This is a genomic window from Winogradskyella sp. ABM4_392, from assembly GCF_056160445.1.
In genome coordinates this window covers 1-57671 of sequence record NZ_JBSWXE010000001.1, presented here as the reverse complement: position 1 = coordinate 57671, position 57671 = coordinate 1, and the positions used below count along the sequence as shown (strand labels likewise).

Sequence of the window (57671 nt, the reverse complement as noted above, 5' to 3'; positions counted from 1 at the left end):
GCTTCGTAATGTTGAGGCAAGATTAGCTGAAGAAGAAGGTTTAGATAGAGAATGGCTTAATGCTTGGATTCGTAACAGTTCTGCATTAATCAAGTCTGGTGATACGTATGCAAATAAAGTGTATGCAGAGTGGAATAATGTAGCTATGACGGCTTTTCCTCAATTAAGTGATCAAGATATTTCAGATATTTTAGCATATACAGCTGTTGATCCTTGTGAGTTAAATCCTCAATCATCACCAGATTGTCCTGGGTATGTTGCTCCTCCAACAGAAGAAGGTGGATCTGGTTCAGGTGGTATATCAAACAATCTTATTCTAGGGGCTTTAGCAGTATTATTTGCATTATTGGCTATGGCTCTAATTTTAGTAAAACGTACTTTAAATCGTTTTGCTGAAGCTAAAGGAATTGAAATCCCTATAGAAGATCAAAGAAAGCCTTTATGGAAAGCCTTTATTGAAAACCAGTTCTTGGTGTTAGTGACGGCTATTTTCTTCTTACTGGCAAGTGGTTATTTTGTGTATGGATATTTTATGCAGGTTGGTATAGATCAAGGTTATGAGCCAGTACAGCCAATTCATTATTCGCATAGAATACATGCTGGTGATAATGGTATAGATTGTAAATACTGTCACTCTTCAGCTAGAGTGAGTAAACATTCAGGTATACCTTCATTAAACATTTGTATGAACTGCCATAAGTCAATTGCGGAAGTAGCTCCTGCAACATTAGCAGAAGGGCAAGAATATGGAGTAGATTACAATGCTGAGATTCAAAAATTATATGATGCTGTTGGTTGGGATGGTACTGGTTATACTGGTGAATCTAAGCCTGTAAAGTGGATTCGTATACATAACTTACCAGATTTTGCATATTTCAATCACTCACAGCACGTTTCTGTAGCTGGAGTAGAGTGTCAGACTTGTCATGGTCCGGTAGAAGAAATGGAGATAATGTACCAACATGCACCATTAACAATGGGTTGGTGTATTAATTGTCATAGAGAGACAAATGTAAAAGTTAAAGACAACGGATACTATACTAAAATTCATGAAGAATTATCGAAAAAGTATGGTGTTGATCAGTTAACTGCGGCACAAATGGGTGGATTAGAATGTGGTAAGTGCCATTATTAATTTTAATAAGAAGTAATTCAGAATTATATGTCATCAAACAAGAAATACTGGAAAAGTGTTGAAGAGCTAAACGAAAACAGCTCTATTGTTGAGACGCTACAACAAAATGAATTTGTAGAAGAAATTCCAACAGATGAGTTTTTAGGTGATAAAGAAGCTTTAGAGTCTTCTTCAACATCGCGTCGTGATTTCTTAAAGTATGTTGGGTTCAGTACAGCTGCAGCTTCACTAGCAGCATGTGAAGGGCCTGTAATTAAATCTATTCCTTATGTAGTACAACCAACGGAAATTATTCCTGGTGTTGCTAACTACTACGCAACAACGATAGCAGATGGATTTGATTTTACAAGTGTTTTAGTAAAAACAAGAGAAGGCCGACCAATTAAGATTGAAAATAACACGGATGCTGCAACAAATGGAATGGCTAATGCCAGAGTGCATGCGTCAGTTTTAGGGTTGTATGACAATCTAAGAGTTAAGTCTCCAATGAAAGGTGATGCTAAGATTTCTTGGGACACCTTCATGTCTGAAACGACTTCAAAATTAAATGGATTAGGTGACGATAAGCAAATTATATTCTTAACGTCTACAATGCCGAGTCCATCGACTAAGAAACTAGTTTCTGAATTTGCTGAAAAGTATGGTAATGTTAAGCATGTAGTATATGATGCTGTCTCAGAATCAGCAACGCTAGATGCATACCAAGCAAAATATGGTAAAAGAGGAATGGCTAATTACGATTTCTCTAAAGCAAAAACTATAGTTTCTGTTGGTGCTGATTTTATTGGTGACTGGCAAGGTGGTGGTTTTGAGTCTGGCTATGCTAAGAAGCGTATTCCAGATCACGGAAAAATGTCAAGACACATACAGTTTGAGTCTAATATGACACTTTCTGGAGCTAATGCAGATAAACGTGTGCCTTTAACGCCAAGTCAACAAAAATTGGCTTTAGCTAAACTATATAGCTTAGTTGTTGGTGGCGCTGTGTCAGTAGATCTGCCTGAAAATATAGCTAAAGCAGTTCAGTCTGCAGCAAATGAAATTTCAAAAGCAGGAAGTAACGCGGTTGTTGTTACAGGTATTCAAGATGTAAATGCACAAACTGTTGCATTAGAAATCAATGAGTACTTAAACAGTAAAGCGTTTGATCCTAAAACAACAATAAATACAAGACAAGGAAGTGATAAGGCGGTAATGCAATTGGTGGCAGATATGAAAGCTGGTAATGTTGGTGCTGTTATAATGAATGGTGTTAACCCAATGTATACACTTCCTAATGCAGTTGAGTTTGCTAAAGGTTTAGAAAAAACAGAGTTGTCTATTGCATTTTCGATGAAGCAAGATGAGACAGCTTCTAATTGTGATTACATAGCAGCTTTACCTCATAACCTGGAGTCTTGGGGTGATTTCGAATTGAAGTCTGGTCATTATTCAATGATGCAGCCTACAATTCGTCCTTTATTTGATACAAAACAATTTCAAGAAGTGCTTTTAGCATGGAATGGTAATAGCTCATCATATAGAGATTACTTAAAATCAGTTTGGACTACTGATATATTAAATGGAGCTTCGTTTAATAAAGCTGTTCAAGATGGGTTCTTTGTATCAACGTCTTCAGCTACTGAAGCTGATGTTGTAGCATCAACTGAAGATACTGCAGAAGCAACTGAAACACCTAGCGGTAATGCTGCAAGAGCATTGGCACGTTCTGCTAAATCTGGTGGTATGGAGTTAACGCTCTATACAAAAACGGGAATGGGAGATGGTCAGCAGGCTAACAACCCATGGTTACAAGAGTTTCCAGATCCAATTTCTAGAACCACTTGGGATAACTACTTAACGGTTTCTAGAGCTGATGCAGAGCAACTTGGTTTAGTAAACGAAAATGTTGCTAATGGTGGTTTAAATGGTAGCTATGCAAAGGTTACTGTTAACGGAGTAACCATTGAAAATGTGCCAGTGTTAATTCAACCTGGTCAAGCTAAAGGTTCTGCTGGATTAGCATTTGGATATGGTAGAACGTCTTCAGCACTTAAAGAAGAAATGAAGACTGGTGTAAATGCGTATCCTTTATATCAAAACTTTAATACTGTACAAGAGGTAACGGTTGAGAAATCATCTGGTATGCACGAGTTTGCATGTGTACAGTTGCACAATACATTGATGGGTCGTGGAGACATCATCAAGGAAACATCATTAGAGATTTTCAACACTAAAGATAAGCACTACTGGAATGCAGTTCCTGAAGTGTCTTTAAACCATGTTGAAACTCCAGTAACGTCTCCAGATGTAGACTTATGGGATGAGTTCGATCGTTCTGTAGGTCATCATTTTAATTTATCAATAGACTTAAATGCTTGTACAGGTTGTGGTGCATGTGTTATTGCATGTCATGCAGAAAATAACGTACCAGTAGTTGGTAAGTCTGAAATGAGACGTAGTAGAGATATGCACTGGTTGCGTATTGATAGATATTATTCTTCTCAAGATACTTTTGAAGGTGATAACGATAAAAAAGACAATATTTCTGGTTTAGGTAGTTCATTAAGTGAATTTGGTGAAATGGAGAGTCCAGCGGATAATCCACAGGTAGCATTCCAGCCAGTGATGTGTCAGCATTGTAATCATGCTCCTTGTGAAACAGTTTGTCCTGTTGCAGCAACAGCTCACGGTCGCCAAGGTCAAAACCATATGGCTTATAACCGTTGTGTAGGTACTAGGTACTGTGCAAACAACTGTCCTTACAAAGTACGTCGTTTCAACTGGTTCTTATACAACCAAAATGATGAGTTTGATTACTACATGAATGATGACTTAGGTCGTATGGTATTAAACCCAGACGTTACTGTTCGTTCTCGTGGTGTTATGGAAAAATGTTCTATGTGTATCCAAAAGACACAAAAAACTATTCTTGATGCTAAGAGAGAAGGTCGTCCTGTTAAAGATGGAGAATTTCAAACGGCTTGTTCTGCAGCTTGTGGTAATGGTGCAATGGTATTTGGTGATGTTAATGACAAAGAGAGCAAGATTGCTGAACTAAGAGAAGATAATAGAGCGTACCACTTGTTAGAGCACGTAGGTGTTAAGCCAAATGTGGTTTATCAGACAAAAGTACGTAACACAACAGAAGCATAAATTTAAATTAAAGAATCAATTATATAATTATGGCGTCTCATTACGAAGCACCTATTAGAAGACCTTTAGTTACCGGCGAAAAATCGTATCACGATGTTACAGTAGATGTAGCAAGACCGGTTGAAGGCAAAGCAAACAAAGCTTGGTGGATTGTTTTCGGCATTTCTTTGGTTGCATTCCTTTGGGGAATAGGTTGTATTATTTATACCGTAGCAACTGGTATTGGAGTTTGGGGTCTTAACAAGACTGTAAACTGGGCTTGGGATATTACTAACTTTGTTTGGTGGGTAGGTATTGGTCACGCAGGAACACTTATTTCTGCAGTACTTTTATTATTCCGTCAAAAATGGAGAATGGCAATTAACCGTTCTGCAGAAGCGATGACAATTTTCTCGGTTGTTCAAGCAGGTTTATTCCCAATTATTCACATGGGTCGTCCATGGTTAGCTTATTGGGTATTGCCTATACCTAATCAATTCGGTTCTTTATGGGTAAACTTTAACTCTCCATTACTTTGGGACGTATTTGCAATTTCTACATATTTATCTGTATCACTAGTCTTCTGGTGGACAGGTTTATTACCAGATTTTGCAATGTTAAGAGATAGAGCAGTAAGACCTTTCCAAAAGAAAATATATTCTTTAATAAGTTTCGGTTGGTCAGGTAGAGCAAAAGATTGGCAACGTTTTGAAGAAGTCTCTTTGGTACTTGCAGGTTTAGCAACACCACTTGTACTTTCTGTACATACTATTGTATCGTTTGACTTCGCAACCTCTGTTATACCTGGTTGGCATACAACGATTTTTCCACCTTACTTCGTTGCAGGTGCGATTTTCTCAGGATTTGCGATGGTAAACACGCTTCTTATTATTATGAGAAAAGTGTGTAATCTTGAAGACTATATTACGGTACAGCACATCGAGTTAATGAACATTGTCATTATGATTACAGGTTCTATTGTTGGTGTGGCCTATATTACAGAGTTATTCATAGCGTGGTACTCTGGTGTAGAGTACGAGCAATATGCGTTCTTAAACAGAGCAACTGGTCCTTACTGGTGGGCTTATTGGGCTATGATGACGTGTAACGTTTTCTCTCCACAATTTATGTGGTTTAAGAGACTAAGAACAAGTATTATGTTCTCATTCTTTATCTCTATTGTAGTAAACATTGGTATGTGGTTTGAGCGTTTTGTAATTATTGTAACATCATTACATAGAGACTACTTACCATCATCTTGGACAATGTTCTCTCCAACATTTGTTGATATAGGAATCTTTATCGGAACAATTGGTTTCTTCTTTGTGTTATTCTTACTGTACTCGCGTACTTTCCCAGTGATTGCACAGGCAGAGGTAAAGACGATTTTAAAATCTTCAGGTGAGCGTTATAAGAATATTAGAGAGAGAGGTGATAGTTTAGTTGGTACTGGTGCTGATGCCAGAACATCTAAGCCAGTTGAATTTGTAGCTCCATCTTCAAAAGAAACTGCACCAGTAGCTGATAATTCAGAAAAGGTAAACAACCTTCTTGGAACAATTGGTTCTTTTGACGCTGTAACACAAACAGCTGACGATCTTAAGAAGATTAGTGGTGTTGGTCCTAAAATGGAAGAGGTACTTAACAGTATTGGTATCTACACCTTCTTACAAGTAAGTAAGATGACAAAAACAGAATACGACTTGTTAGATTCAATCACAGGTTCTTTCCCTGGAAGAGCAGAGCGTGATGATTGGGCAGGACAAGCGAAAAATTTATTAAATAACTAATATAGTATATGGAAGCTTCAAAAGTAATTCATGCTATTTATACAGATGATGATGTATTAATGTCTGCCGTAAAAAAGGTAAAGGCTCAAAAACATCATATCGAAGAAATATATACACCTTTTCCTGTTCACGGACTAGATAAGGCAATGGGCTTGGCACCAACACGTATTGCAATAACTGCATTTTTATATGGTTGTGTTGGTTTAACAGTGGCTGTTTTAATGATGAATTTTATAATGATTAAAGACTGGCCACAAGACATTGGTGGTAAGCCAAGTTTTAGTTATTTAGAAAATATGCCAGCATTTGTACCGATTATGTTTGAGTTAACGGTATTTTTTGCAGCACACCTTATGGTTATTACGTTCTATTTAAGAAGTAGAATGTGGCCATTTAAAAAAGCTGAAAATCCAGATCCTAGAACAACAGACGATCATTTCTTAATGGAAATTGCTGTTCATAATAACGAAGGCGAATTAACTTCATTATTACAAGAAACGGGAGCTGTTGAAATTAATATTGTAGATAAAGACGAAGATGCACATTAATATGAAGACATCATTGAAATATATCGTAGTACTAGTTGTATTGGTAGGATTTGTGTCTTGCCAAAAGAATTCTAGACCAAACTATCAATACATGCCTAACATGTACGAATCTGTTGGGTACGAAGCATACCAAGAATCTGATGCTTTCGCAAATGGAGTAGAAGCGCAGTTACCAGCGGAAGGAACAATTCCAAGAGGTGATTTTATGCCATACGAAATTGATAATACTAATGAAGGATATGATTTAGCAAAAGCTAATTTAAAAAGTCCCTTAGATTCAACCCAAGTGGATTATGATAAAGGAAAAGTGCTTTATGATGTTTATTGTGGAATTTGCCACGGTACAAAGGGTAACGGTAAAGGTAAGTTAGTTGAACGTGAAAAGATTCTAGGTGTTCCAAGTTATGACGATGCTGGTAGAGCTATTACCACAGGAAGTATTTACCATGTCATTTATTATGGTAAAAACACAATGGGTTCTTACGCTAACCAACTTAACGAAAATGAGCGTTGGCAAGTAGTTGCTTATGTTGAAAAGCTTAAAGCAGATTTAGAAAAATAAGATTTAGATAAAGATTATATAAATGGAATATAAAATTTCAAATCGATTAAGAATGGGTGCTTTCATTATGATGGTACTTGGTTTGATAGGAGTTGCTTATGGCTTCATGGACGCACATCATGTCACTGAAGACAATATTTCAGAGATTTTAGCAGAGGAGCACCATGGACACGGTGATGCTCATGCAACTGAATCTCATGGAAGCGAGCATGCAGATTCTGGACATGGAGAGGTTGCAGCTCATGCTGAGGAGCATCATGGAGATGAAGCTCATGGTGGATTAACACTTCATGAAGAGCATGCACTACATCAAATTCACAACAGACCTTATGCAGCACTTTATGTAGGAGCATTCTTTTTCTTTATGATTGCTTTAGGTGTGCTTGCCTTTTATGCCATCCAATATGCTGCACAAGCAGGATGGTCTCCGGTTTTATTTAGAGTTATGGAAGGTATTACTTCTTATGTTTTACCTGGTGGCTTAATTGTGTTAGCTATTGCCTTTGCTGCAGATAGTCATTTATTTGTTTGGTTAAAAGAAGGAGTTACAGAAGTAGGTCATGAAAACTATGATAAATTAGTAGCAGGTAAATCTGGTTGGTTAAATAAAACAGGTTTCTTTATCAGAGGTCTTATTTTCTTAGGAGGTTGGTCTCTTTACAGATATTTTTCTAGAAAATTCTCTATTGCTCAAGACAGTGCCGATGATAACAGAAATTTTAAAAAGAATTTCAGAATTTCAGCAGCTTTCTTAGTATTCTATATCTATACAGAGTCTATGATGGCTTGGGATTGGGTAATGAGTGTAGATCCTCACTGGTTTAGTACTTTATTTGGATGGTATGTTTTTGCTAGTATGTTTGTAAGTGGTATTACTGTTATAGCAATGATAACTATCTACTTAAAATCTAAAGGATTATTAGAATTTGTAAATGATAGTCATATACATGATTTGGCTAAATTTATGTTTGGTATCAGTATTTTCTGGACCTATTTATGGTTCTCTCAGTTTATGCTAATTTGGTATTCAAATATTCCAGAAGAGGTAACCTATTTCGTAACAAGAATCGAACATTACAAACTACCATTCTTCGGAATGTTAGCTATGAACTTCATTTTCCCATTACTATTGTTAATGAACAGTGATTATAAGCGTATTAATTGGTTTGTAATTATGACAGGTATTGTAATTTTATGCGGACACTATTTAGATGTTTTCAACTGGATTATGCCTGCAACAGTAGTAGATAGATGGTTTATTGGTATGCCAGAAATCGGTGCTATCTTATTATTCGGTGGATTATTCTTATTTATTGTATTTACAGCTTTAGGTAAGGCTCCATTGTTAGCTAAAGGAAACCCATTTATGAAGGAAAGTGAACATTTCCATTATTAATATTAAAAAAGAACAGAAATAATAATGACTGGTTTATTAACGATAATAGTTGTACTCTTTGTAGCTGTTGCCATATGGCAATTGATAAAGATTTTTGACTTAGCTCAAGTAGGCGCAAGCAATACTCAGATTGCTGATGATAAAGACAATAAATTGAATGGTTATTTAATGATGGGCTTTTTAGCTTTCATATATATCATTACAATACTTTGTTTTTGGTATTTAGGTGACTTACCATTGATGTCTAACTCAGCTTCAGAACATGGTCCAGGTATAGATAGTCTTATGGCCATATCTATGGTGGTTATCTTTATTGTACAAACCGTAACACAATTCTTATTACATTATTTTGCTTTTAAATATAAAGGTGAAAAAGGAAGAAAAGCATTGTTTTATGCTGATAACAATACGCTAGAAGCTATATGGACTGGTATTCCTGTAATAGTTTTAGCAGGATTAATTATTTATGGATTATTCACATGGAATGATATCATGAATGTTGACGATCAAGAAGATCCTTTAGTTGTTGAACTTTATGCGCAACAATTCAACTGGAAAGCAAGATATGGAGGTGAGGATAACGTACTAGGAAAAGCAAATGTTAGGTTGATTGACTTAGATAAAGCTAACATATTGGGTGTTGATGAAGATGATCCAAACGCTCAGGACGATATCATTGTAACAGAATTACATTTACCGGTAAACAGACCGGTTTTATTTAAAATGCGTTCTCAAGACGTATTGCACTCGGCTTACATGCCTCACTTTAGAGCCCAAATGAACTGCGTACCAGGTATGGTAACCCAATTTGGTTTCACTCCAACGGTTACAACAGCAGATATGCGTGAAACAGAGGATATGAAAGATAAGGTTCTTAATATTAATAAAATAAGAACCGAAAAAAGTAAGGAGTTAACTGCAAATGGTGAAGAAGCTTTAGATCCATATGAATTTGATTACCTTTTAATTTGTAATAAAATATGTGGTAAGTCTCACTACAACATGCAGATGAAGATAGTAGTAGAAACAGAGGAAGAGTATAATGCTTGGATGGCTGAGCAGACCACTTTTGCAAAATCATTGAATTAAAAAAATTAGAAAAAGAGAATAGATTATGTCAGCTACAGTAGATACACACAATCACGACGATCACGACGTACATCATCATAAAGAAACTTTCGTGACTAAATATATTTTTAGTCAGGATCACAAAATGATTGCTAAGCAGTATTTAATTACTGGAGTAATTGTTATGGGTATCATAGGTATTTTAATGTCTTTAATGATACGTATGCAAATTGCTTGGCCAGAACAGCCTAATGCAGTTTTCGAAGCTTTACTTGGTAAGTGGGCTCCAGAAGGTGTTATGGATGCAGATATCTATTTAGCCTTAGTAACTATACACGGAACTTTAATGGTATTCTTTGTATTAACAGCTGGTTTAAGTGGTACATTTAGTAACCTCTTAATCCCACTACAGATTGGAGCAAGAGATATGGCCTCAGGTTTCCTTAACATGGTGTCTTATTGGTTATTCTTTGTGTCATGCGTTATCATGATTTTATCTTTCTTTGTTGAGATGGGACCTGCAGCGGCTGGTTGGACAATATATCCACCATTAAGTGCATTGCCTATGGCGCAACCAGGTTCTGGAACAGGTATGACAATGTGGTTAGTATCAATGGCTATATTTATTGCCTCGTCTTTATTAGGATCATTAAATTACATTGTAACTGTACTTAACCTTAGAACAAAAGGTATGTCAATGACAAGAATGCCATTAACAATTTGGGCATTTTTCATTACAGCTGTCATTGGTGTAATTTCATTCCCAGTATTATTATCTGCAGCATTACTTTTAATCATGGATAGAAGTTTTGGTACTTCATTCTTCTTATCAGATATATTCATCCAAGGAGAAGTATTACATTACCAAGGTGGTTCTCCGGTACTTTACGAACATTTATTTTGGTTCTTAGGACATCCAGAAGTATATATTGTATTACTTCCTGCTTTAGGTATTACCTCAGAAATTATTGCAACAAATTCTAGAAAGCCAATCTTCGGATATAGAGCAATGATTTTATCAATCCTAGCAATTGCATTCTTATCAACGATAGTTTGGGGTCACCATATGTTCGTTTCTGGTATGAATCCTTTCTTAGGTTCTGTATTTACATTTACAACATTATTAATTGCTATACCTTCTGCGGTAAAAGCATTTAACTACATTACAACCTTGTGGAAAGGTAACCTCCAAATGAATCCAGCAATGCTGTTTTCTATTGGATTAGTGTCTACATTTATTACTGGTGGTTTAACAGGTATTATTTTAGGTGATAGTGCACTAGATATCAATGTACATGATACATATTTCGTAGTAGCTCACTTCCACTTAGTAATGGGTATTTCTGCACTGTATGGTGTATTTGCTGGTGTTTATCACTGGTTCCCTAAAATGTTTGGTCGTATGATGAATAAGAATCTTGGTTATATCCACTTCTGGATTACTGCGATTTGCGCGTACGGTGTATTCTTCCCAATGCACTTTATTGGAATGGCAGGTTTACCAAGACGTTACTACACAAACTCCAACTTCCCATTGTTTGATGATACGGCAGATACACAAGTAGTAATTACTGTTTTTGCTTTAATTGCAGGTGTTGCCCAAATAGTATTCTTATATAATTTTATAAGCAGTATTTTCTATGGTAAAAAAGCAGAGCAAAACCCATGGAGATCAACAACATTAGAATGGACAACTCCTGTAGAACATATGCACGGTAACTGGCCAGGTGAAATTCCTCATGTACACCGTTGGCCTTACGATTATAGTAAGCCAGGGCATGATGAAGACTTTGTGCCACAAACAGTACCAATGAAAGAAGGTGAAGAAGAATTACATCACTAAATTTTCTATAAAATGAGAATTTCATAAATGAGATATATAATATCAAAGCCTTTCTAAATCAGAAAGGCTTTTTCTTTATATTTGTTTTGTATGAATGAAAACTTAAATCCATCTAACGATAATTATAGTCCAGAAGAACTTGACTTAGAAAAAAAGTTAAGACCCTTAACTTTTAATGACTTTACAGGACAAGATCAGGTATTAGAGAATTTATTGATTTTTGTTCAGGCTGCTAATCTAAGAGGAGAAGCACTAGATCATACACTTTTTCATGGTCCTCCAGGATTAGGAAAAACAACGTTGGCACACATACTAGCAAATGAACTAGATGTAAATATAAAAGTGACTTCAGGTCCTGTTTTAGATAAGCCAGGTGACCTCGCAGGACTACTTACAAACTTAGAAGAAAGAGATGTCTTATTTATTGATGAAATACATCGCTTAAGTCCAATTGTAGAAGAGTATTTATACTCAGCAATGGAAGATTATAAAATAGACATCATGATTGAATCTGGACCAAATGCAAGGACAGTTCAGATTAATTTAAACCCATTCACTTTAGTAGGTGCCACAACACGCTCAGGACTATTAACAGCACCTATGAGGGCGCGTTTTGGTATAAGTAGTCGTTTGCAGTATTACAAAACAGATTTACTAACTACAATTGTACAACGTAGTTCTTCGATATTAAATGTGCCTATTTCTATGGAAGCAGCAATAGAAATAGCAGGTCGTAGTCGTGGTACTCCGCGTATTGCCAACGCCTTATTGAGGCGTGTTAGAGACTTTGCACAAATAAAAGGTAATGGCAAAATAGATATAGAGATTGCTAAGTTTGCACTAGAAGCCTTAAATGTCGATGCTCACGGTTTGGATGAAATGGATAATAAAATCCTTACAACAATAATCGATAAGTTTAAAGGTGGACCTGTTGGAATAACAACCTTAGCTACAGCTGTAAGTGAAAGTGCTGAAACCATAGAAGAAGTCTATGAACCTTTTTTAATTCAGCAAGGCTTTATAATGCGTACACCTCGTGGAAGAGAAGTTACAGAGCAAGCTTATAAACATTTAGGTAAGATTAAAGGGCCAATTCAAGGAGGTTTATTTTGATATATGCAAAATAAAAAAGATATACCCAACGTGCCTTTGTCTGAGTTTTTAAGACATACACTCAATATTTTAAAAAACCCACTGCCTTTTCATCATAAAAAATTTTCTGAAAAAGGAAACACGTTTAGTCTTACAATTGGGTTGAATAAAAAAATTTACTTTTCGCGCGATGCTGCATTTGCTGAATACGTGCTTCAAAAAAATCAAAGGAATTATACAAAAAGTAAAATTCAAATAGAAGACCTTTCAAAATATGTTGGCAAAGGCTTGTTAACGTCCGAAGGTGAGTATTGGCGCAAACAGCGAAAGCTAATTCAACCTGCATTTCATAAAAAGCAACTTAATCTGTTACTGGATAATATATACGATATTATAAAAACTGAATATCAAAAAGTTCAGCCAAATAAAAAAGTAGACATTTTCCCAATCTTAAATGATTTAGCATTTCAAACTGTTGTAAAATCATTGTTTAGTAGTGCCGTAAATCAAAAAGATATACATAGACTACAATTTATTACGGAGGCCACGCAAAAAATGCTTGTTAAGGAGTTAAGACAACCGTATTTAGCTTGGTGGTTTTCAGCGAGCGGAATTTTAAAAAAGAATTTAGATCTCACCAAAGAAGCAAGGCAAATTTTAAAACGTATTGTTAACGAACGAAGAAATTCAGGTTTGAAACAAAACGATTTATTAGACATGCTACTCGACGCCAAATATGAAGATGGTTCTCCGATGAGTGAAGAACAATTAATTGATGAAATATTAATATTATTTGTTGCTGGGCACGAAACTACATCAAATGCATTAACATTTACATTTCAATTATTGGCGCAAAATCCTAAATGGCAAGATAAAATTGTTGAAGAGATTTCAAATATCAAAAAAGAAACTGAAGATATAATGGCTTTAGTAACTTCCGCAAAAGTGTGTCAGCAAGTTGTTGAAGAATCTATGCGATTATATCCGCCAGCTTACTTTATAGATCGTGTTAATATATCAGACGATACTTTTGGTGGTATGGAATTTAAATCTGGTTCAAATTTGTTATTTTCTATTTTCGAGATTCATCGTCATCCACAATTATGGGAACAGTCAGAAACATTTATGCCAGAGCGTTTTTCAGAAGGTGGACGAAAGTATTCCTCGCAATACTTTCCATTTGGTGCAGGTCCAAGAAAATGCATTGGTAATAATTTTGCTATGTTTGAAATGATAATAGCAGTAAGTCAATTGGTTTCAAAATATAAAATTACACCAGAGTTTGAATCCATAGAAATAACACCTCTTATTACCTTAAAACCTAAGAATGCATATTTAAGATTTGAACCACGATCTTAATGAAAAACAGCTCTAAATACACACAACTTATCAAAGCAGAAGCTAAGCGGCTTGGTTTTTTATCGTGTGGTATAAGCAAAGCTGAGTTTTTAGAAGAGGAAGCGCCAAGGTTAGAATCTTGGTTAAATAAAAATATGCATGGCGAAATGCGTTATATGGAAAACCATTTCGATAAACGCTTAGATCCGACACTACTTGTAGAAGGATCAAAAAGTGTGGTGTCTTTGTTATTTAATTATTACCCAAGCCAAGAGCAAACAGCTAATAGCTATAAGCTATCAAAATATGCTTATGGTACAGATTATCATTTTGTAATAAAGGATAAACTCAAAATGTTGTTGGCTTTTATTCAAGAAGAAATAGGTGAAGTTTATGGGCGAGCATTTGTGGATTCTGCACCAGTTTTAGATAAAGCTTGGGCGGCGAAATCTGGTTTAGGATGGATAGGAAAACATTCTAATCTATTAACTCAAAAAGTAGGCTCTTACTATTTTATTGCTGAGCTCATAATAGACTTAGAATTAGATTATGATACACCAGTTACTGATCATTGTGGTACATGTACTGCTTGTATAGATGCTTGCCCTACAGAAGCAATTACAGAACCCTATGTTGTAGATGGAAGTAAATGTATCTCTTATTTTACAATAGAATTAAAAGATAATTTACCCTCAGATATGAAAGGCAAGTTTGATGATTGGATGTTTGGTTGCGATGTATGCCAAGATGTTTGCCCATGGAATCGATTTAGTAAACCTCATAGCGAGCCTTTATTTAATCCGCATCCAGAACTATTGTCTATGACAAAAAAAGATTGGGAAGAGATTACAGAAGATACCTTTAAAAAAGTGTTTAAAAAATCAGCTGTAAAACGAACTAAATATTCTGGTCTTAAAAGGAATATTAATTTCCTACAATAATAGATTTAGTAGAAGATTCTCTTACTACAAGTTCGGTTGGTAACTCTACAGTTTTAAAAGTAATAGGTTCTTTCTTTTTACGTTGTTTTATTTCTTTGTATAGTAATTTAAAAGAGGTTTTGCCCATGTCGTATCCAGGTTGATCAATAGTGCTTAATGTTGGTGAAATTACAGAAGACATAAACCAATTACTAAATCCAACTACAGCAATATCATCTGGCACTTTAATACCTTGCTTATTAAATTCTGTAAGTGCACCTATTGCAACTAAATCTGTATTAATAAAAATACCATCTACATCGTTATGATCTTTCAATAATTTTCTTGCACTTTCTTTTCCTTCATCAAAACTTTTATCACTACAGTTGCATATATAAACTAATGATGGGTCATATGGCCTGTTGTGATCAGTCAATGCTTGTTTATAGCCCAGAAATCTATCAATTGAATTTTGAGGTAGCAACGGACCTCTAAAATGTGCTATTTTCTTACAACCGATATCAATAAGGTGTTTTGTTGCAGTGTATGCAGCTTTACGGTCATCTATAATTACCTTCGAACATTTTACAACCTTTGCTATTTTATCAAATAGCACTAATGGAGTATCTGCCTCAATAATTTCATTTAAATGATTAAAATTTACTGTGCCATTTGCTAATGACATTAAAATACCATCTACACGTTTGCTTAGTAAAAGATCAATTTGCTTTTTTTCTAACTCAAAAGATTCATTTGATTGTAGAATGATAACTAAATATCCCTTTTTCTCGGCCTGCGCAATTATTCCCTTAATTACGTTGGAAAAAAAGTGATGCACAACTTCAGGAATAATAATACCAATAGTTTTAGATTCACTGGTTCTTAAGTTTACTGCAAAGGCATTAGGCTTATAATTTAAAGTTGCTGCAGTTTCTTTAACCAAGCGCTTGGTTTTTTTACTTACATCTGGATAATCCTTTAATGCTTTAGATACTGTCGTAATAGAAATGTCTAATATTTCAGCTATTTCTTTCAGTGTTACTGGTTTCATATAACAATAGTAATTATTTATAATAGTCCTATGAGCAAATATATAAATCGAAAACGTTTTCGTAAAATCGAAAACGTTTTCGATATTGAATTATCAGTTTTTTATACTCAAGAATGTAAATTCGTTACATAATCATGTAAAAAAATAATAATTAAACAACTAAAAGATGAAATTATTTAAAAACAAATTGGGCGCTTTTATTGCTTTTGTTATGATAGGATCCTTCTTGTCAGCGCAGAGCAATATTTCTGGTACCGTTAAAGACAACGATGGTATGCCAATACCTGGTGCAAACATTATTCTAGAAGGTACCTCTAAGGGTGCAGTCACAGATATTGATGGTAAATATTCTGTTGCTAATGTAGAAAATGGTACTTATACTATGGTAGCTTCTTATTTAGGTTATTCAGAGTCCAGAAAGTCCATAACAGTCGATGGTACAGATTTAACTGTAGATTTTGTTTTGGCAGAAGACACTGAGTCTTTAGATCAGGTAATTGTTACTGGTGTTACAAATCCAAAGTCAAAGATTGAATCGAGTGTTTCTGTTACTACTATGAGACCAAGTGTTATTAAACAATCAGCACCTAGAACGACAGGTGAGATTTTTAGAACTATCCCTGGTATACGTTCAGAGTCTTCAGGTGGTGAGGGTAACTCTAATATTGCAGTAAGAGGTGTTCCTGTTTCTTCTGGTGGTTCAAAATATGTTCAACTTCAAGAAGACGGTTTACCAGTTTTATTATTCGGCGATATGTCTTTTGCAACAGCAGATATTTTTACAAGATTTGATAATAATATAGCAAGAATTGAAGCAATAAGAGGTGGCTCTGCATCTACATTATCTTCAAATTCTCCTGGAGCTATAATTAACTTGATCAGTAAAACAGGTAAAACACAAGGTGGCTCTATCGGGACTTCATTTGGTTTAGATTATGGGTCTTTCAGAACAGATTTTGATTACGGTGCGCCAATAGGTGAAGGATTATATTTTCATGCTGGTGGTTTTTACAGAGCTGGTGAAGGTATTAGAGAAACAGGATTTACTGCTAATAATGGTGGACAAATTAAACTAAACCTTACTAAAGAATTTGAAAAGGGTTATGTAAGATTAAGCGCTAAATATCTAAATGACAGAGCAGCAGCATACTTACCAATGCCAATAGAAGTTACAGGAACAAACGATGATCCAAGTTGGGGAAATGCGCCAAACTTTGATGCAACAAGAGGCTCTTTACATTCTTCGTATTTAACACAAAATGTTGGTTTAGGTGCAGATGGTCAGTTAAGAAGATCGAATGTTGCAGACGGTATGAACCCTATTTCCACGTCATTAGGACTCGATGCCTCTTTTGAGTTAACAGATGGTTGGAGAATTAGAAATAATGGAAGATTTTCATTCAATAAGGGGCGTTTTGTATCTCCATTTCCAGCAGAGGTAAGTACAGCCTCTGCAATAGCAGATTCATTTGGTACAGGTTCAACACTAAGCTATGCAAATGATGGAACAGCTGTTAATGGTGATGCATTGGTAGCTAGAATTCATATGTTTGACACTGAGTTAAATGACTTTAATAACTTTATGAACGATTTAAGGTTAACTAAGTCTTTTGATAACGTAGATGTTACTCTAGGTTACTTTAAGTCTATTCAAAATGTTTCTATGTCTTGGTTATGGAATTCTTATTTACAAGAGGTAAATGATGATAACGCTAGACTAATAGATGTTGCTGATGCAACAGGAAGCCCTCTAAGTACAAACGGATTATATGCCTATGGTGTACCGTTCTGGGGAAATTGCTGTACACGTAATTACGATACACAGTATAATATTTCTGCACCTTATGCAAATATTGCTATCGAGGCTTCTGAAGATTTAAATTTCGACGCAAGTATTCGTTTTGATAAAGGACAAGTAGATGGAACATTTGCTGGAACTGTACAAACTACATTTGATATTAATAATGATGGAGTAATTTCTGCACCAGAGCAATCAGTGTCTGCTGTAGATACTGCAAATCCAACTGCAGTAGATTACGACTATGATTATGTGTCTTACTCATTAGGTGTTAACTACAAATTACAAGATAGACAAGCAGTTTTTGCACGTTACAGTAGAGGTGCAGCAGCTAAAGCAGATCGTATTTTATTTGCAGGTTTAGATTATTTAGATGGAGATAGAATAAATGCTTTAGACTTTATAAATCAAGCAGAAGTTGGATATAAGAGAGGATTTGATAATGGTGCATTATACGCTACATTATTCTACGCTAAGACTACAGAAGAGGGTGGTTTTGAAGCAACTTCAAACTCTATTATAGAAAATGATTATAGCTCAGTTGGTGTTGAATTAGAAGGTTTCTATAGAATTAATGACCTTAGCTTACGTGGTGGTGTAACTTATACTAACGCAAAAATAGACTCTGGTGATAATGATGGTAATACACCAAGAAGACAACCAGATTTTATCTATAACTTTATCCCAACGTATAACTTTGGTACAGATAAACAAAACTCTTTTGGACTTAGCTTTATAGGTCAATCAAAGGCTTATGCCCAAGATAATAACGATTTAGTAATGCCAGGATTCGTTATCGTAAATGGTTTCTTTAACTATGGTATTACAAAAGACTTAAGTGCTAACTTAGGTTTTAATAACATATTTGATTCATTAGGTATTACTGAGTCTGAAGAAGGTTCTATCGTAGAAGGACAAACAAACTATGTTAGAGCAAGACCTGTTCCAGGAAGATCCATTTCTTTAGGACTTAACTATACTTTTAGATAAAATTTTATTTGAGTGAGTTTTTAAAATATTGACTTTTAAGTTGATTGATTGATTGGTAGAAGAGTCAATGTTAATTATTATCATTGACTCTTTTTAATCCTTAGTAATTCAAGTTGTATTTTTAATCAAAAGTAAACGTTATGCTCAGATCTAAACCCAAATTAAGTTTTTGGCAAATTCTAAACATGAATGTTGGGTTTTTCGGAATTCAATACAGCTTCGGGTTACAACAAAGTGCAGTAACACCTATTTACGATTTTTTAGGAGCAAGTCCAGATCAAATACCAATTTTACATTTAGCAGGCCCTGTAACAGGTTTGTTAGTGCAACCGGTTATAGGTGCATTAAGTGACAAAACTTGGCATCCTAAACTAGGACGAAGAAAACCATATTTTCTTATTGGCGCTGTTTTATGTAGTTTGGCATTAATCGCCTTTCCTTTTAGTAGTTCGTTATGGATGGCTGCAGGTTTGCTTTGGATATTAGATGCAGGGAACAACACTGCAATGGAGCCTTACAGAGCGCTCATAGCAGATAGCTTAAACGAAGATCAGAGACCTTTAGGTTTTCAGATGCAAAGTTTCTTTACAGGTTTAGGTCAGGTCTTGGCAAACGTATCGTTATTTGTGTTTCCTTTAATTATTGTAGGTACAACAGGTTCTTTACCTAATTGGGTGTACGCTTCATTTTTCTTAGGAGCATTTTGTTCTATCGCTTCAATATTATGGAGTAATAGCAAAACAAAAGAAATACCACCAACTAAAGAAGAATTAGAAGCTCTAAAAGCTGAAAAAAACGGTGTCTTTGAGCCTTTGGTAGAAATCGTTTCAGCAATAAAAGATATGCCAAAAGTAATGTGGCAATTGGCTTTAGTATACTTGTTTCAGTGGTATGCGCTTTTTTGCTATTGGCAAAACTCTTCAAAAAGTGTTGCGCTTTCTGTATGGAATGCAACACCAGATAACAAAGAATTATACAGTGAAGCTGTAGGTTGGACTGGCTTGGTTAATGGTTGGTACAATGTCGTAACTTTTTTGGCAGCGTTTGCTCTTGTTGGCTTTGCTAAGCGATTTAGTGCTAAACGAGTACATGCTTTTTGCCTCATCTTAGCAGCTATAGGATTTTTAGCTTTTCCACATATTGAAAATAAAAATCTGCTGTTTTTTGCAATAACCGGTTTTGGTATCGGTTGGGCGAGTATGATGGGTATTCCATATTTAATGGTTGTTTCCGATATTCCTAAGGAACGCTATGGAGTGTATATGGGAATAATAAATATGATGATTGTAATACCAATGATATTTCAAACAATATCATTTGGGTACATATTAAAACATTTTTTAAACAACGATCCTCGCCATGCAATAACTTTTGCAGGTGCATTGTTAATTGTTGCTTCTATGTTAACCCTATTAATGAAAACAAAAAATAAAGAGACAGAAGAGGTAACGTCTTAATAACTACAAACGTTGAAAAATAATAATCAAAATATAGATATACTGTGTGTCGGAGAGGCCTTAATAGATTTTATTGGTCACCAAACCGATTCAACAATTAATGATACAAGAGATTATCATAGGTACCTGGGTGGATCACCTACTAATGTAGCCATGAATATGGCGCGATTAGGTTTAAAATCTAAAATGATAGCTGCTGTAGGAGATGATGGATTTGGTGATTATATTTTCGAAAGACTCTCTGAAGTAGGAGTAGATGTCTCAAACATTAATCGTATTAAGAAAAAGCCAACAAGTGTCATTTTCGTATCGCGTACAAAAGGAACACCAGATTTTATACCTTTTAGAGAAGCCGATTCTTGTATTACTGAAGCGCAAATACCTGAAAGTTTATTGAAACAAGCTAAAATATATCATACAACTTGTTTCGCACTTAGTCGCAAACCTGCTCGGACAACAATTTTAAACAAAGCAAAAGAAGCGTACGAGTCTGGTTGCAAGCTTAGTATAGATGTTAATTATGCTGATGAAATCTGGGAAAGTAAAGATGAAGCTTTAGAAGTTGTTAAAGCCTTTTGCAAGTTTAATCCATTGATTAAAATAAGCGAAGATGATATGTTAAGGCTGTTTGGTAAAAAGCTACCACATCAAGAAATCTTCGATTTTTTTCACAATGAAGGGGTGGACATAATATGTCTTACATTAGGTAGTAACGGAGTTATTCTGTCTCAGAAGCATAAAGAACTTATTCAACTACCAGCAATAAAAATAGACATGGTAATGGACGCTACAGGAGCTGGTGATGCATTTTGGTCAGGCTTCTTGTTTGCCTACATTCAAGAAAAACCAATGAAGGAGTGTTTAGAAGTAGCGTTGCAACTTGCTGCTTTAAAACTTCAGAATGTGGGTAGATTACCAGATAATATAGATATACTTTCCAAACTACTATAAAAAAAGATGGTGCAAAAAAAAGAGGTTGTCAATGGAGTTATGCTTAACGCATATCCTGATAGCATAGGCGAAAAATTAAGCGATACCATTGCCATGTTACAAAAACCAGAGTTTAAAGATGCTTTTTCTTTATTCTATGTGTTGCCAACGTTTTTTAATAGCGATTTAGATAGAGGGTTCTCTATTATAGATTACAATATTAATGAGGATTTAGTGTCTAAAAAAGATTTAGAAAATCTAAAATCTTTAGGGATAGAGCTAAAGTTTGATATTGTATTAAACCACCTTTCGGTTGCTTCACCTCAGTTTAAAGACTTATTAAAACATGGTAAAAACTCTATTTACAAAGATTTTTTTATCAATTGGAATGAGTTTTGGCAAGGCTTTGGGAAATTAAATAACGACGGCATTATTATTCCAGATGATGTTTATCTCAATAAACTTTTTATGCGAAAATCTGGCTTACCAATTTTGCAAGTTCCTTTTCCTGATGGAAGTAAACAGCCTTACTGGAATACCTTTTACCAAAAAGTAGATTATGAAAAAGAGACCTATTTAGGTCAGATGGATGTAAATGCAAAATCTCCATTAGTCTGGGAGTTTTACAATGAAACACTCGCAAAATTAAAAGCCTTTGGTTGTTCAGTATTACGATTAGATGCTTTTGCCTACTTACATAAGGAAGTTGGTCAGTCTAATTTTTTTAATACGCCAGGCACATGGGATTATTTAAGCAAAATAAGAGAAATTGCAGATAAAAATGAACTCAAGTTGTTGCCCGAAATTCATGCAGAATACGGATCATTTCTTCATAAGGAAGTTGCGGAAGAAGATTATCATATTTACGATTTTTTCTTACCAGGACTTATAATTCATACTTTAGAAAAAGCAGATAATAGTGCACTGGTAAAATGGATTAACGAAATTGTTGCCAACAAATACAAAACGGTAAACATGCTTGGTTGCCATGATGGTATTCCTGTTTTAGATTTAAAGGGGAAAGAAGTCAATGGTACTTATAATTCAGGTTTGCTAACTGATGAGGAAATAGACGATATCATGAATATTGTTCTACAACGTGGTGGACGAGTAAAAAACCTCTATGATTCTGAAGGGAATAAAATTTCGTATTATCAAGTTAACGCTACCTACTTTAGTGCCTTGGGAGAGCAAGAAGATAAACTGTTGTTAGCTAGAGCAATGCAGTTGTTTGTGCCAGGCATTCCACAAGTATGGTATTTAGATATTTTTGCTGGCACTAACGATTATGAAGCAGTAGATCGAGCAGGAGAAGGGGGGCATAAAGAAATTAACAGAACAACACTTTCAAGCAAAGCAATTGAAGAAGGACTACAAAAAGACATCGTTATCAATCAATTAGAGTTGATTAAACTAAGAAATACCTCAAAAGCATTTAATGGGAGTATAACTATAAAGGGGTCATCAAGTAATCAATTAATAATGCATTGGCAAAATGAAGAAGATTTTGCAACGCTAGAAGCAGATTTAAAAACCTTCAAATTTAGTGTCGTCTATACTGAAGACCATAAAATGAAATCCAAAAGATACTAGGTGGATTAAAGATTTAGTTTTTTTAATAGAATACCCGAATTAATGCTTCTGATTTATTGTCTCATTAATTCAAAGCTTCTTTATGTATCTTTGCAGCTTAATTAAAATTGATTATGAGCAAACAAAGCAAGCGAATAGAAGCTTTATTATATCACGCAAAACCTACTCCAGGAAAGATAAAAGTTGTACCTACTAAGAAGTATGCATCTCAACGCGATTTATCCTTAGCATATTCTCCAGGTGTTGCAGAACCTTGCTTAGAAATTGAAAAAGACGTTAATAACGTTTATAAATACACTGCAAAAGGAAACTTAGTTGCTGTAATATCTAACGGAACAGCAGTTTTAGGCTTGGGTAATATTGGACCAGAAGCTTCAAAACCCGTTATGGAAGGAAAGGGTTTGTTGTTTAAAATCTTTGCAGATATCGATGTTTTTGATATTGAAGTTAACACCGAAAATGTCGATGAGTTTATTGAAACGGTTAAAAATATTGCGCCAACGTTTGGTGGTATTAACCTTGAGGACATAAAAGCACCAGAAGCCTTTGAAATTGAGCGTCGATTGAAGGAAGAATTAGACATTCCTGTAATGCACGACGATCAGCATGGTACTGCAATAATTTCTGCCGCAGCACTTTTAAATGCTTTAGAACTTGCTGAAAAAAATATTGAGGATGTAAAAATAGTTGTTAGCGGAGCAGGTGCTGCGGCTATTTCGTGTACGCGATTATACAAAGCTTGCGGAGCCAAGGGTGAAAATATTGTAATGCTAGATAGTAAAGGTGTTATTAGAAAAGATAGAGATAACCTTACGTCTCAAAAAGCTGAGTTTGCAACAGACAGAAAAATAAATACTCTAGATGAGGCCATTAATAAAGCAGATGTCTTCATTGGTTTATCTATGGCAGATATAGTAACGCCAGAGATGTTAAAATCCATGTCTGCAAACCCAATTGTTTTTGCAATGGCAAATCCAAATCCCGAAATCAATTATGATTTAGCTATAGACACCAGAGAAGATATCATTATGGCAACTGGTCGTAGTGATCATCCAAATCAGGTTAATAATGTACTTGGTTTTCCATTTATTTTTAGAGGAGCTTTAGATGTTAGAGCTACTAAGATTAATGAAGAAATGAAGATGGCTGCCGTTAAAGCACTATCCAGATTAGCAAAAGAACCTGTTCCAGAACAAGTCAATTTAGCTTATAATGAAACCAGATTAACATTTGGAAGAGATTATATCATTCCAAAACCATTTGATCCACGATTAATTGCTGAAGTTCCTCCTGCAGTTGCAAAAGCTGCAATGGAAAGTGGTGTCGCTCAAGAACCAATTGAAGATTGGGATCGTTATAAAAACGCTTTATTAGAGCGATTAGGTTCAGATAACAAGTTAGTGCGCCAATTATTAGGTAGGGCACGTACCAATCCTAAAAGAGTTGTTTTTGCAGAAGCTGATCAGTTAGATGTTTTAAAAGCAGCTCAGATAGTATATGAGGAAGGTGTGGCAGAGCCTATACTTTTAGGTAGAAAGGATGTTATAAAGGATTTGATGTCTGAAATTGAGTTTGATGCAGACGTTGAAATTATTGATCCAAAATCTGACGAAGAAACTGAACGTAAAAACCAATATGCTAAAGTCTATTGGGAAAAGCGACATCGACAAGGGGTAACCTTCTATTCTGCCAAAAAGAAAATGAGAGAACGTAATTTCTATGCTGCAATGATGGTAAACGTTGGTGATGCAGATGCGCTTATTACAGGTTATTCTCGAAGTTATCCTTCAGTTGTAAAACCAATGTTAGAGTTAATTGGTATGGCAGAAGGCGTTAATAGAATTGCTACAACTAACGTTATGATGACGCAACGTGGTCCAATGTTTTTAAGTGATACCGCTATAAACATAGATCCAGACGCCAAGTGTTTAGCCAGAATTGCAAGAATGACATCCAGAGTCGCTAGAATGTTTGGTATAGAGCCAGTAACGGCAATGATTTCATATTCTAATTTTGGTTCATCAGAAAATCCAAGAGCTAGAAAAGTACAAGAGGCAGTATCAATTCTTCATAAAGCTTATCCAGATATGGTTGTAGATGGAGAGTTACAAACTGACTTTGCTCTAAATGCTAAAATGCTTCAAGATATTTTTCCTTTTTCTAAACTGGCAGGACGTAAGGTAAATACACTTATTTTTCCAAGCCTTGATGCAGCAAATATTACATACAAACTACTCAAAGAGCTCAATAAATCAGAATCTATAGGTCCAATTATGATGGGCATGGCAAAGCCTGTGCACATTCTCCAATTAGATGCAAGTGTAGATGAAATTGTTAATATGGCAGCCATTGCTGTTATAGATGCACAAGAGCGCGAAAAACGTAAGCAAAAGAAGAAGTAGTCTTACATCAGTAGCAATCCGTTTATTGTAAATAATTTTATTACATTTGGGACTTTAACCTTTGGTAATAAATGATTACACACTTAGAGGGAAAACTAGTAGAAAAAAATCCTACAGACGTTGTGATAGATTGCAACGGAGTAGGATATTTTATTAATATATCTCTGCATACATTTTCTCAAATTCCAGATAGAGAAAATCTTAAGTTATATACGTATTTGCAAGTAAGGGAAGATTCTCATAGCTTATATGGTTTTTCTTCTAAAACCGAGCGTGAAATCTTTAAGCTTTTAATTTCGGTTAGTGGAATTGGTGCTAATACAGCGCGCACAATGTTATCTTCTTTAACACCAGAACAAGTTAAAGAAGGTATAGCAAGTGGTGATGTAGCTTTGATTCAAAGTGTAAAAGGTATTGGTGCTAAAACTGCTCAGCGTGTTATTATAGACCTAAAGGATAAAGTGTTAAAAGTGTACGGTATAGACGAACTTTCTCTTATACCAAACAATACTAACAAAGATGAAGCGTTATCTGCTTTAGATGTTTTAGGATTTAACAAAAAACAATCCGAAAAAGTAGTTGATAAAATATTGCAAGCCCAACCCGATGCCCTTGTAGAGCAAATTATAAAAGAAGCTCTTAAAAACTTATAATACAATTGAATAGAACTAACTACAATCAATTAAAATCAATCAGTTTTTATGTGTCATTAGTATTTATGATGCTAGTGAGCGTGTCTGTTTTTTCGCAAGAACCAGAAGAGCAAGATTCTACAAAAACAACCTTTGCATTAGGAAAGCTAAAATTGCCAAACCCTAATAGCATTGTTTCAAAATACACCTACGATCCTATTTTAGATAGATATGTATACACTGAGAAAATTGGTGATTTTAATATCAACTACCCTTTAATTCTTACTCCTGAAGAATTTCAACGCTTAGTTTTAGAAGAAAAGCTAAAAGAGTATTACAAGCGTATGGCAGATGCTGCTGCTGGGCAAAAGGAAGGAAGTGAAGAAGATCAGAAAAATTTATTGCCAGAGTTTTATGTCAATTCCGGACTTTTCGAAACTATTTTTGGTGGAAACACAATAAGCGTCATACCTAGTGGTTATGCAGAAGTAGATTTAGGAGTGCTTTTTTCGAGACAAGACAATCCGTCGTTTTCTCCAAGAAACCGCACCAACTTCACTTTTGATTTTGATCAAAGAATAGGATTAAGCTTACTTGGTAAAGTTGGTACTAGACTTCAAGTAACAGCAAATTATGATACTGAAGCAACGTTTGATTTTCAGCAAATTGTAAAGTTAGAATATACACCAACGGAAGACGATATCATAAGAAAGATAGAAGTTGGTAATGTAAACATGCCGCTTAATAGTTCTTTAATTAGAGGCGCACAAAGTCTATTTGGTGTTAAAACAGAATTGCAATTTGGTAAAACAAGAGTAACAGCGGTTTTTTCAGAGCAACAATCGCAGTCTAGATCTGTAGTAGCACAAGGTGGTGGTACTTTAGAAGAGTTTGAGTTTTTTGCCAGAGATTATGACGAAAACAGACACTATTTCTTATCGCATTACTTTAGAGATAATTATGATAAGGCTTTATTACAGTATCCATTTATAGATAATCAAGGTCTGCAAATTACCAGAGTTGAGGTATGGGTAACCAACAGAAACAATCAAACTCAAAACGTAAGAAATGTTGTTGCCTTTCAGGATTTAGGAGAATCAGAAGCTGATAATATTGGTTTAGATCCATTACCTGGTGGATTTATTAATAATCCTGGCGCGCTTCCAGATAATGGTAATAATGACTTTGACCCTACCAATATTGGTGGAGCAGGTTCGTTATTAACTGAAGCAGTTAGAGATATAACCAATGTAGAGGCAGGTGTTTTAGTAAATGTTAACGAAGGATTTGATTATGGTAAGCTCGAAGCTGCTCGTAAGCTTGAGCAAGGACGAGATTATGTTTTAAATACTGAGTTGGGTTATATTTCATTAAACCAACGTTTGTTAAATGATGAGGTTCTAGCAGTTGCATTTCAATATACAAGAGGTGGTGAAGTCTTTCAGGTTGGTGAATTTGCTAATGATGGTGTAGATGCTACTCAAGTTAGTCAAGGTACAACAGGAAACCAAGTCATTAACAACCAAAGTTTGGTTCTTAAGATGTTAAAAAGTGCTGTAACATCTGTAGAACAACCTATTTGGGACTTAATGATGAAAAACATCTATGATACTGGTGCTTTTCAATTAAGTCAAGAAGATTTTAGATTAAACATTTTTTACACAGAAGCCTCTCCTGTAAACTACATACGACCGGTCGATGGCACAACATTCCCGTTATATAATAATAACACACCATTAAATCCTAACGATGATACCGAAATACAAGAAACCCCTTTAATCAGGTTATTTCATGTAGATCGATTAAATAGTAACAATGACCCTCAAGAAGGTGGTGATGGTTTCTTTGATTATGTGCCTGGTCTAACGGTTTTAACGCAAAACGGTAAAATTATTTTCACCAAAGCAGAGCCTTTTGGGCGTTATTTATTCGATGTTTTGGACGATGATAATAACCCAAACAATAATGCTACGGATTACGAACAAGATATATATACCAACGAAAATCAGGAAAAATACGTTTATGATTTACTATACAAATCAACAAAGACGCAAGCCTTAGATGAAGCAGAGAAAAATAAGTTTCAGATAAAAGGACGTTTTAAAAGTAGTGGTGGAGATGGAGGTATTCCTATTGGTGCTTTCAATGTACCTAGAGGTTCAGTGAGAGTAACAGCAGGTGGTAGAGTATTGGTAGAAGGTATAGATTATACTGTAAATTATCAGCTTGGTCGCGTAGAGATTTTAGATGAAGCTTTAAAAGCATCGAACACTCCAATTAATGTTTCTGTAGAAAATAATGCTGTATTTGGGCAGCAAACAAGACGATTTACAGGTGTAAACGTTGAACATCAATTCAATGAAAATTTTGTTTTAGGGGCTACGCTTTTAAATCTTAATGAGAGACCAATTACTCAAAAAGCTAATTTTAATTCTGAGCCTATTAATAATACTATTTTTGGTTTTAATGGTAATTATTCTACTGAAGTTCCATTTTTAACGAGATTAGCAAATAAGCTTCCGAATATAGATACAGATGTGCCATCTAATTTATCTGTACGTGGTGAGTTTGCCTATTTGTTACCAGGTGCACCAAAGGGTACGGATTTTGATGGTGAAGCTACAGCCTATATCGATGATTTTGAAGGTACTCAGGGAGCCATAGATTTATTAAGTCCTTTATCATGGACCTTATCTAGCAGGCCAAAAGAATTACCAGGAACTATAAGAGGTAATGATGACAATGGTGTTGAAAACGGATATGGTAGAGGATTTTTAAACTGGTATACGGTTGATCCTATTTTTTATAGTACACAGCGTCCAGGTGGTATTAGTGATGATGATGTATCTAATCTATATACAAGACGTGTTTTTATTGAAGAGATTTTTCCAGAAGTTGATGTAGTACAAGGGCAGACTTCAGTGATAAATACATTAGACTTAGCTTATTATCCTAATGAAAGAGGTCCTTATAATTTTGATCCACTTGAAGCACAAGGAACTGTGGCGCCAAATCAACGTTGGGCAGGTATATCCAGACAAATCACCTCTACAGATTTTGAACAAGCCAATGTTGAATATATAGAATTTTGGGTACAAGATCCATTTATGGATAATCCATCTGCTCAAGGAGGTAAGCTTTTTATTAACCTTGGAAATATTTCTGAGGATGTCTTAAAAGATGGGAAAAAACAGTACGAAAACGGACTTCCAGAAGATGGTGATATTTCAATCCTAGAGCCTACGGATTATAATAGTGTAGTGCCTCAAAACCAATCTTTAATTTACACATTTGCTACAACAGGGCAAGAGCGTACTAACCAAGATGTTGGTTTAGATGGTTATGATGATGCTGAAGAAATAGCTGTGTACGGTACGCAATTTGGTGATGATCCTGCAAACGATAACTATACATACTACCTTAATACAGACGGTGATATCTTTGAGCGTTACAAGCAATACAATGGATTAGAAGGTAATACTCCAGATGTATTTACAGATACTAATAGAGGATCTACAACACAACCAGATGTAGAGGATATTAACCGTGATAACACCATGAATACCATTGATAGTTATTACGAATATGAGGTAGATATAAACCCAAACAATTTAAATTTAAATAACCCATTAATATACGACACAAAAGAGAACTTACCAGTAACGCTTCCAAATGGGGAGACACGTAGTGTTAATTGGTATCAGTTTAGGATTCCTATTAACGAACCAACCAACGAAATAGGTGGCATTTCAGATATAAGATCTGTACGTTTTGCACGTATGTATTTAACAGATTTTACTGAAGATGTAGTATTACGTTTTGCAACTTTAGATTTGGTGAGAAGTGATTGGAGACGTTATACATTGAATTTGGATGATGGAACTCAAATACCTGAAACAGACGATACAGAATTTAATGTTGGTATTATTGGTGAACAAGAAAATAATGATAGCTATGTTGTACCTCCTGGTGTAAGACGAGAAGAGCTAAATAATAATAACAACATAATAAGGCAAAACGAACAATCCTTAGTGCTGCAAGCCTGTAATTTAGATCCAGAAGATTCTAGAGGAGTATTTAAGAATATTAATGTAGATATGCGTCAGTATCAAAACTTGCGTATGTTTTTACATGCTGAAGAACAAGATGGGCAAGTACTTCAAGATGGTGAAATGGTAGCTTTTATTAGAATGGGTAATGACTTTACACAAAACTTTTATCAAATAGAAATCCCATTAAGAAATACTGGACAAGTTGTTCGAACAACACCTAGGGATATTGCATGGCCAGCAGAAAACGAAATCAATATGCCATTATCGTTTTTGCAAAAGATAAAGGCATTAGGAATTTCAGATGGCCAGTTTTATCTAGATGGTGGAATAGAAAGACTTAAATATTACGATGTCATAGATGGTGTTTTACAAGAAACCTTTGTGCCAGAATTTTCGCCATTTCCAGTAGGGCAACAGCGTATAGCAATTAAGGGGAATCCAAATTTTGGTGATATTAGGGTGTTAATGGTAGGTGTTAAAAATTCAGGTCTTACAGGTAACGATGTTTGTGGTGAGGTTTGGTTTAATGAGTTGCGTATGTCTGGTTTAGAAAATGAAGGAGGCTGGGCAACAGTAGTAAGTATGGACTCTAATATTGCCGATTTCATGGATATAAGTGCAACAGGTCGAATAAGTACAATAGGTTTTGGTGGGATTGAACAAGGTCCAAATGAGAGAAGCCTAGAAGACGTAAAACAATACGACGTAGTTACTAACGTGCAGTTAGGACAGTTGCTTCCGAGAAAATGGGGAGTTCAAATCCCTTTTAATTATTCTCAGAGTGAAGAACTAATAACACCAAAATTCGATCAATTATATAATGACCTTACCTTAGAGTCTAGGTTAGATGCAGCAGATAGTAGCGAAGAGGAAGAGCGTATTAGAACACAATCCGAAAATTACACAAAACGCAAGAGTATTAACTTTATTGGAGTTAGAAAACAGCGTACAGGCGAAAAGAAACAACGTTTTTATGATGTAGAAAACTTAACTTTTAATTATTCATATAATAAAGTAGAGCATCGCGATTTTGAAATTGAAAATTCTCTGGATCAGAACATAAGAGCAGGTGTTAATTATAATTATGCATTTGAGCCTGCCAGAATAGAACCATTTAAAAAGAATGATTCTCTATTTACAGGAAAATATTGGAAGATTTTAAAAGATTTCAACCTTAATTTATTGCCTTCTAACATTTCGGTAAATACAGATATTAATAGGCAGTTTAGTAAACAAAAGTTCAGAGAAGTAGAACTCGGAGGCGATAATATCGGTATTGAAGAATTATTCAGAAGAAACTACACCTTTGATTTTCAGTATGCCATTAATTACAATCTAACAGACGCATTAAGTCTTAACTTTACGGCAGCTAATACAAATATTGTTAGAAATTACTTTATTGATGATCAACTCAACGGAAGGCAAGACCCAACACTAAATGTTTGGGATGGTTTCTTCGATTTTGGTGATCCAAACTTTCAAACGCAACAGCTTCAGGTTAATTATGAATTGCCATTATACAAGATTCCTGCTTTAAGCTTCTTAAGAACTACGTATACATATAACGGAGCATTTCAATGGCAAAAAGGTTCAGATTTAAATGAAAACTTAGTAACTGATATCGGAACTTACAACTTAGGACATTCTATACAAAACTCTAATACTCATAATATTAATTCTACTCTAAACATGGAGGCTTTCTATAAGTCTATAGGTTTGGTTAGAAAAAATAACAGACGAGGAAGGTCAAGAAATACAAGGGCTAAAGCAAGAGCTGCAACACCAGATACAGACAAATCTTTAAGTAATAACGATCAAAAGAGAGATCCTAGTAAGTTGAGTGCAGGAAAGAAAGCTTATAATACATTGGTAGATATTGTTACTATGGTAAAGCGTATTCAATTTGGTTATAGTGAAACTAATGGTACATATTTACCAGGGTATTTACCTACACCTGGTTTTATAGGAACGTTAAGACCAACTTGGGGTTACACCTTTGGTAGTCAAAGGGATATCAGAGATTTAGTAGCGAGGAATGGGTGGCTAACAAGATTTCCAGATTTTAATCAACAGTTTACTTCAGTAAAAAACACCACTTTAGATTATTCTGTTAATGTTGAGCCAATGCGCGATTTAAAAATTGATTTAATAGGAAATAGAACATACGCAGAGAACTTTACAGAAAACTTTAGAGTTGATGAAATTGACGATGAATTAACTTATGTTCCTCTTACACCAAATACGTTTGGTAATTTCAATATATCTACAGCCTTAATTAAAACAGCATTTGGCAAAAGTGATGAAAACCAATCTGATGCTTTTGATGAATTTAGAGACAATAGATTAATTATTGCTAATCGTCTAGCAAGAGAGTTCTACGGAAATACACCATTTAATACAGATGCAGAAGGTTATCCTATAGGGTTTGGAAAGAATAGCCAGCGTGTGCTTTTACCAGCATTTCTTTCGGCTTACCATGGTACTGATCCAGAAAAGGTAAGTACAAGAGCATTTAGAGATGTGCCTATACCAAATTGGACTCTAAAGTATACTGGATTAATGAAAATTCCTTGGTTTAAAAAGACATTTAGACGTTTTTCAATTCAACACGGTTATAGATCCAGATATACAATTAATCAGTTTAGAACGAACCTAGATTATGATGACTCAGTAGATAATTTAGTAATAGATTCTGGTACAGGAGTAGGATCAATAAATCCTGCAAACCAAGATGCTAATGGAAATCTGAAAAACAGAACACTCTACAGTAATATTAATTTAGAAGAGCAATTTAGTCCGTTGGTTCGTTTAGAGTTTGAAATGAAAAATTCTATCAAAGTCTTAGCAGAAGTTCAGAAAGATAGAATGTTATCATTAAGTTTTGATAATAACTTGCTTACTGAGATTCAAGGTCAAGAATATACATTGGGCTTGGGTTATCGTATAAAGGACCTTAGAATTAGGTCTGCGCTGGCAGGTTCAAAACAAATCATTAAGAGTGATTTAAATATGCGTGCAGATATCTCAGTAAGAGATAACAAAACAATTATTAGGTATCTAGATTTAGATAATAATCAAATAACTGCAGGGCAAACTATTTGGAGCGGAAAGTTTTCAGCAGACTATGCATTCAGTAAAAACTTAACGGCTATTTTCTATTTTGATTATACATTCTCAGATTTTGCAATATCCACATCATTCCCACAAACCTCATTAAGATCTGGTATTACACTACGATATAACTTTGGAAATTAATTTTGAGATTTTGGTTTGAAAACAAGCAATTAAAAAATTACTTTTGTTGCACTAATATATTATACAATTTAAGATGAATATACCATCAGAATTAAAGTACACCAAAGACCACGAGTGGATAAAAATAGAAGGTGATATCGCAATAGTAGGTATTACAGATTTTGCCCAAGGAGAATTAGGTGATATTGTTTATGTAGAAGTAGAAACTGTAGACGAAACTTTAGACGTAGAAGAAGTGTTTGGTACAGTTGAAGCTGTAAAGACCGTTTCAGATTTATTTTTACCATTATCTGGTGAAATAGTTGAGTTTAACGAAAGTCTTGAAGATGAACCAGAAAAGGTAAATACAGATCCATATGGTGACGGTTGGATGATTAAGTTAAAATTTTCTGATGCATCTCAAGTAGATGATTTATTATCTGCAGAAGATTATAAAGCTTTAATAAGTGCCTAGAAAACTGCTATTATCAGTTGCTGTTATCTATACATTAGCACTGATTATTGCAACGTTTATAAATCTAAATGGAGTGCCAAGTTTAGGCTCTTCGTTTGATGATAAAATATATCATTTTTTAGCCTATGTTGGTTTAGCTGGTTTATGGATAACCTATTTTAAGCCAAGTAATAAAAAGCAAACATTATGGCTTGTATTTGTCGCTGTTATTTTGTTTGGTGTTTTGTTAGAGGTTATGCAACATCAACTTAATCAAAACCGAACTTACGACACATACGATTTGTTAGCAAACTGCTTTGGTGTTGTAGTTGGCACGTTAATTGCAACCAGATTAGATATAATAAAGTTAAAATAAATAGAAGTTTTGCTTTTTTTCTTATTATTTAATTAAATTAGCAACTCTATAAAAGAAAGTATAATATGGAACCTAAGAAGAATCCAAAATCAGATGTAAGTAGAAACAGCTCTTTGTATTTTGCTGTAGGATTAGCACTCATGCTAGGTATCACTTACATGGCAATAAATTACAAGACTTATGACAAGGCTGATGTTGTTGCCGATACGCTTAATCTAGATGATGAGTTTGAAGAAGAAGCACCAATAACAGAACAAATTGCAACTCCTCCACCTCCACCTCCACCACCTCCAGCAGCGCCTGAAGTAATTGAGGTTGTAGAAGATGAGGTTGAAGTAGAAGAAACTGTTATCGAGTCTACAGAAACTGAAATGGAAACAGAAATTGTTGAAGTAGAAGAGGTTGAAGTAGAAGAAGTAGAAGAAGATATAGAAGTACCTTTCCACGTTATTGAAAACGTAGCTGTTTTTCCTGGATGTGAAAACGAAAAAGGGAATGCTGCTAAGAAAGAATGTATGAATGAAAAGGTAAACAAATTCATTCAAAGAAAGTTCAACACAGAATTAGCACAAGATTTAGGATTAGCTCCAGGTAAGAAAAGAATCTTCTGTAGATTTAAAGTTGATAAAAATGGAAACGTAACAGCTATTCAAACACGTGGTCCACACCCAGCTTTAGAGAAAGAAGCTCAGAAAGTTTTGGCTAAGCTTCCAAAAATGAAACCAGGTAAGCAAAGAGGTAAAGCAGTAGTTATGCCTTTCTCAATTCCAATTGTATTCCAAGTACAAGATTAGATTAGACTAAAGATATTATCTTATTATAAAAATCCCGTTCAAAATTAATTGGACGGGATTTTCTTTTTGGTATGCTTATTGTGACTTTATCATAATATTAACATTTTAAATAATACGTATTATGAAAAATTCGAAAAAAAATCTCAAAAGTACTGGTCAGAGTACTACTGAGGTGAGAAAACCACAAAAGCATGATGCAAATTTACAAAAAAACTCAACCCTATATTTCCAAATAGGGTTGATTCTTTGTTTATTGGCTACCTATGGACTGTTTGAAATGCAGTTTCAAGAGAAAAAGGTCACAATTGATGCTGTAGAAATTAATGATGTGGCAACTATTGATGTAGCACCAGATTATCGTGTTGAAGAAGTTGTTCAGAAAAAAAATGAACCGAAAGTTGATAGAAGCACAGAATTAAGAGATGTTTTTAAAGAAGTTGATAATAACACTCCAGATATAGAACAAGAAATTTTTACACCAGATGACCCTAAACCCTCTGATGAACCGATTACAAGACCAGAGGACATTATTGTAGAAAAAATTCCTGAACCTGTTGATGTGCCTTTTTACAAGATAGAAAAAGCGCCAATTTATCCTGGGTGTGAAAAAAAGAAAACGAATGCCGACAGAAAGAAATGTATGTCAGATAAGATAAGTAAACTTGTTAGTAAGAGGTTTAATACAGATGTGGCAAACGATCATGGTATATCTGGCTTGCAGAAAATTCAAACGCAATTTACTGTAGATAAAAATGGAAACATTACTGATGTTAAAATTAGAACTCCGCATCCAGTATTAGAAAAAGAGGCATTGCGAGTTATAAACAAGATACCTATGATGAAGCCTGGCTACCAACAAGACAAACCAGTTGGTGTTATCTATAACCTGCCAATTAAATTTATGGTAAGAGACTAAACACAAATTACATATTCTTTAAAACCGTTACTAACAGTAACGGTTTTTTGTTTTAGGGTTACTAAAAAAAATAAGTATCTTTCGAGCACTAATAATTGGTCTGTTTTATGAAGCATATTTGCCTTGTTACGGTTTTATTAATTTCTTTTTTGAGTAATGCACAAACACTTTCAACTTACGAAAAACCGCCAGTTTTTAGTGAATGTGATTCACTAAGTGTAGATCAATTAAAATCTTGTTTCAATTTTACATTAAACAATTTCATTTATAACAATTTTAAAATCCCTGAAATTGTTTCTAATGAAGATTATACAGGTGATGTTCAGGTTCTTTTCGAAGTTAGTAAAGAAGGAGAGTTTAAGGTTATTTATGTAGATGCTATCTATGATGAATTGAAGGAAGAAAGTAAGCGCGTCTTTGATGCTTTACCTAAAATAAAACCAGCAACATATAATGCTAAGCCTACTTTTGTTCAATATAGTTTAAGTATAGAGATACCTTTAGAAAAACCAAATAAAGAAATTGAAGGCAGAGAAGAGGATCTTCCAGATAATATCAATTTTAAAGAAGGTGATAGCTTAAATGCAACGTTGTCTGATGAGTTTGATAAAGTTAATGCAAGTCTCAAACCTTACGAAAAGTTAGAGTATAGTAGTCAGTTAAACATACCTTTTACACATTCGTATTATGCACGTTTTGATGACGAAATGAATGCTATAGGTACTAATAGTCATACTGCTGCTAAACCATTTGTCCATGCTGATGTTGCAAAATATTACGACATTAAAGCAGAAAAAGAAAGTTTAGCAAAAGAAACTGATAGTTGGTTTGGAAGAAAGCTTTATAACGAGCATTTGGTGCAGGTACAAGGAAAAGATTACTGGTTTACAGTAGATCCAATAGTAGATTTACAACTTGGTGCAGAAACTGAGGGTGATGATGGTACTTGGAATAATACCAGAGGTATATTTATACAGGCAGGATTTGGTAAACGATTTAATATATCGACTTCTGTGTACGAAAGCCAAGGTAGGTTTGCAGATTATTTTAATGCATATGCAGAAAGTTTGAGGGCTTTTGGCCCAGATCCTGCAATAATTCCTGGTAGAGGTATTGGAAAATGGTTTAAAGAAAATTCGTATGACTATCCTGTAGCAGAGGCTTATTTGTCTTATACACCAGCAGATTTTTTAAATATTCAGTTTGGACATGGTAAAAACTTTATTGGTGATGGTTACCGTTCATTATTTCAAAGCGATGTAGCGAGTCCATATCCTTTCTTAAAATTAAATACAACATTTTGGAAAATAAAATATACAAGCACATGGATGTGGCTTAAAGATGTTAGACCAGAAGTAGTGGTAGATGACGCTTTTTTAACCAAATATATGGCAAATCATTATTTAAGCTGGAATGTCTCCAAAAGACTTAATATTGGCTTGTTTGAATCGGTGATGTGGGCAGATACCAATGGTAGAGGTTTTGATGTTAATTATCTTAATCCAATTATTTTCTTTAGAGCAATTGAGTTTCAAACAGGACAAGGAGCAGGAAATGCTATTTTGGGTCTAAGTGCAAAATATAAATGGAACAATAAGGTAAATCTGTATGGGCAATTTATACTTGATGAGTTTTCTTTAAGTGATGTCACAGGTGGAAATAAAAGCTGGAAAAATAAGTTTGGTTTTCAGTTAGGTGCCAAATATTTCAACGCATTTAAAATAGATAATTTATTGCTTCAGGCAGAATATAATCAAGTCCGTCCTTATACGTATTCGCACAATACCGAAATTCTAAACTATGGTCATTTTAATCAGCCAATGGCTCATCTTTGGGGAGCAAACTTTAGAGAGTTGGTGCTAATTGGCCGTTATAATTATAAGCGTTGGTTTGCTGATACAAAGTTAATTATCGGACAAAGAGGTTTCGATTTTAATACTGATGAAGATAGCTTTTCTTATGGAGGAGACATTTATAGAGATTATAATGATCGTGTTGGTGATGTTGGAATAACTATTGGACAAGGAAATAAAACCAATAGTTTTATGTGGGAGCAGCAAATAGGATACTTACTTAATCCTGAAACGAATTTAAAAGTTTTTGCCAATATTATTTATCGAGATTTTAATCCGCAAACCATTACTTCTTCTACAACAGACTCAAACACCCTTTGGTTTAGTTTAGGTATCCGAACAGATCTTTTTAATTGGTATAACGATTTTTAAAGTTTAACCTTTATTAAAGTTTTCTATAGCGTTGGTGAAAACCTTTTTTCAAAGTATCTTTGCACTCGCTAAGAATAGGACAAATAACTAGATTTGAGCAGTACAGAATCTTCAGTATCAAAAACTTCTGTAATAACAGATTTTAAAGAAATCACCAAAATGGGATTATCTGTTAGTGTTGTGTTTTCTGCACTGGCTGGATATTTGTTGGGAGCAGATACTATAAATTATACGACGCTTATACTTTTGGCTCTTGGAGGATACTTTATGGTTGGAGCTTCAAATGCTTATAACCAAATTATTGAGCGAGATTTAGATGCTTTAATGGATAGGACCAAAAACAGACCTATTCCTGCTGGTCGTATGTCTGTTAATACAGCATTTATTATTGCGACAGCATTCACTATTTTGGGTATTGTTACGCTTTACAATATCAATCCAAAAACAGCAATGTGGGGAGCAATCTCCATTTTTTTATATACAAGTGTGTATACACCTTTAAAAACAAAAACACCATTGTCTGTGTTTGTTGGTGCTTTACCAGGTGCTATTCCTTTTATGTTGGGTTGGGTAGCAGCTCGTGGCGAATTTGGTATTGAGCCAGGAACATTATTCGCTATTCAATTCTTTTGGCAATTTCCACACTTTTGGTCGATTGGTTGGTTTTTATTTGAGGATTATGAAAAAGGTGGCTTCTTTATGTTGCCAACGGGAAAACGAGATAAGGGTACAGCTGTACAGATAATTATGTATAGTGTTTGGACAGTTTTGGTATCCATAATTCCCGTATTTGGTTTCACAGGAGATTTAAAATTATCAATTGTGGGAGCTGTAGTTGTATTTTTATTAGGAATGTTAATGTTGGTTTTTGCATTAAGACTATTTAAACAACGAACAGTAAAAGCCGCTAAGCAACTAATGTTGTCTAGCGTTTTCTATATTACGATGTTACAAATTATATATGTTGCAGATAAATTTTTGAGATAGATGGATTTAACAGAAGGAACACGCCAGGAAAAAACAGCCAGATCAAAAAAAATGATGCTTTGGTTTGGTATAGGATCTTTAATAATGTCATTTTCAGCATTGATAAGTGCCTTTATTGTAAGTTCTAAACAAAGAAAAGATAAAGACTGGTTAAGTAGTTACGATTTACCTAACGCATTTTATATAAGTGTAGGTATTATATTGTTGAGTAGCTTAACTTTTATATTGGCAAAAAAAGCGCTAAAACAAAATAACAGGCAAATGACAACTACATGGTTGCTAGTTACTTTGGTTTTAGGAATTGGATTTGTTTTTAGCCAGATAGAAGGTTTTAGGCAAATCATCCAAGCAGGATACAATTTTACTGGCCCAACAAGCAACATCACAATGTCGTATATCTATTTGATAGCTTTGGTGCATATAATGCACGTTATTGCTGGGTTAATTTGTATACTTGTTGTTATTTATAATCATTTTAAACAAAAGTACAACACCAACAATATGTTGGGATTAGAACTGGCGGCAAATTTCTGGCATTTCGTAGACCTGCTTTGGCTTGTGCTGTTTTTGTTTTTATATTTTTTTAGAGACATAATTTGATTATTTTTGTCCAATCTTAAAATTTAATTAATTTCTATGGATTCTACAGTAGCAAGTACTGGCACAGAAGGAAAAACTTGGGGAGGAGGCAATAAACCTCTAAAGGCAAGTTATGGTAAGATGATGATGTGGTTCTTTATCGTTTCTGATGCATTAACATTTTCAGGTTTCTTAGCAGCTTATGGCTTTTCTAGATTTAAGTTTATAAAAGAGTGGCCTATTGCAGACGAGGTATTTACTCACGTTCCTTTTTTACATGGACAAGAATTGCCTATGATTTACGTTGCTTTCATGACGTTTATCCTTATTATGTCTTCTGTAACTATGGTATTAGCTGTAGATGCAGGTCATCATATGAATAAGGCAAAAGTAACCTTATACATGTTTTTAACAATCATTGGTGGTTTAATTTTCGTTGGATCACAAGCATGGGAATGGGCAACGTTCATTCAAGGCGATTATGGTGCAGTACAGACAAATGGTGGAAATATTTTACAATTCGGTGAATATGTAACTGTAGATGGTGAGGAAAAGTTCAAAAGAATATCAATAGATGAATTTGTTGCAGTAGAAGAAGGGGTAAGAGCGCAACACGAGCGTAAAAATGGTTTATGGTTTGTGACTGAAGAATCACTACCTCCTTATTCGGTTAACGAAATATACAACGGTCTTGCTGCAAATGATAATATTTTAGTAAGAACACAGCTTATAAACGAGGAAGGTGAAAAAACTGTGCTTTCTAGAGAAGAATCTCTAAAGCAAATAAAAGAGAACGGTAAGCTGGTTGTAAAAGGAGCTAACCTAAAAGTTAATGAGTATGGTACATCGCTTTTTGCCGATTTCTTTTTCTTTATTACTGGATTTCACGGTTTCCACGTTTTTTCAGGTGTGGTAATCAACATTATAATTTTCTTTAATGTAGTTTTAGGAACTTACGAAAGAAGAGGAAGCTATGAAATGGTAGAAAAAGTTGGTCTTTACTGGCACTTTGTCGATTTAGTTTGGGTATTTGTATTCACATTCTTCTACTTAGTTTAAAATAGAATTAGATAATAAATTATGGCACACGAACATAAATTAGAGATATTTAGAGGACGTTGGAAATTTAAATCTAACACACAAAAAATTTGGGGTGTACTAGCATTCTTAACTTTTGTAACTGCTATAGAAGTTATCCTTGGTATTTACAAGCCAGATTTTTTAATGCATACTTGGATTAGTCCATTGGAAGGTGGGTTCTTCGCAACAATTGGTAATATTATTCTATCACCATTTGTATACATGAAGCCTCTAAACTTAATATTTATCCTTCTTACTATTGTAAAAGCCTACTACATTACTTGGGACTTTATGCACATGAGAGATGAGGTAAAGGCGTTAAGACGTATGGTAGTCTGGACAGGTGTTTTCTTAATCTGTTATTTGATTTTCATACTATTACAAGAAGGAGGTTATGTGTTTGAAGTTTATAACGCAGATGACGCTTTAATTACAAGAGACTTTTAAACTCAAAATATTGAGTTAAATGATATTAAAAGGTGGTTTTTCTAAACCACCTTTTTTATTTTTGCAATATGGAATTAAGTAGCAAAAAACGCAATATTGTCTTAAGTATTTTATTCTTTCTGCCTGTAGCATTTATACTTGTAATGTTGCTTTCTAAAGATAATTATAATCCTTTAGATATTGTTAAGGAAGGTGTTGTAGAATTACCTGCTAATCAAGATGATTTACAGTTAAAAGACCATATAACAATTCTTTCGTTCTTAGGGAAAAAGCCCATGGAAAATTCCACAGCTGCTTTTAATTTAAAAGAGTTGGTCTATGATAGAAGTAAAGGATTTAAGACGTTTCAGGTAGTAATGTTATTGCCTTACGAAGCAAAAACTGAAGCCGAAGCCTTACTTAAGGAAATCAAATCATACGAAGATTTACGCTTTTGGCATTTAGTTTATGCAGACGATTCAGATATTAAACATGTGTTTAATAGTTTAAAAACAGAAAAGGGTTTAGATGCTAATCTCTCTACTAGTATGGTTTTTATTGTTGATAGAGATTTAAACCAAAGAGGACGATTAGATGATAGAACGGAAAAAGAGATTGAAGATAATAAACCACTTTATAGTTTGTATAGCTATGATTGTGTAGAAGTAGCAGAACTTAAAAACAAAATGGCTGCAGAAGATATGCGTGTGTTGTTTAAAGAGTATAGAGATAAGCGCAAAGGTGATTTTGACCAGTCTAGTCAAAGAAGAAGCAAAGATTTAAAACAAACCAATGAGTAGCAAAACCAATTATTCATACGTAGGTATAGCTTTTATCATTTTAGTTTTTGGTATCATATTTATTCCAAAAATCATTAGTAGAATTAATAATGATGACATTACTAGAGATGAAAGTAGAAGCGAAAACGTTTCTAACAATACAAAAGGAACAAAAAGTGATTTAGCTTATCTAAACATTGGTGATAAGCCAAAAAAGATACCTGCCTTTAGTTTTACAGATCAAAATGGTAATACTATTACTAATGAAGATTATTTGGGTAAGGTGTACGTTGTAGAGTTCTTTTTTACTACCTGTCCAACAATATGTCCAATAATGAATCGTAATTTGGTGAGTGTTCAAAATCATTTTGAAGATTTTGAAAACTTTGGTGTAGCCTCATTCACAATAAATCCAGAAATTGATACACCAGAAGTTTTGAAAGCTTATGCCGATGCTTACGGAATTAATAATCCTAATTGGCATTTAATGACTGGTGAAGAAGATGCTATTTATAAATTGGCTAACGAAGGTTTCAATTTATACACAGCAAAAGACGATACTGTAGAAGGAGGATTTGAACATTCAGGTAATTTTGCCTTAATAGATAAAGAAGGATATATACGCTCTAGAAGAGATAATTTCGGGAATCCTTTAATATTTTATAATGGCCTAATCTCTGAAGAGGATGGTGTTGATGATGAGGGGATTCCTCAAGAAATAACAATTTTAAAAGAAGATATTGCTAAACTATTGAAAGAATAATATGAGTACTGTTGATTTAGAAAAAGAAAGAAAATATAATAAATGGATTGTTGTGCTATCAGTGGTAATTCCTGTTGCAGTAGCAGCACTTTTTGGTATTAATCTAAGAGAGCTAGGTTTTGATGTAGAGCCTTTAACAATGTTACCTCCAATTTATGCAACTATTAATGGGTTAACAGCAATAGTTCTAATCGTCGCTGTAGTGGCAATTAAAAATAAAAAAAGAACCTTGCACGAAAACCTAATGAAGTTTGCAATTGCACTATCGGTAATGTTTTTAGTAATGTATGTGGCTTATCACATGACGAGTGACTCTACAAAATTCGGTGGTGAAGGTGCTTTTAAATATATTTACTATTTCATTCTTATAACTCACATCTTACTTTCGGTTGTAATTATACCTTTTGTACTAGTTACTTATGTAAGGGCAATAACTAACAACATTGAACGCCATAAAAAAATAGCCAAAATAACATTTCCATTATGGCTCTATGTTGCAGTAACTGGAGTTATAGTATATTTTATGATTTCTCCTTATTACGTATAAAAATGAAACAGAAAGTCATCTTTTTTTTATTAGCTCTTTTTTTAGCTGTAAAGACAAATGCACAGTGCGCTATGTGTAGAGCAGTGCTAGAAAGTGGAGATGATCAATCTGCAGCCGCAGGTATTAATGATGGTATTATGTTTCTAATGGCTGTGCCATATATTCTAGTTGCAGTTATAGGTTTTTTTGTATATCGAACTTTCAACAATTCAAAAAAATCAAAAAAAACAGTTTAGGAGCTGTAACAAATCTCTTTTTTTTTAGTCTTAATCATAGGGTTTTAAGCTAAGTCTTAACAGTTTGTTGGCACAAAAGCCATTGAGATTTTCTTAAACTTGTATGAGTTAACCAACCAATTATGATTCAGATTAAAGATTTACATAAGTCTTACCATATGGGAAGCAATTCGCTTCACGTTTTAAAAGGAATAAATTTTAATGTAAGCGAAGGAGAACTTGTTTCAATAATGGGTTCTTCAGGCTCTGGTAAATCTACTTTATTGAACATTTTGGGAATGTTAGATGAAGCTGATTCTGGTCAATACATTCTAGATGGAGTTCCCATCAAAAATCTCAACGAAAAAATAGCTGCAAAATATAGAAACGAGTTTTTAGGATTCATCTTTCAATCCTTTAATCTTATCAATTATAAAAGTGCTTTAGATAACGTTTCAATGCCATTGTATTACAAGGGCATAAAACGAAAAGAGCGTACAGATAAAGCAATGCATTACCTTGAAAAAGTTGGTCTTGCAGAATGGTCTCACCATTTACCTAGTGAATTATCTGGTGGACAAAAGCAACGTGTTGCTATTGCCAGGGCATTAGCAAGCGACCCTAAGGTGTTACTAGCCGATGAGCCTACAGGTGCATTGGATACAAAAACATCTTACGAGGTTATGGATCTTATTCAAGGGATTAATGATGAAGGTAAGACTATTTTAGTCGTTACGCACGAGCACGATATTGCGCAAATGACTAAGCGTATCGTCAATCTTAAAGACGGAATTATTATAGACGATAGTAAAGTTGAACAAGTAAGAGCTTCAGCACATGTTTGATTTAGAACGCTGGCAAGAAATATTCGAAACCTTACGAAAGAATAAACTTCGTACATTCTTAACTGGTCTATCCGTAGCTTCAGGTATTTTTATTTTAGTGATTCTTTTAGGCTTTAGCAAAGGGTTAGAAAATGGTGTGAAATCACAGTTCGAAAGAGATGCAACTAATCTTATTACGGTTTGGACAGGTGTTACCACAAAAGGATATAAAGGACTCAATCCAGGACGTTATATTCAAATGAAAAATGAAAATTTCGATTTCATTTCTCAGAAATACAAAGACAATATCGAACATGAAACAGCCCTTTATTCTATTTGGGGAGCAGATATTACATATAAAAACGAAAATGTAAGATATCAGGTAAGAGGAGCAATGCCAGGTCATCAGTTTATTGAAAACGCTGACATGGAGACAGGACGATTTATCAACGAAACTGATTTAGAAGAAACGAGAAAGGTTGCTGTAATTGGTAAAAAATTAAGGCAAGATTTATTTAAGGATGAAGATCCAATAAACAAAGATATTAAAATCTTCGGTATAAGTTTTAAAGTTGTTGGTGTATTCATAGATCCAGGTGGTGAGCGCGAAGAACAGCAAGCTTACATTCCTTTGTCTACGTCTCAAAAAGTTTTTGGTGCTGGTGATGATATTAGAAATATACTTGTTACAGTTAAAATGTCTGATAACTTTGAAGAAGCAGTTCAGTTGTCTAATAACATGTCAGACGCTATTGAAAGTGAGCTTAAACAAATTCATACAGTAGCACCAGATGATACTAGTGCAGTACGTGTTTTTAATACGTTAGAGGAAGCCAAAAAAATATATTCTTTAATTGATACTATACAATTTGTGTTCTGGATTATTGGTGTACTTACTATAATCGCAGGAGTTGTTGGTGTTGGTAATATTATGCTCATTATAGTTAAAGAACGTACCAAAGAAATAGGTATAAGAAAAGCTTTAGGAGCTCTGCCACTTTCTATAATTGGTATGATTTTGCAAGAAGCCATATTTGTAACCATGTTTGCTGGTTTGTTTGGTCTTATCTTCGGATTGGGTCTTCTAGAACTAGTTGGTCCACAAATCGAACACGATTTTATAAAATATCCACAGGTAGATTTTAATATTGCTTTAAGTGCTGTTTTTGTACTTGTGTTTGCAGGTGCTATCGCTGGATTTTTCCCAGCCTATAGAGCTGCTAAAATTAAACCTATTGTAGCATTAAGAGACGAATAGTATGTTTAATAAAGAACGTTGGAGTGAAATATTAGAAGCGTTAAACGCTAATAAGTTAAGAACAGCCTTAACTGCATTTGGTGTGGCTTGGGGAATTTTCGTTCTGGTAATTTTATTAGCCTTAACCAACGGACTTAAAAATGGTGTCACTGCAGATTTTGGTGACTTTGCTACTAACTCTATGTTCATGTGGACACAAGGTACATCTAAGCCTTACAAAGGATTGCCAAAAGGACGTTATTTTAACTATAGAATAGATGATGTAGCTGCAATAAAAAGTCAAATTCCAAATTTAAAATATGTGTCGCCTCGTAATCAATTAGGTGGCTTTAGAGGGAGTAATAACGTTATAAGAGGAACAAAAACAGGCGCTTTTGAAATTTATGGTGATTACCCAGAGTATATTAACCAACAGCCTATGGATATTCTTCAAGGACGTTTTGTTACCTATTCAGACATTAATGAAAAACGAAAAACCTGTGTTATAGGTACAGGAGTTGTGAAAGGATTATATGATTTGGACGAAGATCCTATAGGTACTTACATTAAAATTAATGGTGTAAATTTCATGGTCGTTGGTACTTTTAAAATGAGTAATAGCCAAGGCGATCAGGAAGAAGAAGCAAACACTATCTACATACCATTTACAACTTTTGGTCAGGCTTTTAACAGAGGAGATAGAGTTGGTTGGATGGCAATAACTGCAAAAGATGATATTCCTATTACTTCAATAAAGCAGCAAGTTTTCGATTTAATGAAATCAAGACACAAAGTTCATCCAGAAGACGACAGAGCCATTGGCCATTTTGATTTAGCTGAAGAGTTTGGAAGAATAAGTGGTCTCTTTTCAATTTTGAGTATTGTTGGTTATTTTGTTGGTATTCTGGTACTAATGTCAGGCATCATTGGTATTAACAATATTATGCTTATTGTTGTGAAAGAGCGTACCAAAGAAATAGGAATTAGAAGAGCTTTGGGTGCATCACCATGGTCTATAAAATCGCAAATACTTCAAGAAAGTTTATTGCTAACAACATTGTCAGGTATGGTAGGTATTACATTTGCTGCGTTATTAATTTGGGGTGTAAATGCTATTTTAGATAATGTTGGGCCTACAGAAAATTTTGCAAATCCAAGTGTAGGTATGCAAGTCATATTTACTGCATTAATAATTTTAATTGTCTCTGGCCTTGCGGCTGGTTTTATACCTGCAACAAGGGCAACCAAAATGAAACCAGTTGACGCTTTGAGAATAGAATAAATTAATTATCATCAATTAACACATGAAAAGAACAAAAACATTAATTGCCTTGCTGCTTATTGTAGTACTATTTGTAGTTGCTTTATACTATCTATGGCAAAAAAATCAAGAAGATCCAGTTACCTATACAACAGAAGCGCCAACAGAAGAAACCATAGTTGTTAAGACTGTAGCAACCGGTTCTATAGTGCCAAAAGAAGAGGTTTTAATCAAGCCTAATATTTCGGGTGTTGTAGATGAAGTTTTTGTTGAAGCTGGTGAATATGTAGAACAAGGTGATTTAATTGCTCAAATTAGGGTTATACCAAATGTATCTAATCTTACAAGTGCAAAAAATAATATTGCATCTAACCAAACTGCTTTACAAACTGCCGAAATTAACTTTAAAACCCAAAAGGCAATTTATGATCGTCAAAAGGCTCTTTTTGATAAAGGTGTCATTTCTGCAAATGACTTCGACCAGGTAAACAATACATACCTTCAAGCTAAGCAGCAGGTAGAACAAGCAAGAATTAATGTGACGCAATCACGTCAAAATTATGACATTATTAAAACAGGAACCACTTCTGGTTTAGGAAATATAGCACAAACACAAGTGAGAGCAACAGTTTCGGGCATGGTGTTAGATGTGCCTGTTAAAGCTGGGAACCAAGTTATTGAAGCTAATAATTTTAACGAAGGCACATCTATTGCCTCGCTTGCAGATGTAACTAAAATGATTTTCGAAGGTAAAGTAGATGAAAGTGAAGTAGGTAAAATAAAAGAAGGATTACCCTTAGAAATTACTATTGGAGCTATTGAAGATGAAAAATTCGACGCTGTATTAGACTATATTGCACCTAAAGGTGTAGAAGAAAATGGTGCTATTCAGTTTGAAATAAAAGGAACTTTAAAGAAGATGGATTCTACATTTATAAGAGCTGGTCTAAGTGCAAATGCATCTATTATTTTAGAAAAGGCTGAAAAGGTTTTAGCAATTAAAGAAGCATTGGTGCAGTATGATGAAGAAACTAAAAAACCATATGTAGAAGTTGAGGTAGGTGATCAAAAATTTGAACGTAAGGATTTAGAATTAGGCATTGGAGATGGTATTTTTGTTGAGGTTAAGAACGGAATTACAAAAGACGATAAAATTAAAGTTTGGAATCCCGTTCAAGGTGTTCAGAAATTCGCTGGACAATAATTTTAACATTTAGTGTAACACATTAGAATTTATATAGACATATAGGCATCATGAAATGAACCAAAGAAAAGTCTTAACAAGGTTTTGAGATTTGAAATGGTGAATTCCATCTGTCGATTAAAATAATAATAGCAACAACAGATGAAAAAATCAATCATAGTAATACTAATGCTTTTTGTGGCTTTGGGCCAAGCACAGAATAAAAAGTGGACACTTTTAGAGTGTGTTAATTATGCATTAGAGAATAACATCTCTATTAAGCAAAGCGAGTTAGATACAAACCTAGCAGATATTGCTAAAAAAGATGCTATCGGTAATTTTTTACCATCACTTAATGCTAATGGTAGCTTTGGACAAAATACAGGTGCCAACATTAACCCAGCAACCAACCAATTTGAGAACAATACTTTTGAGTCTGCTAATGGTTCTATTAGTTCAGGTATTAATATTTTTAATGGTCTAGCCAATTGGAAAACATTACAAAGAGCTAAACTTAATCAAGTAGCTTCTCAGTATGGATTAGACAAAATGAAGGATGACATATCGCTGATGGTTGCAAATTCATTCTTACAAATACTTGCTAACAGAGAACAATTACGCGTATTAAAAGCTCAAAACGAAGTAACTAAAGAGAATATCAATAACACACAAGACTTAGTTGATGCAGGTGTTCTGCCAAGAGGTGATTTATTAGAGATACAAGCTACAAACGCTACTCAAGAGCAACAAATTATTAACGCAGAAAACGCTTTATTTATTTCAAAATTAGGTTTGGCGCAAACACTGCAACTTAAGGATTATCTAAATTTTGATATCGTAGATGTAGATTATGGTTTGGTTGCTGCTGATATTTTAGATAGAACACCTTCAGAAATTGCCGAAAAAGCAAAGGAAGAAGTAAACAATGTATTAATAGCTAAAGCTAATTTAGAAGTTGCTGAGAAAGATTTAGAAGTTACGAGAGCAGGTTATTTTCCAACCTTATCTGGTTTTGTACAGTATAATACACGTTGGGCAAGTTCTCAAACTAATCCGTTTACAGGTGAAGATATTCCATTTATAGATCAATTATATCTTTTTGATGGTACTTCTCTTGGACTTCAACTTAGAATTCCGATTTTTAACGGATTCAGTGTTAGAAACAATGTTCAAAGAAGTAAAGTTGCTATTGAGCGTCAAAAATTCCAATTAGAACAAACGGAGTTAGATTTAGAGTCTACAGTATATCAGGCTTATAATGATGCTAAAAACTCTAAAAAATCTTATGAAGCGGCACTAAAAACTGAAGAAGCTCGTCGCTTAGCTTTTGAGTATGCTAAAGAGCGTTACGATGTAGGTTTATCTAATTCATTCGATTTTAACCAATCGAGAGCAGCTTATGAAAATGCACAATCAGATGTGGTAAGAACAAAATATGATTATATTTTTAGGCTTAAAATATTAGAGTTCTATTTTGGGCTTCCAATAACCGACTTAAACTAATTTAAAAAATGAGTAAAACTGTAAAGATAATCATTGGTGTATTTGTCCTACTTCTATTATTGTTAGTAGCAGGAAAATCAATGGGATTGTTTGGTAAAAAAGGAAATTTCAAGGAAGTTATAGTAAAAGAGGTTACTTTAAAAGACATAGTTGAGACTGTTTCTGCTACTGGAAAAATTCAACCAGAAGTTGAAGTAAAAATATCTTCTGAAGTATCTGGTGAAATTTTAGAATTACCATTTAAAGAAGGCCAAGAAGTTAAAAAAGGTGATTTACTGGTAAGAGTAAACCCAGATTTAATTCAATCTGCAGTAAATAGAAGTCAGGCTACATATCAAAATGTAAGAGCAAACTTAGAACAAGCAGAAGCAACCTTAAAGCAAGCGAAAGCAGATTATGATAGAAACAAAGCTTTATTTGATAAAGGTGTAATTTCTAAAGCAGATTGGGATAGAGCAATCGCCAATTACGAGACTGCTGTAGCAGGGAGAAGCTCAGCATATTACAGTGTTCAAAGTGCAGCAGCGTCTGTAAATGAAGCTAAAGATAATTTAACTAGAACAACCATTTATGCACCAATGAGTGGTACTATTTCTATGCTTAATGTTGAGTTAGGTGAGCGTGTTGTAGGTACACAGCAAATGGCAGGTACAGAGATTTTGCGTGTTGCAAACCTTAATAATATGGAAGTTGAAGTAGACGTTAACGAAAATGATATTGTTAAAGTAAATATTGGTGATTCTACTATAGTTGAAGTGGACGCATACTTAAAAAAGGAATTTAAAGGTGTTGTAACAGAAATAGCAAATTCCGCTGCAGGAAATTTAACTGCAGATCAGGTAACTAATTTTAAAGTAAAAGTTAGAATTCTTGAAGAATCTTATAAAGACCTTACAGAAGGAAAACCAGAAACGTATTCTCCTTTTAGACCTGGAATGACTGCAACGGTAGATATAATTACGCAAACCAGAAAAGATGCTATTGCAGTACCAATTAGTGCAATTGTTATAAAAACAGATACAAGCTCAACTAAAAAGCCTTATGGTAAGAAAGTAGAGATTGATGACGATGAAATTCAAAAAGAGGAAGAAAAGTTTGAATGTGTATTTATAGATGATAACGGTAAGGCTAAGCTAAGAGTTGTAAAAACGGGTATTCAAGATGATTCTAATATTGAAATTACTTCAGGATTATCTAAAGACGATAAGATTATTACTGGTCCATATAATATGGTTTCTAAAACATTAAAGCCTGGAGATATGATTGAGGCTAAGAATAAAAAGAAATCTGATGAGTCAGAAGAAACTGACAATGATTAATTTTTGTAGTTTTGTGACCATTCAATATAAATCAGAAATAATTTAATTATGTTAAAAAATTTATTCGCGTTTGCTTTTATAGCAACTTTAGTATTCTCATGTAGTTCAGATGATAGTGATGGCGGAGGAAGTAATTGTCCAGACTTAATCAACCAGACTGCTCAAGGAGATTTTAGAGGGGAGAGTTTCGTATCACCTGGTGGAACTTATATATTAGCACCTGGTGGAAACAACGGCTACACTTGTACTATTTACGTAGAAAATAGAACTGACGGAGATTGTGTATTCCCAATTTTTGGAAACGATGCTGACCCTCAGGATTCTATAAAGTTTCCAATAGACGATTTAAGCCTTCAGACTTACACTTTTTCTGATACAGGTGGTGATGCTATTAATTTTAATAGATCAGCTGTAGAAAATAATGTACCAGTTACCACTGTAGAACTAGCAGTATGTGGCACTGTAACTATTACAGAACATGATACTGATGCAGATACTTTAACAGGAACTATAACTGCTGTTGGTCAGGATGGTAGTGAGATTAACGGTACATTTATCTTAGACCTTTGTGTATTTTAAATATTTGAATTGGCTACTATTCTAAATATAGAAACAGCAACAACTAATTGTTCAGTCTCTCTATCTAAAGATGGAGAGACTTTAGTTTTAAAGGAAGACAATAGTTCTGGTTATTCACATGCAGAAACCTTGCATGTATTTATAAAAAACGTTTTTGAAGAAGCAAAAATTAAAACATCGGAAATTGATGCAGTAGCTGTTAGTAAAGGACCTGGTTCCTATACTGGTTTACGCATAGGAGTATCTACTGCAAAAGGATTGTGCTACGCGTTAAATAAACCGTTGATTTCTATTTCAACATTAGAGAGTTTATCGCATCAAGTTATAATAGAAGATGGACTTATTATACCTATGTTAGATGCACGTCGTATGGAAGTGTATTCGGCTATTTACAATCATAACTATAAATTGATAAGAGAGATTAAAGCCGAGGTTTTAACTGAAGAAAGTTTTGCAGACTTGTTAGAGGAAGGCAAGGTCTATTTTGTGGGAAATGGTGTGGACAAAACAAGTCAGCTTATACAACACCCAAATGCAATTTTTATTAAAGGTAGATTGCCCTCAGCAAATGAGATGGGATTGCTTTCTGATCTCAAACATAAAAAAAGCGACATCGAAGATGTCGCCTATTTTGAACCTTATTATTTAAAGGATTTTGTTGCCATAAAAAAGAAGGTTTAACCTTGCTTTTGTATCTCTACAGAGTGAGGGTAAGGTATCTCTATACCAGCAGCATCTAATGCTTCTTTAGCATTTTCAGTAACATCAAAGTATACATCCCAATAATGTTCTGTTTTGCACCATGGCCTTACAGCAAAGTTAACGGAGCTGTCTGCAAGTTCTATTACTGTTACTGCTGGAGCAGGTTCTTTTAAAATTTTTGGGTGAGAGGTAAGAACATTCATTAACACTTCTTTGGTTTGTTTAATGTCTGCATCATAGCTTACACCAAATACTAAGTCTACACGTCTTGTACCTTCAGTAGTGTAATTAATAATGTTACCATTAGAAAGCGCACCATTTGGAATTATTATTTCTCGGTTAGAAAGGCCTGTTAGTTTGGTAGTAAAGATTTCAATTTCTTTTACAACACCAATTTCGCCTTGCGCTTCAATAAGATCACCAATCTTAAAGGGCTTAAAAATCATAATTAAAACACCACCTGCAAAATTACCAAGAGATCCTTGTAGTGCCATACCAACAGCTAAACCAGCTGCTGCTAAAACGGCTGCAAATGATGTCGTTTCTACACCAACAGTGCCAAGTACTACGAGAATTAAAACAATTTTAAAAATCCAGCTAATAAGGTTCAGTAAAAACTTTTTTAAGCTGTCATCATAGTTCGCTTTAGTCATGGCCTTTTTGATGCCTTTCATTGTCATTTTAATAATCCAGCTACCAATAATCCATATCAGAATTGCAGCTAAAACCTTTGGTGCAAATTCTATAATTAGATTGTAGCCTTCATCTATCCATTTTTGTGTTTCCATATTGATTAATTTTTACTGAATAAAAAAACTCGGCTTTAAAAAACCGAGTAAATTTAAAATATTGATTTATAATTATTTAACTTCAAATGTCAACTTTAAGTTAACTCTAAATTCAGTAACGTCATCGCCTTTTACAATGGCGCTTTGGTCTTGTACATATACAGAACGAATGTTCTTTACAGTTTTAGATGCTTCTTTTACAGCTTTTTTAGTTGCATCCTCCCAACTTTTATCTGAATTAGATAATACTTCAATTACTTTTAATACTGCCATAATATATTGTTTTATAAGGTTAATATTTTTTAGAAACTTTTGTGGGTGAAAAGTCACATAAAATTTAAGAAATAAAAGCTGAAATAACTAATCTTTAATAATAATAAAAAATACTATAAAATTGTAGACAAATAATCAATAATTTTAATAAGGTCAATTTCATTTCTTGGGTTAAGTTTATTCTGCTTGAGATATGTCTTAAGTTTTGTTTCGTGGTTAGAGAAGAATTTTAAAAACTGTTTTTTCTTCGTAGGGATAGTTTTTATTTCATCATTAATTTTAACAAAGTATACATCGTCAATTCTGTTATAACTTGCTGGTTTTTCTTTACTATAAGTAGAAGTAGCCTCTTCTTTTTCGTGATATTCAACATGTTCCTCCTTATATAAGCTACATTTTTCGTTTTCAGTAAGCACAACTAAAAAACGACTTACCGTGTTGCTAAAATCATTAACATAGCTAAATGATTTGTATGTTTTATTACTAGTTATAAATTTAACTTCGTAATCTACGTCAGCATCTAAAGCTAATATTTTATCGTCGTTAGATTTTATTTGCATTTCGTGTGTAAAGGCATTGTACCTGGCTTTGTATATAGAGTCATTCATTTGACTAATTTTTACCAGTTCAAAATCTTCGTTAATAAAGGGGGAACCTTTTATTTTTTCTTCAGCGTCTTCATCAAAACGTGCCATATGCGTTCTAATGTCATTAATCATAACATTTGTTGTGCGATTTGTGTTGATTTGCTGTGCGTTCGTAGAATAGGCTATAAGGCCTAGTAGCAAACTTTTTGTGAAATAAGTAATTCGTAATGTCATGGTTTCGTTTTTTGTTAATATTTTAACAAATATTGTGCCGAAACCATTAATTAATTTTCCTTAACCATTTATTGCATTGACAGTAATAGAAGAATCGTTCAACATTTCTCTTAACATATTTTCAATCCCGTTTTTTAATGTAAAAGTCGATGATGGGCAACCACTACAAGCGCCTTGTAATAGTACTTCAACTCTTTTTGTTTGTTCATTGTAAGATCTAAACTCAATATTTCCACCATCACTTGCAACAGCAGGTTTTACATATTCCTCTAGGATATTTACTATGTTTTTAGAAGTGTCATCAAGCGCCTCAAATTTTTGTTCTATTGCTGCTTCTGTTTTATTAAGTTGTTTTGGAGCATCATCATTAAGAATAGTCTTACCTTCTTCTACATATGATTTAATAAATTCTCTAAGTTGTAATGTGATTTCCTCCCATTCTATAATATCAAACTTTGTAATGGAAATAAAGTTTTTTTCCATAAAAACATTTTTTACAAAAGGAAATTGAAATAATGCTGTAGCTAACGGAGATGGTTTAGCTTCTTCTATAGATGTAAACTCATAAATATTAGGAACTAATACTTTGTTGCAAACAAACTTTAAAACACTTGGGTTGGGTGTGCTCTCTGCATAAACGGTAACTGCAGCTTTTGGTTTTATAGCGTCGTCAGTAATGATAATACCATCATTAGAAAGATAATCTTCAATTTGAGTAGCAACTTCTTCTTGAACATCACTCCACTCTACAATATTATATCGTTCAATAGCGACAAAATTTGAAGCTATATATACTTTCTTAACAAATGGTAAGTAAAATAATTGTTGTGCTAAAGGAGAGTCTTTGGCATCATCTATATTGTTAAATTCAAAGCTATTGTGATTAGTTAAAAATCGGTCGGCTTCAAATTTTAATATGGTCTCATTAGAGGTAGGTACGATTGTTATTTTTGTCTTTGGCATTCTTTTTTCTGCAAAAATATGAAATATCAACATCAAACGTTAATCCTATATATGATGTTTTGTAACTAATTTCTTAAGTCAATTCATTTTATTTGATTAAATTTCGTCCTCATTTATAAAAACAAGATCTTAAATGTTAATTCGTAACGTTTATTGAAGGTTTTTAAATGAATCCTGACTAACTATGAAAAAGATAATATTTGTAACAGCTCTGCTAATTTCTGCTCTTGGGTTTTCTCAAGATCTTTCTATGCAAGAAGGAACGTTTACGCGTTGTGCACCAGATAAATTTTTTGATTCTGGTGGTGAATTTGGAAATTATGGAAATGACGAAAATTTTACAACCACAATCTGCCCTCCCAACGTAGATGAGTTTATAATACTAGATTTTACTGAGTTTAATACACAAGTTAATGCAGATATTCTAACCATTTATGATGGAGATGATACCACGGCAGCTGTTCTGGGAACATATTCAGGTATAGATTCACCAGGCATTATTATAGCATCAGATACTAATGCTTCAGGATGTTTAACCATAACTTTCACATCTAATGGTTCAGGTAATACAACTGGATGGGAGGCTGATATTACATGTGCAGTCTCTTGTCAGACAATCACACCACAAGTCATTAGTACTACACCTGCAGAGACATCTCCAAATGTTGTTGAGATATTACCTGGTGAGACTGTTGATTTTGTAGGGGGAGCAACTTTTTCCGTAGATGGTACAAATGCTACTTATTCTTGGGATTTTGGTGACGGTAATACAGCGACAGGTACTAATGTATCAAATACTTTTACCACTTCAGGTACTTATTTGGTTATACTTACGGTACAAGATGATAATCCTGTAGGTTGCCAAGAAAGTGTTACCTTTTTTGTTAATGTTTTACAGGCAATTGTTTCAGTTAATAATAACGCATTTCCTGAATCTTCTATGTCCTTACCAGAATTGGTAGAGAACGTTTTAGTGTCGGGTGGATGCTCAGGCGTTGATAATTTTTCATTTCAGGTTAATGGTGCTCCTGGTGATATTGGAGGGAAAAGTTATGGTTATTTTACAAGAGGTGGTGCTGTTAATTTTCCATTCGAAGAAGGAATTATTATAACATCAGGTGTTGCTGCTCAGGCAGGAAACAATATTAACCCTACATTAGTTTCTAACAATAATGGTCAGGCAGGTGACGCAGATTTAGAAAATGCATTAGGGTTTGGAGCAGGTGCTACTAATGATGCAACATTTGTAAAGTTTAACTTTGTTCCAACTTCAAACGAAATTAGTTTTAGGTATTTAATGGCTTCTGAAGAGTATGATGGTTCTACTGAATGTAGTTTTGCTGATGGATTTGCATTTCTACTTAGAGAAGTAGGTACAACTGCATATACAAATTTAGCTGTTTTGCCAGATGGTACACCAGTTAATGTAACAAACATTAATAACTCGGGAACTTGTACAGACAATCCAGCTTTTTTTGAAGGATATAATATTGGTGAAACTAATTATGGAGGTAGAACAGTTGTGCTTACCGCATCGGCAACCGTAATTCCAAATACAACCTACGAAATAAAACTTGTTGCGGCCGATGAAGGTGATTCTATTTGGGATTCTGCAATCTTTTTAGAAGCTGGTAGTTTCAATTTAGGTGGTGATTTAGGTGATGATATTACAATAGCAGCAGGTACTGCCGAGTGTGGTGGTAATGCGATAACATTAGATACCGAAGCTCCCACAGCCACACATACATGGTATTATTCACCAGATTCCGATGATTTTAACGACGCCATACTTATTAACGGAGAGACAGGCCCTACGATTGATATAACAGACGAAGGGTATTATTTTGTTGAAGTTGAATTTGCTCCGGGTTGTGAAGCTTCAGATAGTATCTTTGTAGAGTTCAGGCCAAGTCCAACTGCAAATGTAGCACCTGATTTATCTGTTTGTGATGCAGATGCAACAGCAGAATTTGATTTATCAGAAAATGATGATGATGTATTGGGAAGTCAAGACCCTAATGATTTTATCATTACTTATCATCTCACCGAACAAGACGCTATCGATAATGTTGGTGCTTTACCATCTAATTATACAAACATTTCTAATCCACAGACAATATGGGTTAGAATAGCTGATGCTTCACAAGAGTGTTTTGATACTACTTCATTTCAATTATTGTTTAGTGATCTCACGATAGGAAATACAATTAGTCCATTGCAAGTTTGTGACGGAGATATAACAGACGGAATAGGAACGTTCACTCTAACCGATAGAGACGCTGAAATTATAGGAACCAACGATCCGGATGATGTTACTGTAACATATCATTTAAACCAAGCTGATGCTGAAAATAATGCATCACCCTTACCTGCTTCATACAATAATGTTACACCTAATAACCAAACCATTTATGCGCGTTTAGAAGATAATGTCAATAGCGAATGTTATGCAGTCACCACCTTAGATTTAGAAGTATTGGGTAATCCCATGGCGAATATGCCAATGGCCTTGGAAGAATGCGACGACAACACTGACGGTTTTGTAGAGTTTAGTCTAAGCGATCGCGACGCTGAGGTCATAGGTGCGCAGACGGGAGTTGTAGTGACCTACCATTCCACACAAGGTGGTGCTATCGATGGTACGGATGTACTTCCGTCACTGTACACCAATACGGTAGCCGACGCAGAAGAGGTTTACGTACGTATCGAGAACGGAGCAGGCTGCTATGACACCACGACCTTACAACTTATTGTCAATCCATTACCGACCACTGTAGCGGTGAGTCCATATGAACTTTGCGACGAGGATAATCCAGGTGACGAGTTAGAGCTGTTCGACCTAACGAGCAAGGATGCGGAGATACTGAACGGTCAGGTCAATGTATCGGTGAGCTATTATGCCGACCCAACCGATGCGGACCTTAACATGAATGCGATTACAGGAACATATGCCAATACCAGTAATCCACAGACGATTTATGCGGTACTTACCAATGACAATACGGGCTGTAGTAATCAGGTTACATTTGAGCTAGAAGTACTTCCCTTACCATCATTGGTAGTCCCAACGCCATTGGAAGTTTGCGACGACGGGACACCAGATGGGTTAACAGCGATAGATTTAAACGTTAA

General features: G+C 34.4%; 45 protein-coding genes (1 of these 45 running past the window's edge). 40 read left to right on the top strand and 5 right to left on the bottom strand.

The genetic code is table 11. The annotated features are described in order from the left end of the window. The 11 genes from ACXAFS_RS00225 to queG form a co-directional block, all read left to right on the top strand. Positions 1-1135, top strand: partial view of a c-type cytochrome gene (locus ACXAFS_RS00225; protein ID WP_475304518.1) — the 3' portion only. It extends 179 nt beyond the left edge of the window; 1135 of the gene's 1314 nt are visible here — the last part of the coding sequence; its start codon lies off the left edge, out of view; the stop codon is at positions 1133-1135. A gap of 27 nt (positions 1136-1162) precedes the next feature. Next, entirely contained in the window at positions 1163-4270 is a 3108-nt protein-coding gene (locus tag ACXAFS_RS00220) for a TAT-variant-translocated molybdopterin oxidoreductase (protein ID WP_475304517.1), read from the top strand. Between the two features lie 29 nt (positions 4271-4299). Beyond that, positions 4300-6039: an NrfD/PsrC family molybdoenzyme membrane anchor subunit gene (nrfD, locus tag ACXAFS_RS00215; RefSeq protein WP_475304515.1), complete on the top strand. Its 1740-nt coding sequence runs from the start codon at positions 4300-4302 to the stop codon at positions 6037-6039. A gap of 8 nt (positions 6040-6047) precedes the next feature. Then, positions 6048-6587: a DUF3341 domain-containing protein gene (locus ACXAFS_RS00210; protein ID WP_475304514.1), complete on the top strand. Its 540-nt coding sequence runs from the start codon at positions 6048-6050 to the stop codon at positions 6585-6587. A 1-nt stretch (position 6588) separates the two neighbouring features. Then, positions 6589-7149, top strand: coding sequence for a c-type cytochrome (locus ACXAFS_RS00205; protein WP_475304512.1), 561 nt, complete (start codon positions 6589-6591; stop codon positions 7147-7149). 22 nt (positions 7150-7171) lie between these two features. Next, positions 7172-8545 (top strand): quinol:cytochrome C oxidoreductase, encoded by a 1374-nt coding sequence (locus ACXAFS_RS00200; protein WP_475304511.1) that lies wholly within the window; start codon positions 7172-7174, stop codon positions 8543-8545. A gap of 24 nt (positions 8546-8569) precedes the next feature. Further along, a complete protein-coding gene (locus ACXAFS_RS00195) occupies positions 8570-9634 on the top strand; it encodes a cytochrome c oxidase subunit II (RefSeq protein ID WP_475304510.1) in 1065 nt (354 codons plus the stop codon). Between the two features lie 25 nt (positions 9635-9659). After that, positions 9660-11456, top strand: coding sequence for a cytochrome c oxidase subunit I (locus tag ACXAFS_RS00190; RefSeq protein WP_475304508.1), 1797 nt, complete (start codon positions 9660-9662; stop codon positions 11454-11456). A 90-nt stretch (positions 11457-11546) separates the two neighbouring features. Further along, positions 11547-12569, top strand: a complete 1023-nt coding sequence (gene ruvB / locus ACXAFS_RS00185; protein WP_475304507.1) for a Holliday junction branch migration DNA helicase RuvB — start codon at positions 11547-11549, stop codon at positions 12567-12569. A gap of 3 nt (positions 12570-12572) precedes the next feature. Then, the gene (locus ACXAFS_RS00180) at positions 12573-13907 is read left to right on the top strand and encodes a cytochrome P450 (protein ID WP_475304506.1); all 1335 of its coding nucleotides are present in this window, start codon (positions 12573-12575) and stop codon (positions 13905-13907) included. Further along, entirely contained in the window at positions 13907-14827 is a 921-nt protein-coding gene (gene queG, locus ACXAFS_RS00175) for a tRNA epoxyqueuosine(34) reductase QueG (RefSeq protein ID WP_475304504.1), read from the top strand. The genes ACXAFS_RS00180 and queG overlap by 1 nt, the downstream gene beginning before the upstream one ends. On the opposite strand, the gene ACXAFS_RS00170 is transcribed toward queG, so the two are convergent. Then, positions 14811-15857 carry a LacI family DNA-binding transcriptional regulator gene (locus ACXAFS_RS00170; RefSeq protein ID WP_475304503.1) on the bottom strand — a complete coding sequence of 349 codons (1047 nt, stop codon included), beginning with the start codon at positions 15855-15857 and terminating at the stop codon, positions 14811-14813. The two genes, queG and ACXAFS_RS00170, sit on opposite strands and share 17 nt — an antisense overlap. Positions 15858-16023: 166 nt before the next feature. On the opposite strand from ACXAFS_RS00170, the gene ACXAFS_RS00165 reads away from it, so the two are divergent. The 28 genes from ACXAFS_RS00165 (at position 16024) to tsaB (ending at position 51673) form a co-directional block, all read left to right on the top strand. Then, on the top strand, positions 16024-18645 hold the full coding sequence (locus ACXAFS_RS00165) for a TonB-dependent receptor domain-containing protein (RefSeq protein WP_475304502.1): 2622 nt from the start codon (positions 16024-16026) through the stop codon (positions 18643-18645). 140 nt (positions 18646-18785) lie between these two features. Beyond that, on the top strand, positions 18786-20102 hold the full coding sequence (locus ACXAFS_RS00160; protein ID WP_475304501.1) for an MFS transporter: 1317 nt from the start codon (positions 18786-18788) through the stop codon (positions 20100-20102). Between the two features lie 12 nt (positions 20103-20114). Continuing rightward, a complete protein-coding gene (locus ACXAFS_RS00155; RefSeq protein ID WP_475304499.1) occupies positions 20115-21053 on the top strand; it encodes a carbohydrate kinase family protein in 939 nt (312 codons plus the stop codon). A 6-nt stretch (positions 21054-21059) separates the two neighbouring features. Then, on the top strand, positions 21060-22625 hold the full coding sequence (gtfA, locus tag ACXAFS_RS00150) for a sucrose phosphorylase (RefSeq protein WP_475304498.1): 1566 nt from the start codon (positions 21060-21062) through the stop codon (positions 22623-22625). Between the two features lie 113 nt (positions 22626-22738). Next, entirely contained in the window at positions 22739-25027 is a 2289-nt protein-coding gene (locus ACXAFS_RS00145; RefSeq protein ID WP_475304496.1) for an NADP-dependent malic enzyme, read from the top strand. 71 nt (positions 25028-25098) lie between these two features. Then, positions 25099-25680, top strand: a complete 582-nt coding sequence (gene ruvA / locus ACXAFS_RS00140; RefSeq protein WP_475304494.1) for a Holliday junction branch migration protein RuvA — start codon at positions 25099-25101, stop codon at positions 25678-25680. Positions 25681-25685: 5 nt separating this feature from the next. Beyond that, entirely contained in the window at positions 25686-32966 is a 7281-nt protein-coding gene (sov, locus tag ACXAFS_RS00135) for a T9SS outer membrane translocon Sov/SprA (protein WP_475304493.1), read from the top strand. 73 nt (positions 32967-33039) lie between these two features. After that, a complete protein-coding gene (gene gcvH, locus ACXAFS_RS00130) occupies positions 33040-33420 on the top strand; it encodes a glycine cleavage system protein GcvH (RefSeq protein WP_475304491.1) in 381 nt (126 codons plus the stop codon). After that, on the top strand, positions 33413-33775 hold the full coding sequence (locus tag ACXAFS_RS00125) for a VanZ family protein (protein ID WP_475304490.1): 363 nt from the start codon (positions 33413-33415) through the stop codon (positions 33773-33775). The genes gcvH and ACXAFS_RS00125 overlap by 8 nt, the downstream gene beginning before the upstream one ends. Positions 33776-33840: 65 nt before the next feature. Then, the gene (locus ACXAFS_RS00120) at positions 33841-34569 is read left to right on the top strand and encodes an energy transducer TonB (protein WP_475304488.1); all 729 of its coding nucleotides are present in this window, start codon (positions 33841-33843) and stop codon (positions 34567-34569) included. Between the two features lie 121 nt (positions 34570-34690). Beyond that, entirely contained in the window at positions 34691-35485 is a 795-nt protein-coding gene (locus ACXAFS_RS00115; RefSeq protein WP_475304487.1) for an energy transducer TonB, read from the top strand. A 107-nt stretch (positions 35486-35592) separates the two neighbouring features. Continuing rightward, positions 35593-37710, top strand: coding sequence for a gliding motility protein RemB (locus ACXAFS_RS00110; RefSeq protein WP_475304485.1), 2118 nt, complete (start codon positions 35593-35595; stop codon positions 37708-37710). Positions 37711-37803: 93 nt separating this feature from the next. Continuing rightward, positions 37804-38697: a heme o synthase gene (cyoE, locus tag ACXAFS_RS00105; RefSeq protein WP_475304484.1), complete on the top strand. Its 894-nt coding sequence runs from the start codon at positions 37804-37806 to the stop codon at positions 38695-38697. Next, positions 38698-39297 (top strand): cytochrome c oxidase subunit 3, encoded by a 600-nt coding sequence (locus tag ACXAFS_RS00100; protein ID WP_475304483.1) that lies wholly within the window; start codon positions 38698-38700, stop codon positions 39295-39297. Positions 39298-39333: 36 nt separating this feature from the next. Continuing rightward, positions 39334-40335: a cytochrome c oxidase subunit 3 gene (locus tag ACXAFS_RS00095; RefSeq protein ID WP_475304481.1), complete on the top strand. Its 1002-nt coding sequence runs from the start codon at positions 39334-39336 to the stop codon at positions 40333-40335. Positions 40336-40356: 21 nt separating this feature from the next. After that, positions 40357-40803: a cytochrome C oxidase subunit IV family protein gene (locus ACXAFS_RS00090; protein WP_475304480.1), complete on the top strand. Its 447-nt coding sequence runs from the start codon at positions 40357-40359 to the stop codon at positions 40801-40803. 68 nt (positions 40804-40871) lie between these two features. After that, a complete protein-coding gene (locus ACXAFS_RS00085) occupies positions 40872-41582 on the top strand; it encodes a hypothetical protein (protein WP_475304479.1) in 711 nt (236 codons plus the stop codon). Further along, positions 41575-42324, top strand: a complete 750-nt coding sequence (locus ACXAFS_RS00080) for an SCO family protein (protein ID WP_475304478.1) — start codon at positions 41575-41577, stop codon at positions 42322-42324. Before ACXAFS_RS00085 ends, ACXAFS_RS00080 begins: the two co-directional genes overlap by 8 nt. Before the next feature lies 1 nt (position 42325). Next, entirely contained in the window at positions 42326-42871 is a 546-nt protein-coding gene (locus ACXAFS_RS00075) for a DUF420 domain-containing protein (protein WP_475304476.1), read from the top strand. Positions 42872-42873: 2 nt separating this feature from the next. Next, positions 42874-43107, top strand: a complete 234-nt coding sequence (locus tag ACXAFS_RS00070) for a hypothetical protein (RefSeq protein ID WP_475304475.1) — start codon at positions 42874-42876, stop codon at positions 43105-43107. A gap of 122 nt (positions 43108-43229) precedes the next feature. Beyond that, positions 43230-43931, top strand: a complete 702-nt coding sequence (locus ACXAFS_RS00065) for an ABC transporter ATP-binding protein (protein ID WP_475304474.1) — start codon at positions 43230-43232, stop codon at positions 43929-43931. Beyond that, on the top strand, positions 43924-45168 hold the full coding sequence (locus ACXAFS_RS00060; protein ID WP_475304472.1) for an ABC transporter permease: 1245 nt from the start codon (positions 43924-43926) through the stop codon (positions 45166-45168). The genes ACXAFS_RS00065 and ACXAFS_RS00060 overlap by 8 nt, the downstream gene beginning before the upstream one ends. Before the next feature lies 1 nt (position 45169). Then, positions 45170-46429, top strand: coding sequence for an ABC transporter permease (locus tag ACXAFS_RS00055; protein ID WP_475304471.1), 1260 nt, complete (start codon positions 45170-45172; stop codon positions 46427-46429). A gap of 22 nt (positions 46430-46451) precedes the next feature. After that, positions 46452-47612: an efflux RND transporter periplasmic adaptor subunit gene (locus tag ACXAFS_RS00050; protein ID WP_475304470.1), complete on the top strand. Its 1161-nt coding sequence runs from the start codon at positions 46452-46454 to the stop codon at positions 47610-47612. A 141-nt stretch (positions 47613-47753) separates the two neighbouring features. After that, positions 47754-49094, top strand: a complete 1341-nt coding sequence (locus tag ACXAFS_RS00045) for a TolC family protein (protein ID WP_475304469.1) — start codon at positions 47754-47756, stop codon at positions 49092-49094. A gap of 8 nt (positions 49095-49102) precedes the next feature. Next, positions 49103-50413, top strand: coding sequence for an efflux RND transporter periplasmic adaptor subunit (locus tag ACXAFS_RS00040; RefSeq protein WP_475304468.1), 1311 nt, complete (start codon positions 49103-49105; stop codon positions 50411-50413). Positions 50414-50461: 48 nt separating this feature from the next. Beyond that, positions 50462-50992, top strand: coding sequence for a hypothetical protein (locus tag ACXAFS_RS00035; protein WP_475304467.1), 531 nt, complete (start codon positions 50462-50464; stop codon positions 50990-50992). Between the two features lie 9 nt (positions 50993-51001). Next, positions 51002-51673 (top strand): tRNA (adenosine(37)-N6)-threonylcarbamoyltransferase complex dimerization subunit type 1 TsaB, encoded by a 672-nt coding sequence (gene tsaB, locus ACXAFS_RS00030; RefSeq protein WP_475304465.1) that lies wholly within the window; start codon positions 51002-51004, stop codon positions 51671-51673. Here tsaB and ACXAFS_RS00025 read toward each other — a convergent pair. The 4 genes from ACXAFS_RS00025 to ACXAFS_RS00010 form a co-directional block, all read right to left on the bottom strand. Further along, positions 51670-52482 carry a mechanosensitive ion channel family protein gene (locus ACXAFS_RS00025; protein ID WP_475304464.1) on the bottom strand — a complete coding sequence of 271 codons (813 nt, stop codon included), beginning with the start codon at positions 52480-52482 and terminating at the stop codon, positions 51670-51672. The two genes, tsaB and ACXAFS_RS00025, sit on opposite strands and share 4 nt — an antisense overlap. Before the next feature lie 72 nt (positions 52483-52554). Beyond that, positions 52555-52755 (bottom strand): dodecin family protein, encoded by a 201-nt coding sequence (locus tag ACXAFS_RS00020; RefSeq protein WP_138432236.1) that lies wholly within the window; start codon positions 52753-52755, stop codon positions 52555-52557. Between the two features lie 113 nt (positions 52756-52868). Further along, the gene (locus tag ACXAFS_RS00015) at positions 52869-53576 is read right to left on the bottom strand and encodes a hypothetical protein (RefSeq protein WP_475304463.1); all 708 of its coding nucleotides are present in this window, start codon (positions 53574-53576) and stop codon (positions 52869-52871) included. Positions 53577-53636: 60 nt separating this feature from the next. After that, complete coding sequence (locus tag ACXAFS_RS00010) at positions 53637-54539, bottom strand: NifU family protein (RefSeq protein ID WP_475304462.1); 903 nt, start codon at positions 54537-54539, stop codon at positions 53637-53639. 184 nt (positions 54540-54723) lie between these two features. Here ACXAFS_RS00010 and ACXAFS_RS00005 point away from each other — a divergent pair. Further along, positions 54724-57671 (top strand): choice-of-anchor L domain-containing protein (locus ACXAFS_RS00005; RefSeq protein WP_475304460.1); only part of this gene is annotated, 2948 nt, incomplete at its 3' end.

Coding starts and splice junctions, on each gene's coding strand:
- ACXAFS_RS00205 (WP_475304512.1), top strand. CDS start 6,589: ATGAAGACATCATTGAAATATATCGTAGTACTAGTTGTATTGGTAGGA.
- ACXAFS_RS00115 (WP_475304487.1), top strand. CDS start 34,691: ATGAAAAATTCGAAAAAAAATCTCAAAAGTACTGGTCAGAGTACTACT.
- gtfA (WP_475304498.1), top strand. CDS start 21,060: ATGGTGCAAAAAAAAGAGGTTGTCAATGGAGTTATGCTTAACGCATAT.
- ACXAFS_RS00060 (WP_475304472.1), top strand. CDS start 43,924: ATGTTTGATTTAGAACGCTGGCAAGAAATATTCGAAACCTTACGAAAG.
- ACXAFS_RS00045 (WP_475304469.1), top strand. CDS start 47,754: ATGAAAAAATCAATCATAGTAATACTAATGCTTTTTGTGGCTTTGGGC.
- ACXAFS_RS00195 (WP_475304510.1), top strand. CDS start 8,570: ATGACTGGTTTATTAACGATAATAGTTGTACTCTTTGTAGCTGTTGCC.
- queG (WP_475304504.1), top strand. CDS start 13,907: ATGAAAAACAGCTCTAAATACACACAACTTATCAAAGCAGAAGCTAAG.
- ACXAFS_RS00165 (WP_475304502.1), top strand. CDS start 16,024: ATGAAATTATTTAAAAACAAATTGGGCGCTTTTATTGCTTTTGTTATG.
- ACXAFS_RS00190 (WP_475304508.1), top strand. CDS start 9,660: ATGTCAGCTACAGTAGATACACACAATCACGACGATCACGACGTACAT.
- ACXAFS_RS00210 (WP_475304514.1), top strand. CDS start 6,048: ATGGAAGCTTCAAAAGTAATTCATGCTATTTATACAGATGATGATGTA.
- ACXAFS_RS00015 (WP_475304463.1), bottom strand. CDS start 53,576: ATGACATTACGAATTACTTATTTCACAAAAAGTTTGCTACTAGGCCTT.
- ACXAFS_RS00180 (WP_475304506.1), top strand. CDS start 12,573: ATGCAAAATAAAAAAGATATACCCAACGTGCCTTTGTCTGAGTTTTTA.
- ACXAFS_RS00100 (WP_475304483.1), top strand. CDS start 38,698: ATGGATTTAACAGAAGGAACACGCCAGGAAAAAACAGCCAGATCAAAA.
- gcvH (WP_475304491.1), top strand. CDS start 33,040: ATGAATATACCATCAGAATTAAAGTACACCAAAGACCACGAGTGGATA.
- ACXAFS_RS00020 (WP_138432236.1), bottom strand. CDS start 52,755: ATGGCAGTATTAAAAGTAATTGAAGTATTATCTAATTCAGATAAAAGT.
- ACXAFS_RS00145 (WP_475304496.1), top strand. CDS start 22,739: ATGAGCAAACAAAGCAAGCGAATAGAAGCTTTATTATATCACGCAAAA.
- ACXAFS_RS00010 (WP_475304462.1), bottom strand. CDS start 54,539: ATGCCAAAGACAAAAATAACAATCGTACCTACCTCTAATGAGACCATA.
- ACXAFS_RS00160 (WP_475304501.1), top strand. CDS start 18,786: ATGCTCAGATCTAAACCCAAATTAAGTTTTTGGCAAATTCTAAACATG.
- ACXAFS_RS00110 (WP_475304485.1), top strand. CDS start 35,593: ATGAAGCATATTTGCCTTGTTACGGTTTTATTAATTTCTTTTTTGAGT.
- ACXAFS_RS00200 (WP_475304511.1), top strand. CDS start 7,172: ATGGAATATAAAATTTCAAATCGATTAAGAATGGGTGCTTTCATTATG.
- ACXAFS_RS00090 (WP_475304480.1), top strand. CDS start 40,357: ATGGCACACGAACATAAATTAGAGATATTTAGAGGACGTTGGAAATTT.
- ACXAFS_RS00025 (WP_475304464.1), bottom strand. CDS start 52,482: ATGGAAACACAAAAATGGATAGATGAAGGCTACAATCTAATTATAGAA.
- ACXAFS_RS00040 (WP_475304468.1), top strand. CDS start 49,103: ATGAGTAAAACTGTAAAGATAATCATTGGTGTATTTGTCCTACTTCTA.
- ACXAFS_RS00080 (WP_475304478.1), top strand. CDS start 41,575: ATGAGTAGCAAAACCAATTATTCATACGTAGGTATAGCTTTTATCATT.
- ACXAFS_RS00095 (WP_475304481.1), top strand. CDS start 39,334: ATGGATTCTACAGTAGCAAGTACTGGCACAGAAGGAAAAACTTGGGGA.
- ACXAFS_RS00170 (WP_475304503.1), bottom strand. CDS start 15,857: ATGAAACCAGTAACACTGAAAGAAATAGCTGAAATATTAGACATTTCT.
- ACXAFS_RS00065 (WP_475304474.1), top strand. CDS start 43,230: ATGATTCAGATTAAAGATTTACATAAGTCTTACCATATGGGAAGCAAT.
- ACXAFS_RS00220 (WP_475304517.1), top strand. CDS start 1,163: ATGTCATCAAACAAGAAATACTGGAAAAGTGTTGAAGAGCTAAACGAA.
- ACXAFS_RS00035 (WP_475304467.1), top strand. CDS start 50,462: ATGTTAAAAAATTTATTCGCGTTTGCTTTTATAGCAACTTTAGTATTC.
- ACXAFS_RS00120 (WP_475304488.1), top strand. CDS start 33,841: ATGGAACCTAAGAAGAATCCAAAATCAGATGTAAGTAGAAACAGCTCT.
- ACXAFS_RS00075 (WP_475304476.1), top strand. CDS start 42,326: ATGAGTACTGTTGATTTAGAAAAAGAAAGAAAATATAATAAATGGATT.
- nrfD (WP_475304515.1), top strand. CDS start 4,300: ATGGCGTCTCATTACGAAGCACCTATTAGAAGACCTTTAGTTACCGGC.
- ACXAFS_RS00085 (WP_475304479.1), top strand. CDS start 40,872: ATGGAATTAAGTAGCAAAAAACGCAATATTGTCTTAAGTATTTTATTC.
- ACXAFS_RS00055 (WP_475304471.1), top strand. CDS start 45,170: ATGTTTAATAAAGAACGTTGGAGTGAAATATTAGAAGCGTTAAACGCT.
- ACXAFS_RS00050 (WP_475304470.1), top strand. CDS start 46,452: ATGAAAAGAACAAAAACATTAATTGCCTTGCTGCTTATTGTAGTACTA.
- ACXAFS_RS00070 (WP_475304475.1), top strand. CDS start 42,874: ATGAAACAGAAAGTCATCTTTTTTTTATTAGCTCTTTTTTTAGCTGTA.
- ruvB (WP_475304507.1), top strand. CDS start 11,547: ATGAATGAAAACTTAAATCCATCTAACGATAATTATAGTCCAGAAGAA.
- ruvA (WP_475304494.1), top strand. CDS start 25,099: ATGATTACACACTTAGAGGGAAAACTAGTAGAAAAAAATCCTACAGAC.